The 45,163-nt window shown below is 62.8% G+C and carries 35 protein-coding genes, 1 tRNA gene, 1 pseudogene and 1 riboswitch; of the genes and pseudogenes, 26 read left to right on the forward strand and 11 right to left on the reverse strand.

Features of this window, described 5'->3' with window-relative positions:
- Positions 1–493: pseudogene (locus HMPREF1155_RS08500) on the forward strand (sodium-dependent transporter); the annotation flags it as partial.
- Positions 494–760: 267 nt separating this feature from the next.
- Positions 761–1,225, forward strand: a complete 465-nt coding sequence (locus HMPREF1155_RS08505; protein ID WP_009079402.1) for a DUF1648 domain-containing protein — start codon at positions 761–763, stop codon at positions 1,223–1,225.
- 3 nt (positions 1,226–1,228) lie between these two features.
- Here HMPREF1155_RS08505 and HMPREF1155_RS08510 read toward each other — a convergent pair whose 3' ends face one another.
- Complete coding sequence (locus HMPREF1155_RS08510; protein ID WP_009079437.1) at positions 1,229–2,644, reverse strand: sodium:alanine symporter family protein; 1,416 nt, start codon at positions 2,642–2,644, stop codon at positions 1,229–1,231.
- Between the two features lie 90 nt (positions 2,645–2,734).
- Positions 2,735–2,831: riboswitch (glycine riboswitch) on the reverse strand.
- 403 nt (positions 2,832–3,234) lie between these two features.
- On the opposite strand from HMPREF1155_RS08510, the gene HMPREF1155_RS08515 reads away from it, so the two are divergent.
- A complete protein-coding gene (locus HMPREF1155_RS08515; RefSeq protein ID WP_009079416.1) occupies positions 3,235–4,671 on the forward strand; it encodes a polysaccharide deacetylase family protein in 1,437 nt (478 codons plus the stop codon).
- Between the two features lie 22 nt (positions 4,672–4,693).
- Here HMPREF1155_RS08515 and HMPREF1155_RS08520 read toward each other — a convergent pair whose 3' ends face one another.
- From HMPREF1155_RS08520 to HMPREF1155_RS08540, 5 genes are all read right to left on the reverse strand, one after another.
- Positions 4,694–5,932 carry an ABC transporter gene (locus HMPREF1155_RS08520; protein WP_039993695.1) on the reverse strand — a complete coding sequence of 413 codons (1,239 nt, stop codon included), beginning with the start codon at positions 5,930–5,932 and terminating at the stop codon, positions 4,694–4,696.
- A gap of 4 nt (positions 5,933–5,936) precedes the next feature.
- Positions 5,937–6,812 (reverse strand): ABC transporter ATP-binding protein, encoded by an 876-nt coding sequence (locus HMPREF1155_RS08525; RefSeq protein ID WP_009079446.1) that lies wholly within the window; start codon positions 6,810–6,812, stop codon positions 5,937–5,939.
- Positions 6,813–6,827: 15 nt separating this feature from the next.
- Positions 6,828–7,628 (reverse strand): hypothetical protein, encoded by an 801-nt coding sequence (locus tag HMPREF1155_RS08530; protein WP_009079411.1) that lies wholly within the window; start codon positions 7,626–7,628, stop codon positions 6,828–6,830.
- Entirely contained in the window at positions 7,615–8,118 is a 504-nt protein-coding gene (locus HMPREF1155_RS08535) for an RNA polymerase sigma factor (protein ID WP_009079409.1), read from the reverse strand. Before HMPREF1155_RS08535 ends, HMPREF1155_RS08530 begins: the two co-directional genes overlap by 14 nt.
- Positions 8,119–8,292: 174 nt before the next feature.
- Positions 8,293–9,927, reverse strand: a complete 1,635-nt coding sequence (locus tag HMPREF1155_RS08540; protein ID WP_039993696.1) for an FAD-dependent oxidoreductase — start codon at positions 9,925–9,927, stop codon at positions 8,293–8,295.
- A gap of 269 nt (positions 9,928–10,196) precedes the next feature.
- On the opposite strand from HMPREF1155_RS08540, the gene HMPREF1155_RS08545 reads away from it, so the two are divergent.
- Positions 10,197–11,678, forward strand: a complete 1,482-nt coding sequence (locus HMPREF1155_RS08545) for a helix-turn-helix transcriptional regulator (RefSeq protein WP_009079391.1) — start codon at positions 10,197–10,199, stop codon at positions 11,676–11,678.
- Between the two features lie 101 nt (positions 11,679–11,779).
- On the opposite strand, the gene ettA is transcribed toward HMPREF1155_RS08545, so the two are convergent.
- Together ettA and HMPREF1155_RS08555 are read right to left on the reverse strand one after the other, a co-directional pair.
- On the reverse strand, positions 11,780–13,462 hold the full coding sequence (ettA, locus tag HMPREF1155_RS08550; RefSeq protein ID WP_009079389.1) for an energy-dependent translational throttle protein EttA: 1,683 nt from the start codon (positions 13,460–13,462) through the stop codon (positions 11,780–11,782).
- A gap of 46 nt (positions 13,463–13,508) precedes the next feature.
- Positions 13,509–14,666 (reverse strand): DegV family protein, encoded by a 1,158-nt coding sequence (locus HMPREF1155_RS08555; protein ID WP_009079397.1) that lies wholly within the window; start codon positions 14,664–14,666, stop codon positions 13,509–13,511.
- Between the two features lie 203 nt (positions 14,667–14,869).
- Between HMPREF1155_RS08555 and HMPREF1155_RS08560 the strand changes: the two genes are divergently transcribed.
- From HMPREF1155_RS08560 to HMPREF1155_RS08570, 3 genes are read left to right on the forward strand one after another with little or no spacing between them, the layout of a single operon-like run.
- On the forward strand, positions 14,870–15,679 hold the full coding sequence (locus HMPREF1155_RS08560) for an ABC transporter permease (protein ID WP_009079407.1): 810 nt from the start codon (positions 14,870–14,872) through the stop codon (positions 15,677–15,679).
- Positions 15,669–16,469, forward strand: a complete 801-nt coding sequence (locus HMPREF1155_RS08565; protein ID WP_006361917.1) for an ABC transporter ATP-binding protein — start codon at positions 15,669–15,671, stop codon at positions 16,467–16,469. The genes HMPREF1155_RS08560 and HMPREF1155_RS08565 overlap by 11 nt, the downstream gene beginning before the upstream one ends.
- Positions 16,470–17,792: a glycosyltransferase family 4 protein gene (locus HMPREF1155_RS08570; protein ID WP_009079435.1), complete on the forward strand. Its 1,323-nt coding sequence runs from the start codon at positions 16,470–16,472 to the stop codon at positions 17,790–17,792.
- Between the two features lie 87 nt (positions 17,793–17,879).
- On the opposite strand, the gene HMPREF1155_RS08575 is transcribed toward HMPREF1155_RS08570, so the two are convergent.
- Together HMPREF1155_RS08575 and HMPREF1155_RS08580 are read right to left on the reverse strand one after the other, a co-directional pair.
- Entirely contained in the window at positions 17,880–19,121 is a 1,242-nt protein-coding gene (locus tag HMPREF1155_RS08575) for a carboxylate--amine ligase (protein WP_009079444.1), read from the reverse strand.
- Positions 19,122–19,396: 275 nt separating this feature from the next.
- Complete coding sequence (locus HMPREF1155_RS08580; RefSeq protein WP_009079450.1) at positions 19,397–20,326, reverse strand: patatin family protein; 930 nt, start codon at positions 20,324–20,326, stop codon at positions 19,397–19,399.
- Positions 20,327–20,653: 327 nt separating this feature from the next.
- Between HMPREF1155_RS08580 and trxA the strand changes: the two genes are divergently transcribed.
- The 18 genes from trxA to ade all read left to right on the forward strand — a co-directional run bounded on the left by trxA (position 20,654) and on the right by ade (position 43,856).
- Positions 20,654–20,962: a thioredoxin gene (gene trxA / locus HMPREF1155_RS08585; RefSeq protein ID WP_006361912.1), complete on the forward strand. Its 309-nt coding sequence runs from the start codon at positions 20,654–20,656 to the stop codon at positions 20,960–20,962.
- Between the two features lie 99 nt (positions 20,963–21,061).
- Positions 21,062–21,997, forward strand: coding sequence for a thioredoxin-disulfide reductase (gene trxB, locus HMPREF1155_RS08590; RefSeq protein WP_009079453.1), 936 nt, complete (start codon positions 21,062–21,064; stop codon positions 21,995–21,997).
- A gap of 133 nt (positions 21,998–22,130) precedes the next feature.
- Positions 22,131–23,102 (forward strand): ABC transporter substrate-binding protein, encoded by a 972-nt coding sequence (locus HMPREF1155_RS08595; RefSeq protein WP_009079395.1) that lies wholly within the window; start codon positions 22,131–22,133, stop codon positions 23,100–23,102.
- 147 nt (positions 23,103–23,249) lie between these two features.
- Positions 23,250–24,320, forward strand: coding sequence for a peptide chain release factor 1 (gene prfA, locus HMPREF1155_RS08600; RefSeq protein WP_006361909.1), 1,071 nt, complete (start codon positions 23,250–23,252; stop codon positions 24,318–24,320).
- 4 nt (positions 24,321–24,324) lie between these two features.
- A complete protein-coding gene (locus HMPREF1155_RS08605; protein ID WP_009079413.1) occupies positions 24,325–25,314 on the forward strand; it encodes a HemK/PrmC family methyltransferase in 990 nt (329 codons plus the stop codon).
- 197 nt (positions 25,315–25,511) lie between these two features.
- Positions 25,512–26,579: a rod shape-determining protein gene (locus tag HMPREF1155_RS08610; protein WP_009079418.1), complete on the forward strand. Its 1,068-nt coding sequence runs from the start codon at positions 25,512–25,514 to the stop codon at positions 26,577–26,579.
- 9 nt (positions 26,580–26,588) lie between these two features.
- Positions 26,589–27,500, forward strand: a complete 912-nt coding sequence (gene mreC, locus HMPREF1155_RS08615; protein ID WP_009079439.1) for a rod shape-determining protein MreC — start codon at positions 26,589–26,591, stop codon at positions 27,498–27,500.
- A 4-nt stretch (positions 27,501–27,504) separates the two neighbouring features.
- Positions 27,505–28,053, forward strand: a complete 549-nt coding sequence (gene mreD / locus HMPREF1155_RS08620) for a rod shape-determining protein MreD (RefSeq protein ID WP_009079442.1) — start codon at positions 27,505–27,507, stop codon at positions 28,051–28,053.
- An 8-nt stretch (positions 28,054–28,061) separates the two neighbouring features.
- Entirely contained in the window at positions 28,062–30,194 is a 2,133-nt protein-coding gene (mrdA, locus tag HMPREF1155_RS08625; RefSeq protein WP_009079405.1) for a penicillin-binding protein 2, read from the forward strand.
- A 1-nt stretch (position 30,195) separates the two neighbouring features.
- Entirely contained in the window at positions 30,196–31,404 is a 1,209-nt protein-coding gene (gene rodA / locus HMPREF1155_RS08630; protein ID WP_009079387.1) for a rod shape-determining protein RodA, read from the forward strand.
- Between the two features lie 25 nt (positions 31,405–31,429).
- A complete protein-coding gene (locus tag HMPREF1155_RS08635) occupies positions 31,430–32,656 on the forward strand; it encodes a YcjF family protein (RefSeq protein ID WP_009079432.1) in 1,227 nt (408 codons plus the stop codon).
- Between the two features lie 1,083 nt (positions 32,657–33,739).
- On the forward strand, positions 33,740–36,355 hold the full coding sequence (locus HMPREF1155_RS08640) for a molybdopterin-dependent oxidoreductase (protein ID WP_009079448.1): 2,616 nt from the start codon (positions 33,740–33,742) through the stop codon (positions 36,353–36,355).
- Between the two features lie 2 nt (positions 36,356–36,357).
- The gene (locus HMPREF1155_RS08645; protein ID WP_009079420.1) at positions 36,358–37,083 is read left to right on the forward strand and encodes a 4Fe-4S dicluster domain-containing protein; all 726 of its coding nucleotides are present in this window, start codon (positions 36,358–36,360) and stop codon (positions 37,081–37,083) included.
- A 2-nt stretch (positions 37,084–37,085) separates the two neighbouring features.
- Complete coding sequence (gene nrfD / locus HMPREF1155_RS08650; RefSeq protein ID WP_238319176.1) at positions 37,086–38,333, forward strand: NrfD/PsrC family molybdoenzyme membrane anchor subunit; 1,248 nt, start codon at positions 37,086–37,088, stop codon at positions 38,331–38,333.
- Between the two features lie 143 nt (positions 38,334–38,476).
- Positions 38,477–39,205, forward strand: a complete 729-nt coding sequence (locus HMPREF1155_RS08655; RefSeq protein WP_009079427.1) for a Crp/Fnr family transcriptional regulator — start codon at positions 38,477–38,479, stop codon at positions 39,203–39,205.
- A gap of 223 nt (positions 39,206–39,428) precedes the next feature.
- The gene (locus HMPREF1155_RS08660; protein WP_009079429.1) at positions 39,429–41,342 is read left to right on the forward strand and encodes a TIGR03960 family B12-binding radical SAM protein; all 1,914 of its coding nucleotides are present in this window, start codon (positions 39,429–39,431) and stop codon (positions 41,340–41,342) included.
- Positions 41,339–42,022: a TIGR03936 family radical SAM-associated protein gene (locus HMPREF1155_RS08665; RefSeq protein WP_009079422.1), complete on the forward strand. Its 684-nt coding sequence runs from the start codon at positions 41,339–41,341 to the stop codon at positions 42,020–42,022. The genes HMPREF1155_RS08660 and HMPREF1155_RS08665 overlap by 4 nt, the downstream gene beginning before the upstream one ends.
- A gap of 10 nt (positions 42,023–42,032) precedes the next feature.
- Positions 42,033–43,856, forward strand: coding sequence for an adenine deaminase (gene ade, locus HMPREF1155_RS08670; protein WP_009079433.1), 1,824 nt, complete (start codon positions 42,033–42,035; stop codon positions 43,854–43,856).
- A 4-nt stretch (positions 43,857–43,860) separates the two neighbouring features.
- On the opposite strand, the gene HMPREF1155_RS08675 is transcribed toward ade, so the two are convergent.
- The gene (locus HMPREF1155_RS08675) at positions 43,861–44,634 is read right to left on the reverse strand and encodes a DUF364 domain-containing protein (RefSeq protein ID WP_009079430.1); all 774 of its coding nucleotides are present in this window, start codon (positions 44,632–44,634) and stop codon (positions 43,861–43,863) included.
- 283 nt (positions 44,635–44,917) lie between these two features.
- On the opposite strand from HMPREF1155_RS08675, the gene HMPREF1155_RS08680 reads away from it, so the two are divergent.
- Positions 44,918–44,994: transfer RNA gene (locus HMPREF1155_RS08680), tRNA-Asp, on the forward strand.
- The last annotated feature ends 169 nt before the right edge of the window (positions 44,995–45,163 follow it).

Consider the following 45,163-nt stretch of genomic DNA (forward strand, 5'->3'; position numbering starts at 1 on the left):
GGGCGTCTTCAACCAGATGTGGGGCGGTCAGCTCTGGGGAACGCTGTTCTTCCTGTTCATGAGCTTCGCGGCCCTTTCGAGCGTCATCGCCGTGTTCGAGAACATCATGGGGTTCTCCATAGACCAGTGGGGCTTTTCGCGCCGTCGTGCCGTCATCGTCAACGGCATCGCGCTCTTCGTGCTGTCGGTGCCGTGCATCCTCGGATTCAACCTGTGGTCGGGCTTCGAAGTTCCCGGCATCGGCAACGTCCAGTCTCTCGAGGACTTCCTGCTGTCCAACAACATCCTGCTCGTCGGCGCGCTCGTCTTCCTGCTGTTCTGCGTATCGAAGCGCGGCTGGGGCTGGGAGAGTTTCATCGCCGAGGCCGATACGGGCGAAGGCGCGCGGTTCCCGAGGGCTGCGTATGCCTATATGAAGTTCGTGGTGCCTGCCCTGATCGTCGTCGTGTTCGTGGCGGGCTGGATTCCCGTGCTCGCAACCTGGATGGGGTAGGGAAGCGCTATCATGCACGCGTGGGCACCATTCTGGCGCGTGCGCATCTCGTCGGAGACGAGCGAGGGGCGGGCTTCTACTCGAGGCGGCTTATCGTTTCGCGGCATATCGAGTGCGGCAGATGGGCGAGCAGTCATTCTGCGTACACGATGGAATAGCGGAAACGCGATGAAGCCGGCCATCTAGCTGCCGCGCCGATGCGCCGTTGCTGCATCCGCGTATCGCAGGCTCCGCTTTCGGGGGATCTCATTATATGAAGGTGAACGCATGAAGGCGCAGAAAGATTCGTTCGCATGCATCGGGCATGCCGTTTCGGCCGTGCTGGTCGTGGCGACCTTCGTTCATGTGGCCGTGTCGTGGAGCACCATGCCCGATTCCATTCCCGCTCACTACGGCTTGGACGGAATGCCCGACGCATGGGGCGGAAAAGGTTCCGCCCTCGTCGCCCCGTGCGCGATGCTTCTGATATTCGGGATCTTCTTCATCGCCAGTCGCCATCCCGGCTCGTGGAACACGGGCGTGACCGTGACCGAAGAGAATCGCGACGCCGTCTACCGCGTGCTTGGCAGGCTGGTCGCGTCCATCGAGGCCGTTGCCGCGTTGTGGCTTGCCGCCGTTTCGTTCATCCAGGTGGAAGAGGTTCGGCAGCCGTGGTTCCTGCTGCCTGCGATGCTTATCCTGCTGATCGGCGCGCTGGCGTTCTGGATTCGAAGGCTCTATCGCTTGAAGTAGGCGCTATTCCTCGTCTTCCGCATGGATCTCCGCAAGGCTCTTCGACTTCCGGCCGTTGACGCATGCGGCTACGGTGCCGGACAGCGCGATGAGCGCGATGGCGTTCGGCAGCACCATGAGCTGGTTGAACATATCGGCAAGCTCCCAGACCAGATCGTTCGAGAGCAGCGATCCCAGGAAGATGAAGGCGAGCGCGATGACGAAGAACGGCATGACGCCCTTCTTGCCGAACAGGTATTCGACGTTCAGGCGGGCGAACAGGTTCCAGCTCAGGATCGTCGAGAACGCGAAGAACAGCAGGCAGATGGCGACGAACGCGTTTCCGAAGCCGGTGCCGAAGAATTCGCTGAATGCGTACTGGGCCATATTGGTCTTATTGATGCCGGCGGCAAGGCCCGTGGCATCCACGGTCAGGGCGCCGTCGCCCACGTAGAGCGCGGAGATGACGACGAGCGCGGTCATCGTGACGACGACGAAGGTGTCGACGAAGACGCCGACCATGGCCGTGACGCCTTGATCGTGGGGATCTTTGACGTTCGCCATGGCGTGCGCGTGCGGGGTGGAGCCCATGCCGGCCTCGTTCGAGAACAGGCCGCGCTTGGCGCCCTGCGAAAGGGCCGCGATGATTCCGAAGGTGACACCGCCGATGGAGGCGTCGGGATTGAAGGCGCATTCGAAGATGAGGCCGATGGCGGGAAGGATCTCGTGCGCGTTCATGATGAGCGCGACCAGGCCGCCGACCAGGTAGATGACCGCCATGACGGGCACGAGCTTTTCCGTGACCGACGCGATGCGCTGGATGCCGCCGATAAGGATGAACCCGGCGACCAGCACGATAAGCGCACCGATAGCCCAGGTGGGAATGCCGAAGGCGGTGTTGACCGTCGATGCGATCGAATTGGACTGGACCATGCTGCCCATGAACCCGAGCGCGAGGATGATGGCCACGGAGAAGAATCCGGCCAGGAATTTTCCGCCTGCGCCCTTGAAGGCCGAGCGGATGTAGTAGACCGGGCCGCCGTGCACGGATCCGTCTGCGTCCACGGTGCGGGTCTTCTGCGCGAGCACGGCCTCGGCGTAGTTCGTCGACATGCCGAGGAAGGCGATGAGCCACATCCAGAAGATGGCGCCCGGGCCGCCGACGAGGATGGCCCCGCAGGCGCCGACGATGTTGCCGGTGCCGACCTGGGCGGCGATGGCGGTGGCGAGCGCCTGGAACGAGCTCATGCCGCTTGCGTGCCTTCCTCCGTTCAAAGAGAATCCGCCGAACACGCGGCGCATGCCCTCGCCGAAGAAGCGCACCTGCACGAACCGGGTGCGGATGGTGAACACCAGCCCCGTTCCGATGAGCAGGAAGATGAGCACGTAATTCGAAAGGTATTCGTTGATGGTTTGAACGACATGAAGCAATGCGTCCATAGGGGAGCGGCCTCCTTCTGCTCGTGAACTGACGATCTAGAGAAGGCCGTACTGAAAAGCTTGACCGAAGCCGCGGCAGATGAGCTCCTTCGCGGCGTCTCTGTCCGTTTGCCTGAGAGATTCGGCCGGTCGAAAACCTGCCTTGCACCTTCGGCACCCATTTAAGAGATTCTCCAGAGTTTTCTCCACCTTCGGTTTCCCCCTGCAGGGATCCTCAAGGCTTCAACGAAAAATGCCTGGGGCGCATTATGCGCGAGCATCTTCGGTTGCGCAATGGAAAACTTCGACGGTTTCGTGGAACGGGGGTCGGCGGCAGAGCCGTTCGTCGTTCCAGAGCGCTGGACGGCTCTGCCGCAGAGCATGAAGGGTTGCTGCAGCGATATGCCGGCATCCCAGCGTGCTGGACGGCTTGGGTCGAGGTCTGCGCCCCATGAGGAAGCGCGTCGGAGCCGCATCGGACGATGCGCTATTCGATAACGGTTCGGTAACGAATCGCCGATCACGGTCAACGGGAGATATTGGCAGGGTCGAAAGCCGCGGTTCGCGCCTATACTCATAAGGATTAAGCGTGTTTGAGGAGAGAGAAGACCATGTCGCAGAGAGATTTCGATCGCCCGTCGCATGAGCGTCCGCATGCTCGCGCAGCAGCAGGAAGAAGCGCCTCCACGTATCGGCGTCCGTCAGCCGACCGTCGGACGTCGCGCAATTCGGCTCCGACGCGACCGGCGTCTTCCCGTGCGGTCGGCGCGCATGGGGTCCAGAGGACCTCTAGATCCTCGGGAACCTATGGGACGTACGGGGCGTCCGGTTCGCGGATCTATTCGCGCCGCGGCTTCCTTGCGGCGGCAGGCGTCGTCGCCGTCGGAACCATAGGCGTGGGAAGCGCGTATGCCTACGCGCATCGGGATATCGCCGTGATGCTGAACGGCCAGGAGCTTACATTCCCCGTCGGCACGACGCTGCGCGCGGCGATGGAATCCGCAGGCATCGCGCCCAAGCCGGGCAACCTGCTTTCCCTAGGCGGCGCCATCGCCGCCGAAGGCGGCGGGACGACCATGACGGTCTCTCTGAACGGGGACGAAGCCGATCCCAACGACGTGCTCGACCGCGAGCTCAAGCGCGGCGATGCGGCGACCGTTTCCGACGGCGCCGACGTGACCGAGGACTTCACGACCGATAAAAAGCAGATCGACCCCAAGCTCGTCTTCAAAGACGACGGATCGGGGCAGTCGGTGCAGTACGTATCGCAGTGGGGCGTGGCGGGAACGCAGGAGATCCGCACCGGCAAGGTGTCGGGCGAGGTCGTCGAAGGCGACATGCTGTCCGAAGCCCAGGACTGCATCGTGACCTCCATCAACGTGAAACCCGGCGGCGACGCGAAGATCGTCGGCCTTTCCTTCGACGACGGCCCCAGCGAATACACGCAGCGCTACCTGGATATCCTCAAGGAATTCGGCGCCACGGCGACGTTTTTCAATATCGGGCGCAACATCGATTCCCTCGGCGGCGATCTGCCGGCGAAGGTCATCGCCGCCGGCTGCTCGATCGGAAGCCATACCTATTCGCATCCGCCGCTGACCACGCAATCGTCCGACCAGGTTAAAGATGAGCTTTCGCACACGCGCGACCTGATCGAAGGCGCCACGAACGTGCGCACATCCATGCTTCGGCCGCCTTATGGCGATTTCAGCAAGCAGGTCTGGCTGGAATCGGCAGGATTGCTGACCTCGAGCATCCTTTGGACGCAGGACACGCTCGACTGGAAGCAGCCGGGAGCCGACACGATCGCGCATAACGCCCTGTCCGGCATCAGGCCGGGCTCCATCATCCTGATGCATGACGGCGGCGGCAAACGCGACCAGGACCTCGATGCCCTGCCGAAGATCCTGAAGAGCCTGACCGACGACGGGTACAAGGTCGTGAGCATCCAGGAACTGCTCGCCTCCGACACCTCCATACCGCACGCGGTGGCGGAAGGCACGGCCACTTTGCCCGACGGAGCCGTCTGGCCAACCGAAATCGCGTAAAGATCCGCACGGCGGCGGTTGTCTACATCACCTGATGTCGCCTGAACGTGCGTATGGATAGCGGCATGCAGGCCGCGAGCAGCGCGCCGTAGAGCAGCGCCAGCATGGAAGGCAGATCGAATACGATCGGGCCTACGGCATAGCTCACCATGGCGGAGAACATGTCGTTGAAGCCGGTCATAGGCGTAAGGTCTGCGATCTTGGCCAAGGGGGTGATGAGCTTGCCTAGGACACCGAGGAGGGTGACGGCAAGAGGAACTACGGCCACGGGCATGACGGAGCGCAGCTTCGAGGAAAGCAACAGCGTGAACGCGGTCGCGCCTAGGCAGACGACGTATCCGACCAGCAGGCAGAGACCGCAGACCGCTCCGACGGAATACGGGTAGGGACTCGCGAAGTCGAATATCTGGCAGGGCAGCCCTGCGCCGTCCGGACCGAGCATCGCGAGATAGATGCCGCATATGCTGCCGACGCACAGCAGATAGTACGTCGATACGAACACCAGAGCCGCAGTCGTCTTCGCTAGCGGCAGCATGCATGTTCCGTTTCTCGTCGGCAAGACGACGGCCGCTGTGCGGTTCTGATACTCTCCCGCATACACGCCCGATACCGCGATGGCGGCAGCGAGGATGACGAGCGCATAGAAGCTCATCCAGTTGAAAATGCCGTCCCATGCGCCGGCATAGCCGTATTCAATGGGCCAGGAGACTTTTTCGGCCTTTTCCGTCCAGTAGTCGTGTTCGGCCTGGGTATAGGGGAAGAACCCGAGGTAGCTGCCCGAAAGCTCGTGCTCGATCGCGGTTTTCGACCCTTCTTCGAGGCTGCGTGCCCGCGTGCCTTGGGCATCGAGGGCGAGAACGGTGTCGAGCCGCTGGTAATAGGAGCTTACAACCACTTTATGCACGTCGTGCCAGAATTCGATGCCGTATCGCTCGATGATCTCTTCGCTGCTCATGCTGTTCAGTTCCGAGGCCATTTCATCCCAGCGGGCGAGCGCCTGGTCGTAGGCGGCGAGGTCGGCGGATACCCGCGCGTCGTCGAGCACTCCGGCCTTCGCCTGCTCGTTCTCGCGAACGGCTTGGTGCGCCGCTATTCCTTCCATCCATGCGCCGGTGTCGCCGTCGCGTGCTCCTGCGGTCATGATATTGGTCACGGCGATCGCGACGAGCAGGATCCACACGATGACGCATGCCGCCATGCCTGCACGATTGTCGAGAATCTTCTTGATCTCGTAGGTGACGAGGGTTCTCATCGCAGTCATCTTCCTATCTCGTCGTTGCGTCGCGGAATACGTCCAAATACAGATCCTCGAGCGTCGGTTCCACGAGCCGGGCGTCCGGTACAGGCGCGGCATCGGCCACCACGCGCACCACGGCATGGCCGTCGGCGGCGTAGCGCACATTGGCGACGGCCATGCGTTCGGTCATGGGTTCGACGCGGCTCGCGCCGATGTGGCATTCCCATACTTTGCCCCGCGCCCGCGCGACGATCTGCTCGGGTGTTCCGTCGAGCACGAAGGCGCCTTTTCGCATCACCAGGATGCGACTGGCGATGAATTCCACATCGCTCACGATATGGGTGGAGAGGATCACGATCTTGTTCTGCGCAAAGCCGGCGATGAGGTTTCGAAAGCGTACGCGCTCTTTGGGATCGAGGCCCGCCGTCGGTTCATCGAGCACGAGTATCGCAGGGTCGTTTATCATCGCCTGCGCTATTCCCAGGCGCTGCTTCATGCCGCCGGAGAAGGTCTTCACCTTGCGCCGCGCGTCGTCGCCAAGGCCGACCTCTTCCAAAAGGAGCATGCCGCGCTTTCGCCCGTCGCGGCCGTCGAAACCTTTAAGGGCCGCCATGTAGCGCATGAAGTCGAGGGCGGTGAAGTTCGGGTAGTATCCGAAGTCTTGCGGCAGATAGCCGAGAAGGGTCCGGTATCCGTCATCCAGTTCCACGATATCGCGGCCATCGAGTAGGATCTGCCCGCCCGTCGGCCGGAGCACATCGCAGATCATGCGCATGAGCGTCGTCTTGCCCGCGCCGTTGGCTCCGAGCAGTCCGATGACGCCAGGAGAGAGCGTGGCCGACACGCGGTCCACGGCGATGCGCGCCCCGAACTGCTTGGTCAGCCTGTCCAACGTGAGCTCCATGAGGATGCTCCTTCCCTAATTGCAGGTCGATGCGATATGCGGCGCGAAGGAGTCGAGCCCGCCCGCCGCCGATCGCAGGGCAAGAAGTGCCTCGCGCACGAGCCACGCGAGCGCGGCGGCAGCAGCAAGTCCCCAGATGGCGAGCGCAGCCGGGCCGTATATGCCGGGGAATGCGATCGATATCGCGAGCAATGCCGAACAGATAACGGCGATCCAGGCGATCGAAGACACGACCGCATGCGGCGTCCTCGCACGACGGAGGATGGCAAGGGTTCCCGCGCACGAGCAGAAGTAGGGCGGACAGGCCCAGAGGGTGACGGAAAGCGCTCCGATTCCCGTCGCGACGGATGTGCCGGCCACCATGAGCGCGACGGCGAGCGCGCATGAGCATCCGAGAACGATAAGCCGCGCGGCCAGTACGCGGGCGGCGTTGTAACGGCATGCGCATTCGAGTTCGATCACGCCATGCTGGCTGCTTGAAAAGAGCGGCGGTACGCACACGAGCACCGAGGCGGCCGACATCAGCCCTACCGCCCAGCGCACAGGCGTCGCGTTTCCGCAGGAAAGCGCCGACCAGACCATGAGCGTGACGATGACGAGCTGCGCGCCCCATGACCACGGAGGCACGAAGCGAACCTGGGCGGCGACGAAGCCCGCATCGCCCAGGCGGCGCGCAGGGGCTTCGGAAACGCGAGCGCCTTCCTTCGCCATCAGGCATGCGAGCTCATAGAGCCTCTCGGCCGCAGGAGTCTCTCGTTGCGCGGCGTAATGGCGCATGAGCTCGGCTTCGAGCCCGTTTTCGTCAATTCCGACCATGCGCGTCACCTTCTTCCAATTCTTTTCTCAGCGCCTTCAGCGCGGCGTTGATGCGCCGCCTGGCTGAAAAGCGGCTGATTCCAAGCCCGCGTGCCACGTCGTTCACGCCGAGGCCCGCTCCGAATCGCAGCTCCACCGCTTCACGCAAGCCATCGGGCAGCTTCGCAAGCGCCTCGTCGAGCGCCGCTTCCCGTTCGTCGCTTTCGCGCGCTGCCACGTCGAAGTCGAGGCGTACGGTTTCGAGCCTCTTGCGTCGGCTTGCGTCCACGCATGTGCTTCTTGCGATGCGCATGAGGTATGCGATGGGCTTGCCGCGTTCGCGATAGCCATGCGAGCGCGCGAATCGAAGGAACGTCTCCTGCGCGAGATCGGCCGCCTCGCATCCCGCCGGCGCGTGGCGCCTGCAGTATGCCAGCACCTCGCCGTAGCATTCCTCCACGATCGTGCGCGCCTGTTCCGGATCCAGACATCCGGGATCGCTTCTCGGCATCCCATCACCTCCTCTACCTACTACAACGCAAGGACCGCTCGAAATGTGCGGCCCTTGCGCGAAAAAGTCTTTATCGATTCTCTCATGCTCGGCATGGGCGCGCCCCCGCGGTTCGGATGAGCCGGCGGGGGCGCGCATGGAAGAAGGAGGGGAGGGAAGGCTTTCGAGGCGTACCTACTTCGCGGCCAGGGCCTTTCCGACCACGTAACCCTGGGTGTAGTTGTGGCCCAGGTTGAGTCCGAAGACCGTGAGCGGATAGTCGACGCCGCCGTAGAAGCCGCCCGCCACGTTGCCGATGGCATAGAGGCCTTCGATCGGGGCGCCTTCGGGCGTGAGGCACTGCAGGTTCTCGTCGACGACGACGCCGCCGGAGGCGATGGCGCTCATGCGCACGTGACGGTGGATGCCGTAGTAGGGCGGGGTGTCGATCTTCTGCAGGTATTCCTTGGGCAGGCCGAAGTCCTCGTCGGCGCCTGCGTCGCAGAGCTCGTTGAAGCGCTTGACGGTCGCCACGAACGCGTCGGCATCGGTGACTTCGAGCTTCTTCGCCAGCTCTTCGAGCGTGTCGGCCTTGTAAGTGTTGAGGTAGCCTTCGATGACGCCTGTGCGCTCGACGTTTTCCTCGGGCATCCAGGTCCGGATGGCCTCGGGATCGATGAGCTTGCCGGGGAACGACGCGGCCTTGTCCATATAGGCGCTGTCGAACACCTGGGTGTAGCTGCCCTGGTCTTTCTCGCCGAGCAGGTAGCAGTTCATGAGCGACATCTCGACGGTTTCGTTGCAGAAGCGCGTGCCGTCGAGCTTGGTGCGCAGGAAGGGCATGTCGCACATCGAAGCGGGGCCGGCGTCGAAGTCGTGGAGCATCTTGGTGTGGTTGAGGTTTTCCATGCAGCCGCCTGCCCAGACGACCATCTTCTGGCCGTCGCCGGTGCGTCCTGACTGCTTGGGAGCCATGTACCGCATGTCGGGCAGGTAGTAGTAGAGCATCTCGGTGTCGTTCTGGTAGTCGCCGGTCGCCATGACGACGCCCTTGGACGCATTGAACTGGATATGGGAATCCCCGCTCTTGGCGATGACGCCCGTCACCTTGCCGGCGTCGTCTTGGACGAGCTGCTCGGCGGGTGTGCTGTAGAAGATCTCGACGCCGGCCTTCTCGGCCACCGTGCAGAGCGCTGCCATGCCTTCGGCCGTCGTGTAGGGCTTGGGACCGAAGTACGAAGTCACGAAGCTCAGGTTGTAGCCGGTTTTGGCGAGCAGCGGCTTATGCTGCTCGTTGCCCTGGTCGATGACCTGCGCGCCGCCTTCCGCCGCACGATCGACGACCCATTTGACCGCTTCGCCCGACATGCGGGCCCACATCTCGAGAAGCTTGCGGTTGGGGCGATGCTGCGAGTCCTTCATGAGGACGTTCACGAGCGCGGCCACGTCGGCCGGATCGCTGTTCTCGTAATCGATGCCCGATCCTGAATTGCCGTAGGCCGATGCCGTCGCTTCTTTCTGGATGAGCGCGACTTTGGCGCCTGCTTCGGCCGCGGCGAGCGCGCAGGGGACGCCCGGGGCGCCGGCGCCGATGACGACGATGTCGTAATCCTTGGTCTCGGCGACATCCTTGATGGGCGCCGGCTTATCGAAGAACGAAGGCAGCCCCGACCGATTGTGCCCGGCGGCGGTCGTGGCATCCGCCGTCGCCTGCCCGGCAGGCACCGACTCCGTCGTGCCGCATCCTGCCAGCGCGCCTGCTCCCGCCGCTCCGATGGCCGCGATGCCGCCGAGCTTGAAGAGGCTGCGTCTGCTGATTCCCTGTTCCATGACCCATTCCCTTTCTCGTATCCGCGATCGGCGCGGAATCCGGAAGCATCGTGCGCCGCCGCCGTCCCTCCAGACGGCTTCATGCCATGTGCGACGCCGCGCTTCGATGCCTGCCATGCTACGCCGCGGGGGATGCGCGGTCTTTCCCCCTGTGGGGTCCGTCCAGGGGGTATTTGCATCACCCGTTCCCTATCACCCTCGCTTGACATGGGACGACGATGGGGTTTCAATGGATGCTTCGAACCTTGGCCACGAGAGGGTGATGCGGGATGGGAAGGGATGCGACCGAAATCGCCGATCCCGATCTGCTCGAATCGTATGCGATCGCGTCGGGAACGAGGCTTCCCGGCGCGTGGATCGTCGACAAGCTGCCCTATGTCCCGCTCGCATTCATCGGACTCGGCATGTATCGGGCATGGATCGAGCTCGTGTTCGTGGGCTCGTTCGTGGATTTTCCCTTCTATGCCTTCGCAGGGCATAACGTCTACGATGCGGCCATGATCGCCGTGCTGTTCCTCGGCGCCGCCTTCCATAGGCGCCTCGAGCCCCTGTCCGAACGAGGCTGGGCGTACGGGGCCGCGGCAGGGCTGATGCTTGCGGGCACGGCGCTCGGATGGACGACTGTCTTCAATCCCTCCCTCGCATCGGCCCTGGCCCTTCCGGCGACGATCGTCGGCGGCATGGGCACGGCGGTCATCATCCTGCTTTGGTCGGAGCTCTATGCGTGCCTGAGCCCGTTTCGCGTCGGTTTGTATTACTGCGCCTCCATCGTCGCGGCGGCGCTCGTGATCTACTTCTGCCGAGGGCTGCAGGCGCCGTGGCTGTTCGGAACCTGCATGCTGCTTCCGCTCGCGTCGCTGTTCATGTTTTCCATCGCGAACATGTCGCTTGCGCCCGAGGAGCGCAGCCATGCCTCCGACAGACGCTTCTCGTTTCCGTGGAAGCCGACGCTGCTCATGGCCGTCTATGCATTCGCGTTCGGGCTGCGCGAATCGAGCCAGTATTCGAGCGGATTCGGCCCTCATTCCGCGTTCGGGACGTTGGCCATGGGGGTCCTGCTGTTCCTGCTCATCTATCGCCAGGGGCGCAGCTTCCAGTTCGCCACGCTCTATCGCGTGGCATTGCCGCTGATGGCATGCGCGTTTCTCGTGCTTCCGGCCTTCGGCTGGTTCAACGCGCAGGTCTCCAACTTCTGTGCCATGGCAAGCTATGCGGCGTTCTCGGTGCTCATCATGCTGCTGATGGCTTCGATGTCGTATCGCTACGGCATGTCGGCGCTCTGGCTGTTCGGGATAGAGCGCGGCGTGCGTGCCTTGGCTACGATCATAGGGCGCAAGGCTTCCGTCGGCATCGAGGCCCTGATCGCCAGTCCTGAGACGGCGAGCCTGATCATAGGCTCCATCACCGTCGCCATGGTTATCGTTGCGACCATCCTGTTCGCAAGCGAGAAGGACCTTTTCACGCGCTGGGGAGTCTCGCTGCGCGACGACGGCGACATCGAGGAGGTCGGTGCCCAGGAAGACCTCATGCGCCGATGCGCCACGACGGCGGCCGATCATGCGCTCTCTCCGCGGGAAGCCGAGATCCTTGCGATGCTCGCTTCGGGAAAGACGGGCCCGCAGATCCAAGACGAGCTCTTCATCTCGAAGGATACGGTGAAGACCCATATCAAGCATATCTATCGCAAGCTCGACGTCCATGCGCGCGACGAGCTCGTCGCCCTCGTCGAGGCGACCGAGCCCAAGGCGTAGGCAATGCGGTCGTAACGTCGAAGGGCCGGCCCGTACGATCGGCCCTGGCCCTATCCTGCTTCTTGCGGCATGCCGCCTGACGAACGGATTCCCCTGCAGCCTCAGTCGCGCGTGAGCTTGCGGTGCAAACGGTGGGGCTTGGCGGCCTCGACGCCCAGGCGTTCCGTGCGGTTTGCCTGATAGTCGGCGAAATTGCCTTCGAACCAATACCAGGCTCCAGGGTTCTCGTCGGTTCCTTCCCAGGCCAGGATATGCGTGGCGATGCGATCGAGGAACCAGCGGTCGTGCGAGGTGATGACCGCGCAGCCGGGGAACGCGAGCAGCGCTTCCTCGAGGCCTTCGAGCGTTTCGGTATCCAGGTCGTTGGTGGGTTCGTCGAGCAGCAGCAGATTGCCGCCCTCTTTGAGCGTGAGCGCGAGGTTCAGGCGGTTCCTCTCGCCGCCGGACAGGACGTCCGAAGGCTTCTGCTGGTCGGATCCCTTGAAGCCGAACGCGCTCACGTAGGCACGGCTCGGTATCTCGGACTCGCCGACGATCATGTAGTCGTTGCCGTCCGAAACCACTTCCCAGACGTTCTTGCTCGCATCGAGCCCGGAGCGCATCTGGTCGACGTACGAGATTTTGACGGTCTCGCCGACCTCGAGCGATCCGCCCGTGACGCCTTCCTTGCCGACGATCATCTTGAACAAGGTCGACTTGCCGACGCCGTTCGGGCCGATCACGCCGACGATGCCGTTGCGCGGCAGATTGAAGGACAGATCGTCGATGAGCACGCGGTCGCCGAACGCCTTATGCAGGTGCTCCGCGACGATGACCTTGTTGCCGAGGCGCGGGCCTGCGGGGATATGGATGTCGGTGTAGTCGACGTTGCGCTGCGCCGCCGCGGCTTCGCGTGCCATCTGCTCGTAGCGTTCGAGGCGGGCCTTGTTCTTCGCCTGGCGGGCCTTCGGCGAGCTGCGCACCCATTCGAGCTCGGAGCGCATCTTCTTCGCGCGCTTCTCGGCCTGCTGGCCCTGCGCGGCGAGGCGCGCGGCCTTCGTCTCGAGGTAGGTCGAATAGTTGCCCTTGTAGGGGTAGAGCGTCCCACGGTCGACTTCGCAGATCCATTCCGCGACGTTGTCCAGGAAGTAGCGGTCGTGCGTGACGGCGAGGACGGCGCCCTGATAGTTCTTCAGGAACTGCTCGAGCCACAGCACCGATTCGGCGTCCAGATGGTTGGTGGGTTCGTCGAGCAGCAGCAGGTCGGGCGCTTCGAGCAGCAGCTTGCAGAGCGCGACGCGGCGGCGTTCCCCGCCCGAAAGGATGTCGATGGGCGCTTCGGGGTCGGGGCACTGAAGCGCATCCATGGCCTGCGTGATCTGGCTGTCCAGATCCCAGCCGTTCACCGCGTCGATTTCATCCTGGAGCCGGCCCATCTCGGCCATGAGCGCGTCGAAGTCGGCATCGGGCTCGCCCATGAGCATGCCGATCTCATTGAAGCGCGAGACCTTGGCGAGCGTCTCGCCGAAGGCGGCCTCGACGTTCTCGTAGACGTTCTTCGTCTCGTCGAGAGGCGGTTCCTGCTCGAGGATGCCCACGCTGTAGCCCGGGGTGAGGCGCGCGTCTCCGTTGGAGACCTCTTCCATGCCCGCCATGATCTTGAGCAGCGTGGACTTGCCCATGCCGTTCGGACCTACGACGCCGATCTTGGCGCCGGGGTAGAACGCCATCGTGACGTCGTCCAGGATGACCTTGTCGCCGTGCGCCTTGCGCGCCTGGTACATCTGGTAGATGAATTCCGCCATGAGGTGTTCGCCTTTCTATCAGGTGTGCGTTGCGGGATGGATGGTTCTATAGGCCGGGCTGCTCGTCGAGGTTCTGTACGACGATGCCGAGCAGGCCCGGGCCGGTATGCACGACGAGCGCGGGAGAGAGGCTTCCGGCATCGATGACCTCGGTCGCATCGGGGAAGTACTCCTGGGCGCGTGCGAGCAGGGCGTCGAGTTCCTCGCGCGCGATGCCTTCGGCCATGGCCACGCGATAGCGCCGCGGCGCATCGACGCCTTTCTGCGCAAGCTCGACGAGCTTCGCGATGGATTTCTTGCGTCCGCGCGCCTTCCCGATGACCGCATACGTGCCGTCGTTCGGGGTGCAGGTGATAAGCGGACGCAGGTTGAGCGCGCTTCCGAGCGAATAGACGGCTTTCCCGATACGTCCTCCTTTGTACAGGTATTCGAGGGTGTCGGGCAGGATGAATATGCGCGTCTGGGAGGCGACGCGGCGCGCCTGTCGCGCGATATCGGCGAACGCGACGTCCTGCTCGAAGAGCTCCATCGCGCGCATCGCCGTCATGCCCGAACCGACGCCTATGTTGAGCGTATCGATGATTTCGCACGTCAGATGAGGAAAGTTGAGCGAAACCGTTTCGAAGATCGCATGCGTGGACGAAAGGCCCGACGAAATGGTCACACAGATCACGTGCGTGAAGCCGGCGGCTTCGACCTGCTCGAAAGCCCGATGCACGTAGGCGGGCGTCGGCGTGGACGTCTTGGGGATCTCCTCGTCGAAGCGCGCGAAGACCTCGGCGGGTGAGATGGTCTCGCGGTCGAGGAACGATTCCTCGCGGTAGTTGATGAGCATCGGGACGACGAAGACCGGGTACTTCTCTCTATAGGCCGGCACCACGTCGCAGCACGAATCGACGATGAAGGCGATGTTCTCCCCGTGGGAATTCGTGCGGGCGCGCGTGTCGGGGGCGGCATCGGTTGCGGTGCCGCCGGTCGGCTGGGGGATGGTCGATGCCGTCGACGCTTCGACGGGGATGTCGGGCAGAGGGGTCTCGTAGGCGTAGCGCGCGTCCGTGCCGGGTCCGCCCTCGCGTTCGGATTCGGTGCGCGATGCGGCTTCGAATGCGGCTTCGGCGAGGTCTCCGGCCTGGGTTTTGAGGGCCGCGGCCTGCCGCGCGAGCTGCGATGCGCTTTGATTGAGTTTAGAGATGAAATCTGGCATGACGCTCCGTTCCGGCGGCGTTCGAAGGAATCGCCCGCGCACGAGGCGCCAGGCGCACGGTTCATTCTAATATACGTTCCGCATGCACGGCAGAATTGCAGATGCATTGCAAATGCTCACGCTCCGCGTCGGTAATGCTATCATTCATAAGCTATGAAATGACGGGGGCGCCTTGCGCCTTGGGCACGTTTGAACGGCGGCATATGCTCAATACATTGCGTGAGATACTGCAGGAGAACTGGCAGTGGCGCAACCAAATCATGAACCTCGCGGTGATCGACCTGCACAAGACCGTGCGCGGCGCCGTTCTGGGCTGGATTTGGCTGCTCGTGAAGCCCGTAACGTATATCGCGGTCTTCTGGTTCGCCCTTGAGCTGGGTCTGCGCGCCTCGAGCGGCGTTACGGAATACCCTTACATCCTCTGGCTGTCCTGCGGCCTCATTCCCTGGTTCTTCATGAGCGACCTGCTCAACACCGGCGCCAACATATACCGGCGCTATCCGTTCCTCGTGAACCGCATCCATTTCCCACTCTCGTCCATATCGCTGTTCTATGCGCTTTCGCAGTTCATCATCTTCCTGATGCTCATGGCTCTGCTGCTGATCGCGTGCGTCGTGAAGGGGTATGCGCTGTCCGTCTACGCGTTGCAGCTCGTGCCCGTGTCGCTGCTCATGCTCGTGTTCTGGACGATGTTCTCGGTCATGGTCTCGGGGTTGTCGGCCTTGAGCAAGGACTTCCTCAATCTTCTGAAGGCCGCGACCCAACCGCTCTTCTGGATCTCGGGCGTCATCTACAATCTGAGCAACCTTCCGTATCACACGGTCACCAAGATCCTCGCATTCAACCCCGTCACGTTCTTCTGCGAGGCGTTTCGCGCCTGCCTGTGCGATAAGTACTGGTTGTGGGACAAGCCGTCGCTGCTCGTGCCCTTCCTCATCGCATTCGCTCTGACGCTCGTCGTCATGCTGTGGAACTACAAGAAGCTCAGGAAGGACGTGGCCGATGTCCTCTAACGAAGCAGCCATCGCCGTGCCCGAGGAATTCGTCGTCCCCTCTGCGGTGCGCGACGAGGATTCCGCAGCCGATGTGGCCATTCGGTTCGAGCACGTCACCAAGATGTACAAGCTGTTCTCGAGCGACAAGGCGCGCTTCGCGGCCACGTTCTCTAAGAGGATTCCCTACAAGGAGATCCTCGCCAACAAAGACCTTTCGTTCACGATTCATCGCGGCGAGGCCGTCGCGTTTCTGGGCAGCAACGGCGCCGGCAAGTCGACGGCGCTCAAGATCATCACCGGCGTCGCGTATCCGACGCACGGCCGCGTCACCGTGCATGGCCGCGTAAGCGCCCTGCTCGAGCTTTCCGCCGGCTTCGACTACCAGCTTAGCGGCCGCGAGAACATCGCGCTGCGCGGGCAGCTCTGGGGGCTTTCCAACCAGGATCTGCGCGACCTCGAACCTAAGATCATCGAGTTCGCCGAGCTGGGCGACTATATCGACCAGCCTATGCGCACGTATTCGAGCGGCATGAAGGCGCGTCTCGGCTTCGCGTTCGCGAGCTCCATCGCGCCGGACATCCTCGTCGTCGACGAGGCGCTGTCCGTCGGCGACCGCCGATTCCAGCGCAAGTGCCTCGCGCGCGTGCGCGAAATCATCTCGGATTCGCGCGTCACGGTCCTGTTCGTCACGCATTCATCCAGCTCAGCAAAGGAATTCTGCAAGCGCGGCATCGTGCTTGAGCAGGGCGGCAACATCTTCGAGGGCGACATCAAGGCCGCCGTTGAATTCTACGAGAAACGCAACTAGGTGATTATCAGCGCAAATATCGGGCACCTTCTGGTGTTGGGCGTCATCTCCCTCGCGGTGACGCTGCTGATGGTCCCCGTCGTCAAGCGGCTCGCGTTCCGCCTGAACGCGATCGACTATCCAGGCGCGCGCCGCGTCAACACGATTCCCGTCGCGCGCATGGGCGGCGTCGCCATGTTCGTCGGCGTGATCGGGGCGCTCGTATTCGAAGTCTTTGCCGAGCATCTGCTGAACTGGCATGGTTTCGAGCGCTCGTCCTGGGTGCTTGCGGTCAATTACAAGGGCGTGCTCGTCGGTCTCGCGGTCACGATGCTCGTCGGCGCCGTCGATGACGTGAAGTCCCTCAAACCCTCGACGAAGCTGCTCGGCCAGATCGTCGGCGCTTCCATCATCGCCGCGTCCGGGGTCCTGCTTTCGTCGATCAACAACCCTCTCGGGGCGGGCTATATCGAATTCGGTTGGCTTTCGTATCCGCTGACGGTGTTCTACCTGGTGGCGTTCATGAACGTCATCAATCTCGTGGACGGCCTCGACGGCCTGGCCGCAGGCATCGTCGGCATCGCTGCGCTCACGCTCTTCTTCATCGGCATGGGCAAGCTCCGCCTCGAAGTCGCCATGTTCGCCGTCGTGCTCTTGGGCGCCTGCCTCGGGTTCTTGCGTTACAACTTCAATCCCGCGAGCATCTTCATGGGGGATTCGGGATCGCTGTTCCTCGGCGCCATGCTCGGCGTCATCTCGCTTCTGGGCGTCATCCGCTCGTCCACGCTCGTGGTCATGGTCGCGACCATCGTCATCGCGGCCATTCCCATCGCGGATACGCTCGTCGCCATCATCAGGCGCGTGCATAACCATCAGCCTATCCAGCAGGCCGATGCGAAGCACCTGCACCACAAGCTCCTGCGCGAAGGGTACTCGGTGCGCAAGTCGGTGCTGATCGTCTACGGCTGGACGGCGATGCTCGCGTTCGGCGCGTTCGTCATCTCCAACCTCTCGGGCATCAAGGCGCTGATCGTCTTCGTCGTGCTTGCGGCGGCGTCGTTCGCCATCCTGCTGCGTCTCGGCATCTTCGAACCGGTGCTGCGCCATCACTACAACCGGCGCCGCGGTCCTATAGCCCATCATCATGACGACGAAGAGGCCGGGGCGGATGCGTCCGGCGAATCCGATGCGTCCGGTGGAGCGGGAGAATTCGATGCATCCGACGGGGCAGACGAATCCGGCGCGGTCTATACGGTCGATGGGGCAGGCGGATCCGACGCGCCCGACGGGACCGGCGCAGCCGATGCGGCCGATCGATCGGGGAAAGCCGGCGAGCTCGCCTAGATTCCGGCGGGATCCACGGGCCCGGCGAGGCTTCCGATCACCTTTCGAGGGCTACGAAGTGCGGATTCTTCCAAACCGCACCCTCCGCTACTTGAGGTAGTGCTTCGGGAACTTCGTCAGGTAATGGAAATACGTGATATGGCTCCAGAGCCAGTGCGCGAAGGTGTCGCGCGCGCCGAAGGTAGGGCAGCCGTGCGCCTTGCGCGCGACGAGCGCGAGCGCCTTCGATTTGAGCGGTTCGTCCACGTAGTCGCGCACGAGCTTGGTCGGCACGACCTTGAACAGGAACGGGCGGTCGAGGTCGCGCTTGGCGACGGTCTTTCCCTCCACGAACTGCTCGACGATCGGCTTGACGAAGTTCTCCCCCGCTAGCGTGAGGTAGTAGGAGTTGCGTCCGGGGCGGGCGTTCATCTCAAGGAACCGGTACGTGTTGCTGCGCGCATCGTACATGACGTCGAAATTGCCGTAGCCGTGATAATCGAATTCCTTGACCAGGCGTGTCGCCGCATCGATCAGATGCTGGTGGCACGGCTCGTCCACGGTGCTCATGATGCAGACGGGATTGCCGAGCGCCGAGGGGTCGTGATCCTGAAGCAGCACATGGCCGACGCAGATGATGCGCACGTCGCCGCGGTCGCAGAAGACCGTGATGCTGTAGATGACGGTGTCGTCGCCGGGGATGCGGTCCTGCAGGAGCAGCCCGCCTTTGTAGGACGAGCCTTTGATGGCCTCGAACATCTTCTCGAGACCGGCGCGATCGGCAATCTCGGCAACCTTCTCTTTGCCGGGGAATTCCGCATAATGCCAGGCTGCAGAGTCGGAAGGCTTGCAGATGACGGGATAGCCGCCGAGTCCGAGCTCCTCGTCGGACGGCAGCTCGGTCGCCGTGGACATGTCCAGCTCGAAGGTCAGCGGACGATCGACGCCGGCGCGATCGCAGGCGGCGTAGAACTCGTCTTTATGCATGATGCTTTCGAACTTCTCCAGGGGCAGGTACGGCACGACGCATCGCGCGTCTTCGTCGCATGCCGCGATGAGCTCGTCTTGGTATTCGCAGAGAAAGCGCGCGTACCAGTCGCCCGATCCGAGCAGCACGGGAACATCGCCTGCGGCCGCCACCTGCGCGACGGTCTTCTTCGCCAGGCCGAGCAGATAGGCGGTGTCTTCGATCCCGTGGTCGACGATCGCATCGAGGAACTTCGACGAGGTGACCATCTTGACATCGTTCGAGCAGATCACAAGGCTGCGCACGCCGTAGGCCTCGTGCATGCAGCGCGCGTAGGAGTAGGCGAGGATGTCTCCACCGAAGATGACGGGCTTGATGTTCATGGCGATCTCGATCCTTTTTCGTTCGTATGCGCGGAGCCGCACGGATTTCCAGACTCCGGGATTGGATTCTCGGATTCCGGGATTATACGCGGGAAGCATGCGCGCGGGTGCGCCGCGCGCGGAGCCGCACGGAATAAAGGGAAAGCCGTCGTTACAGGGAAAAGCCCTCGCGAAAGGGGAGGGCTGTCGCTGAAGAGGGGCTTCCCGAAGGAAGGGCGTGCGGCCCCATCGCGGTTCAGCACCTGGGGAGGAAGGGCGTGCGGCCCCATCGCGGCTTAATCGACGCGTTTTCCGAGGTCGTCTCCAAGGTAGGATTTCAAATCCTCCCACTGCAGCGCGGCCTGGCGGTATCCCTGTTCCCACAGGTCGAAGAGCTTCTGCCGGTCATGCTCGATATTGCCGATGGTCACGGGCTCGGGCGGCTGGATCACGAATGCATGCCCCGCCTTGTGCAGCTCGCGCGCCCAGCGATACGTGCAGTTGTAGTCCACATGGCGATGGCGCACGCGCTCGAGGAACTTCGGGTAATCGCGATACACGCGTTCCATCAGGCGCAGAAGCTTTTCTTCCTTGCGCACGAACGACGCGTCGCGCGTCAGGACCACGATATGCTTGCCCGATCCGCCGAGCGTCATGGAAAAGCCCAGGGGCACGCTGTCGCAGGTGCCGCCGTCGAGCAGCTTCTTGCCGTCCACCTCCACGATCTTGGTCATGAGAGGCATGCTGCAGGACGCCTTCAGGTAATCGATGTCGGCCATGGATTCGATGCGGTGGTAGTCGGCCTGCCCGGTCTCGATGTTGCTCGACACGGCATAGAGGTTCATGGGCGACGATTCGAATGCGGCCACGTCGAAAGGATCGGTCTCGAGGATGCCTTCGAAGACGAAGCCGTCGCCGAACACCGTGCCGTAACGCGCGAAGTTGTTGAAAGACAGGTAGCGCGGATCGGGGCCGTATTTGACGTTGACGAAGCAGGTGCGCCCGACTTCGCCGGCCAGATAGTCGTAGCCGTTGAGCGATCCGGCGCTCGTGCCGACGACGTTTTCGCACCAGACGTCGTGATCCATGAGGAAATCGAGCACGCCCGCCGTGAACTGGCCGCGCATCGCGCCGCCTTCAAGGACGAGGTTCGCGCGCGTGAGCTCCTTGCCGGCGTATGCAGGCGCGGCGTCGCCGACGGTTTCAGGTGAATATGCCTCGTGCATGGGAAAGCCCTTTCGTTCGTCAGAGAAGCCTCATCGTCGGGCAATTCTGCCGTCGCGTCAAGGAGCCGCGCACGGCGGCGTCGCGAACCTGCGGTCGCAGGTTGCGCGGGCGGCCGTCAGCGCCGCATCGCATGCGATTCGCCGCCCCATGCGTCGTCGCGGGCCGTGCCGGTCAAGCACGCACCGGCTCTCCGCATCTTCTTCAAGAATCGTGATAAAAGGTTGCGCACAATGTAATTGCATGATAGTATTCACGCCGTAAGAGAGAGCCGGCACGAAGCCCGGCGCCGCGAGCCCGCATGCGGGCGCACACGAAAGGGGTCAGACATGGCCGAGATCATCAACGCAGCGAATTTCGAGGAAAAGGTCCTCAAGAACAGCAAGCCCGTCCTCGTGGACTTCTTCGCCACCTGGTGCGGTCCGTGCAAGATGATGTCTCCCGTCATCGACGAGATCGCCGCTGAGAAGGCCGGCGTCGTCGACGTTTTCAAGATCGACGTCGACGAAAACCAGTCCATTGCCCAGAAGTACCAGGTCATGAGCATTCCGACTCTCATTGTTTTCGAGCATGGCCAGGTCAAGAAGCAAACGCTGGGCGCTCAGCCCAAGGCTGCGGTGCTCGACCTGCTCGCGTAAGGCAGCGCGGCATCCCATGAAAGGCGCGTCTCCGGACGTGCGTCCAACGTATCGGGGGTTCGGTTGTCGCCGGCCCCCTTTTTCTAGAGAGGAACGAACATGAGCGAAGCGAACCGCTTCAACGTCGCCATCATCGGCCAGGGTCCGGCAGGCATGACCGCCGCGCTGTACGCGGGTCGGGCCGGCCTTTCGACCGTATCGTTCGAACGTATGGGGCCGGGCGGCCAGATGACCACCACCGACGCCCTCGACAACTATCCTGGATTCGCCGAAGGCGCGGAACCCTTCGCGCTCTCGTTCGCGATGAGCGCGCAGGCCGCCCGCTTCGGCGCGCAGGCCAAAACCGACGAGGTGGTCGGGCTTGATCTCGCGTCGACGCCGAAGCGCATCGTGACGGCTTCGGGCGAGGAATACGCTGCCGACGCCGTCATCCTCGCGATGGGCGCCGCCCCGCGCCCGCTCGGCATCCCGCATGAGGACGAGCTGCGCGGCAAGGGCATCTCCTATTGCGCGACCTGCGATGGCGGGTTCTTCAAAGACAAGGTCGCCGTGGTCGTGGGCGGGGGGAACACCGCCGTGGAAGACGCCATGTACCTGGCGAATATCTGCACCGAGGTGCATCTGGTCCATCGCCGCGACACGCTGCGCGCCGATGCGATCTACGCCAAGCCGCTCGGCGAGCTCAAGAACGTCACCAAGCACATGAGCGCCGCCGTGGACGGCGTGCGCGAGGAAGACGGACGGGTCGCGGGCGTGCTCATTCGCGACCTTGCGACCGGCAAGGTCACGGACTTGGATGCAAGCGCGCTCTTCGTCGCCGTGGGGTCTCTGCCCAAAAGCGACATTCTGCGCGACACGGGCATCGAGCTGGACGAGCGCGGCTACGTCGTTGCGGGCGAAGACGGCAAGACCTCCATTCCGGGCGTGTTCGCGGCCGGCGACGTGCGCACCAAGCAGCTGCGCCAGGTGGCCACCGCCGTGGGCGACGGGGCGAATGCGGCGGCATCCGCCTTCGAGTTCCTGTCGTTCGAATAAAAGCCGTATAATGTACCCTCCCGCAGCGGACCGGCTGCGGGAGAGGGAATCTTCGGGCGTCGCGGTGCGGCGCCCTCTTTTAACGTCAACGCCTCGCTTCGACGGGGATCCTTGCGATGAATCGGAGGCAGCCATGGGAAAGAAACTCGTATCGATATTCGTCGCCGTATGCGCGTTCGCGCTCGTCGGCGCGTTGGCCGGATGCTCGTCGAACGCATCGTCCGCCGAGGACGGATCTGCGCCTGCGATGCGCATCGGCACGATGCAGACCGAAGACGCGCTTCCGTTCTGGATCGCGCAGCAGGAAGGTCTCTATGATGCCGAGGGCGTTTCGGTCGACATCGTCACGTTCCAGAGCGCCCAGGAGCTTTCGGCCGCCTTCGCCTCGGGCGATATCGATGCCGCCATGACCGATGTCCAGACCGCGGCCACGCTCAAGGCGTCGGGAACCGACGTGAGCCTTGCGTGGGTCACGCTCGGTGCCGATGCGAGTCAGGGCCGCTTCGGCATCATGACCTCGCCCGAAAGCGGCATCACCTCGCTGGCGGACCTTGCAGGCACGCCTATCGGCGTCGGGTCGAACACGGTCCCCGAATACGTCATGGACCGTCTCATGGAGAAGGCCGGCGTGCCGGACGACCAGATCGTCAAGGAAGAGATCAAGAAGCTTCCGGTCCGCTTCGAATCCATGACGAACAACCAAGTCGCCGCTGCGGCCCTTCCCGGCAGCCTGCTCGCCCTCGGCGAGTCGTCGGGGATGGTCCTTCTCGCGGACGATTCCCAGGGCGACAACATCAGCCAGTCGGTCCTTGCCGTGCGCGCGGACTGGGCGTCGAGCGAGGGGGCCGATGCGCTTTCCAAGGCATCGGCGGCGTGGGATGCCGCCGTCGATCGCGTGAACGCCGACCCCGAGTCCTATCGCAGCCTGCTCGTTGAAAGCGCGAACCTGCCTGCGCCTGTCGCCGAGACGTATCGCATCTCGACGTATCCGAAGGCGAGCACGCCTGCGGCCGCCATGGTCCAGCCCGTGCTCGACTGGATGCTCGAAAAGGGATACCTGTCGTCGGCCATGGCCTATGACGAATCGACCGGCGCCTTCTCCTAGCCCTCGGATAGAGTTTTGACGTACCGCGCCGCGCAGGCGCGTCGTGCGTTCGCGCGGCGTGGTACCATCATCGGCCGACCGACGACATCCGAAGCTACGGGCCCCGTCATGCGACGCGGCCTTTCGCCTTTCAAGAGGGAACGAACCATGGACGAAGATTTGAGAGAGAAGCTCACGAAGATCATCGAGGGCTATGCGGAGATCGAGGAGAAGCTCGGCGATCCGGCCGTGCTTGCCGACCAGCGGGAATACACGCGTCTCTCGAAGGAATTCGCGAATCAGGCGGCGCTTGTGGGCAAGGCGAACGACTATCTGCAGGCATGCCGGGACATCGACGACGCGAAGGAGATGCTCGGCGACCCCGATATGCGCGAATTCGCCCAGGAAACCATCGCGGAGTCGGAAGCCAAGCTGCCCGCGCTCGCGGAGACCATCAAGGTCATGCTCATTCCTGACGATCCGGCCGACGAGAAGGACATCATCGTCGAGATCCGCGGAGCGGCGGGCGGCGACGAGGCGGCCATCTTCGCGGGCGACCTGTACAAGATGTACGTGCGCTTCTGCGAGTCGCGCGGGTGGAAGGTCGAGAATCTCGACGCGTCCGCATCCGAGGCCGGCGGCTTCAAGAAGATCGAGTTCAAGGTCAAGGGCGACCACGTCTATTCGCTCATGAAGTTCGAGTCGGGCGTCCATCGCGTCCAGCGCGTTCCCAAGACCGAAAGCCAGGGGCGCATCCAGACCTCGACGGCCACCGTCGCGGTCCTGCCCGAAGCTGACGAGATCGACGTGGAGATCAACGAAGGCGACCTGCGCATCGATGTGTATCGCGCAGGCGGCCCGGGCGGCCAGTGCGTCAACACGACCGACTCCGCCGTGCGCATCACGCATCTTCCGTCCGGCCTGGTCGTGCAGTCTCAGGATCAGAAATCGCAGCTCCAGAACAAGATCGCGGCCATGGCCGTCCTGCGCGCCCGCCTGTACGAGAAGATGCTCGCCGAGCAGCAGGCCGCCGAAGGCGCCGAACGCCTCGCGCAGATCGGCTCGGGCGATCGCGCCGAGAAGATCAGGACCTACAACGCCCCTCAAGACCGCGTGACCGATCATCGCATCGGCTACAACGGCACATACAACGGCGTGCTGCTCGCCGACGGCCTGGCCGACCTCATCGTCGCGCTTCAGGCCGCCGATCGCGCCCGCAAGCTGGAACAGGCCGTCTAACCTCGTGAACGACGTTTGGACGATACGTGCGACCCTCGATTGGTGCGAGGGCTATCTTGCGCGCGCGCAGGACGTCAATCCGCGCGTGTCTGCGCAGCATCTGCTGTCGTTTGCCACGGGGCTTTCCCGCATCGAGCTCTACGCGCATCACGACCGCCCGCTTTCTCCCGACGAGCGCGACACCTTGCGCGACGCCGTGCGCAGGCGCGCTGCGGGAGAGCCGCTCCAATACATCCAGGGCACGGCCCCGTTCCGTTTCATCGAGCTCGAAGTGGCGCCCGGCGTGCTCATTCCGCGACCCGAGACGGAAGTGCTCGTCGACGAGGCGTTTCGCGAGCTCAAGGACTTAGGCGCGTATACGGTGCGGCGTCCGGGCCCTCATGCGGGAGAACCGTCGCTTCCGCCTTCGGAAGGCGCCGTGTCGTCCGGGCCGGCACGCCCAGGCGTCGCCGTAGAGGCGAACGGCACGCACGCGGACGGCCTTGCCGTCGCCGATGTCTGCACCGGTTCGGGCTGCATCGCCTGCGCCATCGCTTCGGAACATCCCGACGCGCGCGTCGTCGCGACCGACATCTCGCCCGATGCCGTCGCGCTCGCGCGGCGCAACGTCGCGCGGCTCGGCCTCGGCGATTGCGTGGACGTGCGCGAAGGCGACCTCTGCGCGCCGCTTGCCGCCGATGCGCCGTTCGATCTCGTCATCTCGAATCCGCCGTACGTTCCGACCGCCGTTCTGAACGATATGCCCCGCGAAGTGTCCGTCTTCGAGCCGGCGCTCGCGCTTGACGGAGGATGCGACGGGCTCGATGCGTTCCGGCGTCTGATCGATGAAGCCGTGCCCCTGCTGTCCTTCTCGGGGGTGCTTGCCTGCGAGCTGCACGAGGACTGCCTGGACAAGGCGGCCGATCTTGCGCGAAGCGCGGGTCTTGCACGCGTACGCATAGCATCTGACCTGGCAGGAAGGCCGCGCGTCCTCATTGCGGCGAAGGCTTCCTGATCCGCGTCGGCGCCATCGTTTTCGGGAGGCGCGCGTGGTTTTCGCGCGTGCCGCCCGACCGTATCGGTGGATTCCCGCGCATGCCGTTCGACCGCATCGGAGTTGTGTGTGCATACGCGCAAGGTATCGGGCGCTTCAACCGCCGTATGCTAGAATGACTGCCCGTATATATCAGATATTACAAAAGGAAAGCCCACATGCCGCTGTCCGATATCTTCAGCAACCTCGGGGGCAGTTTCGGGGGAGCAACGTCGTGCGATCTCGCCATCGACCTCGGCACCGCCAATACGCTCGTGGCCGTGACCGGGGAAGGCGTCGTCCTGAACGAGCCGTCGGTCGTCGCCATCGAACGCAGCACCCATCGCGTGCTCGCGGTCGGCCATGAAGCGAAGCAGATGATCAACCATACGCCCGATGCGTTCTCTGCCGAACACCCGCTGCGCGACGGCGTCATAGCCGACTACGACGTGACCGAGGCCATGCTCTCCGCCTTCATCAACAAGGCCATCGACCGTCGGTATCCGTGGCAGGTCAAGCCCCGCATCGTCATCTGCATCCCCTGCGGCGCCACCTCGGTCGAGAAGCGCGCAGTCTTCGAAGCGGCCATCCAGGCCGGTGCGCGCCAGGCCTACCTGATCGAAGAGCCTATGGCGGCCGCCATGGGAGCCGAGCTGCCCGTTACCGAGCCGACCGGCTCGATGGTGGTGGACATCGGTGGCGGCACCACCGAAGTCGCCGTCATCTCGCTCGGCGGCATCGTGACCTCGTCTTCCCTGCGTCTTGCCGGCAATAAGATGGACGAGGCCATCGCCATGCACCTGCGCGACCTGCTCGGCATCAAGGTGGGCGAGCGCACGGCGGAAATCATCAAGATCAAGATCGGTTCGATCCTCCCGTTCGAGGACGGCCGTGAGAAGGACATGATCATCTCCGGCCAGGACGTCGTTACCGAGCAGCCGCGCGAGGTCACCATCCAGTCCGAAGACGTGCGCACGGCCCTTCAGCCTCCCATCGAGGAGATGGTCGTCCATATCAAGGAAACCTTCAAGAAGACCAACCCGGACTTGGCCAGCGACATCATCTCCAACGGCATCCTGCTGACGGGTGGCGGCGGCCTGCTTTCGGGCCTCGACCGCTTCCTCACGCAGCGCCTCGAGATTCCCGTCTGGACGAGCGACACCGCCCTGACCAACGTGGCCATGGGCTGCCTGAAGGTCCTCGAGACGCCGTCCGCCCTCAAACAGACGCTCATGCGTTCCAAGTAATCGCGCGCCATGGCTTCGCCTGAAGATCCCAAGCGTTCGAAGCTGCCGCGCGGGAACGCTCTGCTCGGCGTGCTTCTTATTGCATCGGCCCTGATCGCCGGCTTCTACGTGCATGAAGGATCGGCGGGACCGGTGCATGCCGTGCGCGGCGGCATCGCGGCCGTCCTCTCTCCGGCGACGCTGCTCGGCGGCGCCGTCTCGGGCGGGGAGTCCGCCGCGTCCGACGCGCTCGAGAACGCCGCGGCCGACGACGCGAGCTATTCCGAACTCAAAGACGAGAACGCCCGCCTGCGGGCGGCCGTGATCGAGATGGAGGAGTACCGCCAGGAGGCCGATCGCCTTCAGGGGCTGCTCGATCTGCAGGACCAGTACGAACTCACGATGGTGACGGGGCGTGTCATCGGCACGCAGCCGAGCGCGTGGAACCAGGTCATCACCCTGAACGTCGGCACGGACAACGGCGTCGAGGCGGGGCTTCCCGTCATCGGGCCGTCGGGGCTGCTCGGCCAGGTCGTTTCGGCCACGACATCCACGTGCGACGTGCGCTTGATCACCGATCCCCAGAGCGGCGTGTCGGTCTATATCCAGGGTTCGCGCGTGACGGGCGTCGTGCGCGGATCGCTCGACGGGCTGATCTATCTCGAAGATGTCGATCCCTCCGTCGCGGTCAAGGCGGGCGACGTGCTCGTCACCTCGGGCCTCGGCGGCGCCTACTTCGGAGGCCTTCCCGTCGGAACCGTCTCGAACGTCGAGACGCGGGCGGGCACGACCGACCGCACGATCGTCGTCACGCCGCTTTCCGATGTCACCGCCTTGCAAGAGGCGAGCGTCATCGTGCAGACCACGTCCGAGAGCCAGGCGACCGAGCCGTCCTCTTCGAACAACGGCCAGGCGAATGCGACCAAGAAGGGAGGCAGGTAGGAATATGCGCGAGAATCTCGGGCTCATCATCGGCGGCATCGTCGCCCTGATCCTGCAGGTCGCCCTGGCGCCGAACGTCGCCATCCTCGGCGCGCAGCCGAACTTCATCCTCGTCTTCATCGTCGCGGCATCTCTTTTCAACCGCGGCGACGCGGTCACGGTGCTCGCCTTCGTGCTCGGGCTCGCGTCCGATGCGTTGAGCACGCATCCGTTCGGCTTGATGGCCGGGATTCTGCTCCTTGCCACATTCGTTTCGTCCCGCGCCTTCGCCTTGCTCGACAACGATTCGCCCATCGTCCCCGTGGTCGTGTCCATGGCCTGCGCGGCGCTGGTCGAATGCGCGTACGCGGTCGCCTACGTCCTGTTGGGCGCCGATCTGGGATTCGGCGAAGCCATCGTCTCGCGCGCGCTTCCCTGCGCCCTGTACGATTGCGCGATGACGCTCATCCTCATCCCCTTGCTCTACCGCGGCGTTTCCGGCCGCAAAGGCGGTGGGTCGGGAACGGCGCTGCATGTCTCGAGCAGCTCGACGACCATCAGCAACGTCAGGTAGGGATCGTTGTGGCAGCAGCGGTTATCTCGTTCGTTCTCGTGCTGGTCGCGGCAGCCGCGGCCTTCGTCATCGTATCCATGCGCCGTTCCGGCAAAGATCGCGTCGCCGTCTCGCGCGATGTCGCCTCGATCGGCACGTCTGCGCCGCTGCGCGGTGCGGAAACCGGCAAGGACGCCCAAACCGCCACGGCGTCGGGAACGGCGAGCGGCCGGTCGCCCTACGACCGCATCAAGAACCGCTTCGCCGCGCTCGGCGTGCTCATCGCGGCCGTCTTCGGGTCGCTTGCGGTCAAGCTCTGGATCATGCAGGTCTTAAGCGCCGACCGCTATCGCACGCAATCCGAGGACAATCAGCTCACCACGATCAAGACGCCGGCATCCCGCGGCCGTATCTTCGACGCCGACGGCATCGAGCTCGTCGGCAACGAAACGGTGCCGACGGTCCTGGCCGATGCCTCGGTCGCGAACGACCACAACGTGCTCGTGCGCCTTTCGGCCCTGCTCGGCATTCCTTACAGCATCGTGCGCCAGCGCATCCAAGACGCCTCCGGGGGTGCGCAAGCCCAGCGCGAAGTCGCCACGCACCCGCGCGAGCGCGACGTCGCGTTCATCTCGGAGCATCCGGACGCATTTCCCGGCATCACGATCGAGAACCGCTCGCATCGCACCTATCCGTACGGCGCTCTGGCCTGCCAGCTGCTCGGATACTCGGGAACCATCGCGGCCGAAGAGCTCGAACGCATGCCCGTGGGAACCGACTACCAGAGCGGCGACGAGGTGGGGAAGTCCGGCGTCGAAGCGGCCTTCGAGAACGTCCTGTCCGGCGAGCATGGCGAGCGCGTCGTCGTCGCCGACGTGGACGGCACGGTGCATTCCGTCGAACGCGAGACGCGTCCGACCCAGGGCAACGACGTGCATCTGACCATCGCCGCCCGTGTCCAGCAGGCCGCGGAAAACGCGCTCATCGGCATGATCGCGCCGGAAGGCGTCATCGGCGGGGGCACGGGCACGGCGGGCGCCATCGTCGCGATGGATGTGACGAACGGCGACGTGCTCGCCATGGCGAGCTTCCCCAATTACGATCCTGCCAACTTCATCGGCGGCATCTCCCAGGATGACTGGGATCGCTACAACGCGGACTTGGCGCGCAAACCCCTCATCAACCGCTGCATCGCCGGAACCTATCCGGCCGCCTCCACGTTCAAGGCCTTCGTGGGCATGGCCGCGCTCCATTACGGCATCGCGTCTTCAGACAGCGGCTGGAACTGCACGGGCACCTGGACCGGATTCGGCGACAAGTACGCGCAGAAATGCTGGAAGGAAGGCGGCCACGGGTACCTCGATCTCAGGGGAGGCGTCGTGAACTCGTGCGACGTCGTCTTCTACGATATCGCGGCCCAGTTCTACTATCGCTCCGACGATCTGGGCGAAACGCCCATGCAGGATTTCGCGATGAAGTTCGGCATGGGGTCGAAGACGGGCATCATCCTCTCGGGCGAAGAGGCCGGCAACGTGCCTACGCCCGAATGGAAAAAGAAGCACTACGCCAACCAGCCCGAAGAGGGGCAGTGGGTTCCGGGCGACATGACGAACACCGCCATCGGCCAGGGCAACGTGCTCGTCACGCCGTTGCAGCTCGCCGTCGGGTACGCGGGCGTGGCCACGGGCAAGCTCCCGACGCCGAACCTGCTCAAGGAGGTCCGCAATTCCGCAGGCGAGACCGTCGTCATCGGCACGTCCAAGCTTTCCGATATCGAAGGCGTCAACGACGCCGAATACTCGTTCATGCGCGACGCCCTGCGCGGCGTGGCTCTGGAGGACGGCGATGTGCCCGAGACGCTTGCGAAGGCGGGCGGCTTCCAATGCGCCTGCAAGACGGGCACCGGCGAAGCCACCGGCGATCGCGACGCCTATTCCTGGTTCGTCATGTACGCGCCCTATGATGATCCGAAGTACGTCGTGTCCTGCGTCATCGAAGACGGCGGCTACGGCGCCGACACCGCCTGTCCCGTCGCGGCCGACGTCATGGAGGCCTGCGTGGAATACGGCGCCGGCACGCTCGATGCCGAACTGACCTACGTCTCCGAAATCACGCGCTCCATCGAATACGTCGCCAAGGGCATGGCGAAAGGCGGCGAGTAGTATGGCGTCTTCGGGATACAACCAGGTCGAGCATTTGCGGCTGCCGCACGATCCCGACAGCCGCCGGTCCCGCTCCTCGCGCCCGTTCATGCAGCAGGATTCCGCAGGCACGACGCCCTTGCAGCTTCTCGGCGTGCTCGCGTGCCTCGTGGCCTACGGACTCGTCGTCGTGTATTCCGCCGTGCAGGGCAACGAAACCTATTCGTTCACCCGCCAGCTGACGGGCATCGGCATCGGCGCCATCCTGATGCTCATCATCAGCCGTATGGACTATCGCCAGCTCGCCGGTTATACGACGCTGCTGCTCATCGTGAACGTCGTGCTCATCCTCTCCCCGCATCTGCCTGTGATCGGCGTCGAAAGCCACGGCGCGCGCAGCTGGATCAATCTCGGCATGCGCCTGCAGCCGGGCGAGTTCGCCAAGATCACGGTCATCCTGCTCGATGCCGGGCTGATCGCGCGCTACGGCGCGCAGCTCGACGATTTCCGGGAATACCTCAAGGTGCTCGGCATCATGGCCGTGCCGTTCCTCTGCATCATGACGCAACCCGACTTGGGCACCGGTCTCGTGTATCTGTTCATCGATGCCGTCGCGCTCGTCATGGGCGGCGCGCGCCTGCGCCATCTGCTCATCACGCTCGCGGCCTTCATCGCGCTCATCGCCGCGGTCTTCGCTTTGGACGAGGTTCTCAAGGGCGCGACCGGCCAGTACCATCTGCTCAAGGATTACCAGCGCAGCCGTCTGTTCGTGTTCATGAACCAGGGCGAGGATTCCTCCGATAGCGGCTACAACCTCAAGCAGGCCATGATCGCCGTCGGATCGGGCGGCTTTCTGGGGAAGGGGTTCGGCAACGCGACCCAGTCGAGCCTCGGTTTCGTGCCTGAAGCTCCGACCGATTTCATCTTCTGCGTGCTCGCCGAGCAATTCGGCTTCGTGGGAGCCGTTGCGCTTCTCGGTCTGTATCTGGTGCTCGTCATCCTCAGCATCCGCATCGCGCGCAACGCCGCCGATCTGCATGGAACGCTCATCGTCGCATGCATCGTCGGGATGTGGCTCTTCCAGATCCTCGAGAACGTCGGCATGAACATCGGGCTCATGCCCATCACGGGCATCCCGTTGCCGTTCATGAGCTATGGAACGTCGTTCATGCTTGTGAATTTCATGCTCGTCGGCCTCATCTGGTCGGTGTATGCTCGCAGGGGAGCATGACGTTCGACAATCATCGGAGGATCTCATGAATATCCCTATCGACATCAAGACGCTGCTCGCCGGGGTGACCGACGTCGAGGCCGCCCGCACCGTGCCTCTGTCCGTATCGATTCTGATCGACGACTCCGCTCCCGCCGATCTTGCCGCATTCGTGCGTTCGAGCTTCGCCTCGGCGTCTCCTCAGGCGCGCGTCTCGCTCAATTACTTCCATGACGGTCGCGCGCTGTTCGATCCCGAAAGCGACATGGTCGTCATAGCCGCAGGCACGACGCCTGAAGTGGGCCAGGTGGCGGAAGACATCCGCCGTGCGCGCATTCCCGTCATGGTGGTCACCGCGAGTCCCGCGGCGGTTCGGTCGGCGGCCGAGGCCGCAGGCGTTCCGATTGCGCCTGCCGATCTCATCGCTCCTGATCAAGCTGCCGGGTCTGACGTGATTCCGCTGTCTCGGCCCGTGGTCATGCACTCCGGAGCCGCTGCGGTTGCCGCTCCCGATGCGGCCGGCGGCATCGTGCAGGATGCCGCGCAAGACGGCATTTCCCTTGAACCCATCCCGCTCTCGGTCGACATGATGGAGCGCCTCGCGCTGCGCATGGGCGAATGGGTCGTCGCGACGTTCAAGGAGACGCGGCTGTCGTATGCCCAGGCATTCGATTTCGTCCGTCGTCCGCTTGCGCTCGAATCGGTGCGGTCCACGGCCGCGCAGAACGCGGGGGTCGGCCTCGTGGTCGTCATCCCCGGTGCCGACATGCCGGTCATGACCGCGAATCAGGCGAAGATGGTGCTCGAGATCGCCGCCGCCTACGGGCAGCCGCTCACGGCCGAACGAATCAAGGAGCTTGCGGCCATCGTCGGCGGAGGCTTCGCCTGGCGCGCCGTCGCCCGTCAGATCATCGGCGTGGTCCCGGCGCTCGGATGGGCTGTGAAGGCCGGTATCGGCTACGGCGGCACGGTGGCCATGGGCACGGCCGCCATCGAGTATTTCGAACACGGCGGCACCGTGGGCGGGCTCATCGGCGCGTTGAACGAGGCGCGCGGAAAGGCCGTTCGTGCCTTCGCCTCGACGTCGGCCGGCCGCGGCATGAAGGATCGCGTGCGTACCGCCGGCCGAAACGCGGCACGCAATGCCGCGTCGAGCGCAGGGCAGGCCGCCAAGGATGCGCCCGTCAAGCTCGCGCGCGCGGCGAAATCGGTCGCTTCGGCGGCAGCGACGGCGGCGATCGGCTCGCTTCCTGGTGCCGGCGCGCGTCGCTAGCTGCTCCTGCGGCGTGTGCGTAGTCCTACGGGGGCTCCATGGACGTCGATGCGCCGAGCGCAGCAGCATAGTTACTCCTGTGATGTGCGCGTACTCCTACGGCGTACGCGTCGGCGCGGATTCCCGCGGCCGTTCCGGCGCACGCCCCTAGTCGATATCCGCCTGCGCAATATCGCCGTCAAACGCGTTTCTTTCTCGGTGTGCGTCGCTGGTTGATACCTGCTTGCGAAACGCCGTCGAGATGCGCTCCCTTTCCGATGCACGCCGCTAGTTGCGTTCGGCCTTTGCGAAAAGAGGGTCGGCGCAGCGTGTGCGGCTTGCATGCAGCGTCTCAGATGCAGCAGGTTCAGCAGCAGGTCCGCACCTCAGGCGCAGCAGGTCCTTATAGAAATGGGTCGATGGTGGATTGGAAGGCGGTTCGGGGTCGAGAGTCTGCAGGGTTGCAGTTCGAAGACAGGGGGGGTATAGCCCCTTTTTCGGCGAGAAATCTGACGCTGATGTCAAAATACGGCTGTTTAGAGAATTCCGAACCTATTTCTTGTTGGCAGTACAACGAAACTACCTTATAAGAGGCGTATTATTCGTTGTAATACCAACATTTTAGCCTTGAAAATACCCCTATAGGGTATACTAAGCTCTGATTTTTTGGCATCGAGGACGGGTTTGACTTACAGCCTTCGATGCACGACCCCACACGACCCGCACGACCCGCACGATCCGTTGCGGACGGATTCGGTGTCAGAAACGAAGGCACCATCGAGGGAATGGTTCGGTATTGGAGGCGGTCTATTCAAAATACAGCTCAATTGCAATACATCGACGACGGTACTGATCGTGATGCTCGGTTCGATTACGATTGCAAATTGCAATGGGGATCGAAGGAAGCTCTGTGCGCTGCCTGGTTTTCTGCCCTTTGGAATATTTTTCTTTGAAAATCGCTGCTTTTGTAGCGGTTTTTTATCCTTTATTTTCCCATAATCTCTCCTCAAGGAGGTCTCCTATAACGCCGACGGGCGTTGATCATCTACCGTGCTGCATGCCGTGAGACCCGCGGCATCAGGGGGAATTTCATAGGGGGTTCGTATGGGAAGGCATAAAGCCACCCAGGCTGGTCAGACGCGACGCACGTTTGTAAAATCCGCCGTTGCGCTCGGGTCTGCCGCCGCTCTTGGAGGGCTGTCCTCATCGGAGATCGCCGTACCGCATGCGATTGCGGACGACAAACAGGCGATGATGGACGATAACGAAGAGAGAATGACGTATACGCGTTCGACATGCTCGCCGAACTGCACGGGAGCATGCGGCATGATCGCCGCCGTGAAAGACGGCAAAATCTGCACGATCAAGCAAGCGGCTGACTATTCGCATACCGAATACAATCCGCGCGGCTGCTTGAAGGGCACCACGCGCAACACCGAGCTCTATGGAGACGATCGCGTCCTCTATCCCATGGTAAGGGATGGGAAGATAACCGAAGGCGGCAAGCTTCGCCGCGCTACTTGGGATGAAGCACTCGATCGCTGTGTCGAGATGATCGAAGAGATCACCAAGAAATACGGAGCCGATTCCATCGGTATGGATTATCAGGTTCCGCCGCTCAACTACATCAACAAAGGGACGCTCATCCGTCTGACCAATCGTATGGGCTGGTCTAATTTCCCAGGATACGAGATGAACGGCGATCTGCCGATCTTCTTCCCGGAAACCTTCGGATGCCAGACCGAGGAGCAGGAAAGCTACCAGTGGCCGGATGCGAAGCTGACGATCATATACGGGTCGAATATCTGCACGACCCGTATGCCTGACTCCCATATGCTCATGCGCAATCAGGAAAACGGCGGCACGATCATCTATATGGATCATAACTTCACCGTCACGGCCTCGAAGGCAGATGAATGGATTCGCAACGCGCCGGGTACGGATGTCGTGTTCGCATTGGCTATGGCTAAGATCATCATCGACGACGACGCGTTCGACCGTCATTTCATGACTACCTACACCGATGCGCCGATCCTCATCAATCCTCAAACCATGATGAGGATTCGCGCCGATGAGGTCGTCGGACTCGAAAAGCCCGAGGAAACGCCGGAAAAGAGGGAAGCGTTCGCTATTTGGCGCAACGGCGCGCCTGCCGTTCTGCCGACGACGAAGCTAGAAGATATCGACGGCACGGAGATAGAAGGGGAGTTCGCCGTTCCTCTCAAGGATGGGACGACCGTCATGGCCAAGCCCGTCTTCCAGATGACCAAGGAACTGCTTGAAGATTACGACTCGAAGACCGCGGCGAAACTGTGCCAGATTCCCGAGGAGACCATCATTCGCGTGGCGCGCATGGCCGAAACCATCAAGCCCATGCATATCGTTCAGGGAGGCTCTGCCCAGCAATGGCATCACGGCGACCTCAAGGGGCGTGCGTTCTCCCTCGTGGCCGCCCTTACGGGCAATCTTGGTCAGCTCGGCGGCGGCATATCCGTCTACATCGGCCAGTACAAGGTTCGGTTCAAGGCTAAATCATGGTGGGCGCCCAAGACCAACAAGGCCACATCCACCGCGTTCCATTACTTCTGCGAAGGGCCGACTGAGACTATGAGCGGCCATTATCCGGAAAACGGATTCCATATGCTGATCTCGGGCTGGGTGAATCCCTTCGACCAGCATGATTTCGACGACCGGTTGAAGCAGATGCGGCTCGATGGCACCATTGAATACCAGATCGCATGCGATTTCATGCGTACGACGACCGTTGAGTATGCCGATGTCGTGCTTCCTGGCTGCGCATGGTACGAAAAGACCGACGTATGCACGACTCCCCTCCATCCCTACATCCAGCTTCAGCAGAAGGCATGCGAGCCGGCAGGCGAAGCCCGTGCTGAAATCTGGACGTTCACGGAGCTCGCACACCGACTGGGCGTCGGCGACGATTTCCCCGAGCGCTTCGATCCCGAAGATTCCGAACGCGTGACGGAAGAAGTTCTCCGTACCTTGCTGGAAACCGGCGGCGATCACGTCGAGGGAATCACCGTCGAGCAGCTGCGCGAAGGGCCCGTTAAGATGAACCATACCAATCCCGGCGAGAAGCACATACCCTTCTGGGAGCAGATTCATGAGCGCGTGCTGTTCCCCTCCGAATCGCTTCCCCAGGCGCCGGGCGCTCTCGATCATCTTGTCAAATCGGGTCGCATGGAGCTTTTCAAGGAAGATTCCATGTTCCAGAAGGCGGGGGAGCAGCTTCCGCTGTACAAGCCCCTGTTCGAGGACACGGAATACGCGATGAACCCGGAGGCGCGCACGAAATACCCCTTCATGTATCTGACGAGGAACTCCATCTATCGCATCCACTCGAATTATTCTAGCAATCCCGTGCTGCTCGAGCTTCAGGACAATCTGCCTCACGTGTGGATGAACCCCGATGACGCCGAAGAGAAAGGATTCAAGGAAGGAGACCACATCACCGTCTTCAACGACCATGGCGAGGTGGATGGCAAGCTCGTCTTCGAGCCCGGCCTTTGGCCGAAGCAGGTTGTCTTCGAAATGGGCTGGTGGGCACGCTATACGCATTGGAATTCGTACAACTCGCTCATCTACCCGTTCATAAATCCCGTGCATGAGCAGTATTCCATTCCGGCCGTCTGGAATCCTGTGCTCGCGTTCAACGAATGCGTCTGCGACGTGAAGCCGTTCGGCGAAGGAGATGAGTAGCGATGAAACTCGGAATGGCTATCGACCTCGATCGCTGCATCGGCTGCAGGACGTGCGCCGCCATTTGCAAGAACCACAACTCGGAACCCGAGGGTATCTGGTGGAACCGGGTATTCACCATCGGATCGATCGAGCATCAGGTCGCGTACGAGACGGCGAGCGACGGCTTCCAGATGGATTTCATGCCCCTTTCATGTCAGCAGTGCGAAAACCCCTCGTGCGTGAAGGTGTGCCCGACGGGCGCATCGTACGTGAACGACGACGGCGTGATCCTGATCGACTACGAGCGCTGCATCGGATGCCGCTACTGCATATCGGCATGCCCCTATCAGGTGCGTCAGTTCAATTGGCAGGATCCCAAACCTCTAAAGGAAATGGGAGAGGACGGCTACGTATATGGATGGCCGCTCGATTACCGAGATTCGGGCAGGCTCGTATATACCCAGAACAGACCTAAGGGCGTCGTTGAGAAATGCACGTTCTGCGCACAGTACGTCGCAAAAGGGGAAAATCCGGTATGCGTGCACGGCTGTCCCATGAACGCCCGCATCTTCGGCGATATGGAAGATCCTGATTCGGATATCAATCAGTATCTGGAAGGGCGCAGCTTCACGCGGCTGAAGGAAGAGAACGGAACGAGCCCCAAGGTGTTCTATATCAAGTCGGGCGCCAAGGAGAAGCCTGCTCTCTACGATCGGTTCCATGTTGACCAGAAGGGAGCTGAGTGACCATGGCTCGTTCGAAAAGGACCTTTCTCATCGTTGCTCTGGCAATGACGTGTGCCGGCTTCGCCGGCTGGATCTACCAACTCATGCGCGGTCTCGTCATCACCGACATGTCTAATATGTTCAACTGGGGTTTCTATATCGCGGCGTTTGCCTTTCTGGTCGGTGTGGCAGCGGGCGGTATGATCATATCCTCGTGCATCTACCTGTTCGACGTCGAAAAGCTCAAGCCGTTCGGAAAGATCGCGTCCCTTTCTGCGTTCGCATGCGCATGCGGCGCAGGAGCGATGGTCCTCGTCGACCTCGGTTCCATTCAGAACATTCTGAACATCTTCATTCATCCCAACTTCTCTTCCCCGCTGGTATGGGACGTTATCGTGATCTCTTGCTATATCGTTCTCACGTTTCTGAGCGTGTACTTCCAGCTGCTTCCAGACTGCAAGAAGGACGGGTTGTGGTTCTTCAATGGCGGCATACGAAACCAGTCGCTCGAAGAGGTCGAAAAGAAGTCGCACACGTGGTCGAAGCGTATCGGACTCGTCGCTCTTCCGTTTGCGATCGGTATCCATACGGTCACTGCGCTCATCTTTGCCACGCAGAACTCTCATGAGTGGTGGCATACCGCGATCCTTCCACCTGATTTCATAGCCATGGCGGTTGCATCCGGCGGTTCTCTCGTTCTGATCCTGGCTATCGTTCTTTCGGGACGTGAGCTCTTCAACGAACGTCTTGGCGGCTACCGCATCATATGCCGGATCATCGCCGTCGCCATAGCCGTGCATCTGTTCTTCACCGCCATGGAGCTCATCCTTGCCGCGTGGGCGGGCAGTGTGGAGACGCAGTCTCTTCTCGGAGTGCTGTTCGGCGACTACGGGGTTCTCTATGCCATCGAGCTCATCCTGCCGACGGTCGCCATGGTGACGTTCTTCTCGAAGAAGTGGACCGCCAGCAAGGGTCAGATGGTCTTCGGATCGATCATCGTGCTCATGGCAACTCTGGTGCATCGGCTCATGCTGCTCTATCCCGCGTTCAAGAACGCGACCGTGAGCTTCGACGTGCTGGGTGCGAACGGCATGGCCGATTGGCTGTATCCGGTTTCGACGGGCAGAGTCATTGAAATGGGATTCCCATTCGCGTCGACGTACGCGTACATGCCCGCAGTGGCCGAGTACCTGGTTTCCCTTTTGCCGTTCGGTCTCGTGCTGCTCATCCTGGCGTTCATGAATCTCAAGTATCCTCTCGTGCGTAGATAGCATCGAGGCGCCGATGTTTCGCGACCTGCGGATGTCGGCGCCTTCGGTCTTGTGCCTGCGATAATGCGTCCCAAAGGAGCGGGATATGGCTGTCTTCTCCAATCAGGATCGAGGATTTCGCGCAGACCCCGTTGTTCTGGGGGATGTCCGATGCCGATGTTCTCAAGGCGCTCGAGAGCGTCAAGTGTTCCGTTGCCGCGTATCGGCGAGGTAGCATACTTATGGTGTCCGGCGACAATACGAACCGATCCGGCCTGGTCATGAAAGGGCAGGTCGATATATTCACGGCTCCGAACCTCGACGGATCGCAGAAGGTCATCGCGCGTATAGGTCCTGGCGAGATGTATGGAGAGCCGTTCAACTGCCTTTCATACAACATGGTCCCCATCACCGTCGTTGCCGTGCAGGACCTTCGCGTCCTCGAACTGGATATTCGCACGGTCTTCAGTGCGGATTGCGACAGCCGTGTGAAGACGCAGCTGCTGGCGAATCTCGCCGTTCAATTCGCGGAGAAGATCGTCGTGTTCCGCAATAAGGTCGAGGTGCTGTCCCAGGCGACCCTGAAGATGAAGGTCCTCACCACCATCAAGCAGTATGCAGAATACCAGAACACGTTTGCGCCCACTATCGACTTCACGAAGACCGGCTGGGCCGAGTACCTATCCTCGAATCGCAATTCCATCGCACGCGTGATGAAAGAGCTTCAAGACGAAGGCAGCATCAAAATTTCAGGCAAGCGATACGAGCTTCTGTGTCACGACAACGTGATGTTCGTGCAGCGGAGCCGGCATTCGCCGCAGAACATCGTTCATGCTCCCGTCGATGCCGGCAGCTTGTCGGAAAACTCGGTTGCGTGGAAGTTCGATGCCTAAAAGAAGGCTCGCTCTCGAACGTTGGGCGCCGATGCGCCCTCGGCATCCCCGGAGCACTATAATCTAGAGGCAGGTCGCCGCATGCAATGCGGATGCTCGGCATCCGCATTGCATGCGGCCGCCGCGACGGCGGCGATCGGCTCGCTTCCTGGTGCCGGCGCGCGTTGCTCGCCACAACCGCCTTCCCAGGGCTTCAAGACCACGATTCGAAAGAGCAGAGCGCATGACAGACCTTTGGCCTCGCGTCGAGAGGCTGCTTCGCGAAAGCGGGCGTGCCATCGAGCGTCCCGCACGCTATCTGAACCATGAATGGGGATGCACCTACAAGCCTGAAGCATCCTACCGCTTCGTGATGACGTACCCCGACACCTACGAGCTCGGGCAGGCGAACCAGGCCATCCGCATCCTGTGCAACTGCGTGAACGCCGTGGAGGGCATGGCGGCCGAACGCGCGTATCTGCCGGCAGACGACATGTGCCGCGCGATGCGCGATGCGGACCTGCCTGCGTTCTCCCTCGAAAGCTGCGCGCCCATCGGCGAGTTCCAGGCGGTCGGCATCACGCTCCCGCATGAGCTGGCGGCCACGAACGTGCTCGAATTCCTCGATCTTGCGGGCATCCCCCTGCGCGCCGATGCGCGGGCGGCCGCCGAAGCTGCCTCTGCTGCCGCAGGACATCCGTACCGTTTCCCGCTCATCGTTGCGGGCGGCCCCTGCACGTTCAACGCCGAGCCCTACGCTCCTTTCTTCGATGCCATGCTCATCGGCGAAGGCGAGGAATCCCTTCCCGAGCTGCTCTGCCTCGATCGCGGCATGCGTGCCTCTGGGGCATCGCGCGAAGACATCCTGCGCGCGATGTCGCACGTGCGCGGGGTCTATGTGCCTTCGCTCTACGACATCGTAGACGAAGAGAAAGCGCAGGCCACGGGTTCATGGGCGCATCCGCGATTCGCGGACGTGCCCGCCGTCGTCGAGAAACGCGTATGGGAGGCCTTCGCGCAATCCGATGCGTACGAGCCGGTCATCGTACCGTATGCCGAGCTCATCCACGACCGTCTGAACGTCGAGGTCCTGCGCGGATGCGCGCGCGGCTGCCGGTTCTGCCAAGCGGGTATGATGTATCGCCCGGTGCGCGAGCGCTCTGCCGACAACATCGTCGCCGCCGCGATCCGCGGTCTGGCTGAAACGGGGTACGACGAGGTCAGCCTCACGTCGCTTTCCACGACCGACCACAGCCGGATCGAAGAGATCCTGCGGCGCCTGAACCGCGCGTTCGAAGGCAAGGGCATCTCGGTCTCGGTGCCGAGCCAACGTCTCGATTCGTTCGGCGTGGAGATGGCCGAACTCGTCGCCGGCGGCAAGCGCGGCGGCCTGACGTTCGCCCCCGAGGCGGGCACGCAGCGCCTGCGCGACGTCATCAACAAGAACGTCACCGAGGAAGACCTGTTCGGGGCCATCTCCGCCGCGTTTTCCGCCGGCTGGCGCCGCTGCAAGCTCTATTTCATGATCGGCCTTCCCACCGAAACCGACGACGACATCAAGGGCATCGCGAGCCTCGTGCAGCGCGCTTACGACGTGGCGAAGAAATCGGTGCCCGAAGACCAGCGCGGCAGCGTGCGCATGAGCGCCTCCTGCGCGCTGTTCGTTCCGAAGGCCCAGACCCCGTTCCAGTGGGACGGGCAGATTCCGCCCGAGGAAGCCTATCGCCGCATCGGGCTGCTGCGTCGCTCGGTGAAGTATCGGGCGGTGGATATCCACTGGCACGAGCCCGACGGGTCGATCGTCGAGGCCATGATGAGTCGCGGCGGACGGGAGGTCGCCGACGTCGTGGAGACCGCCTGGCGCATGGGTGCCAGGTTCGATGCCTGGACCGAGTTCTTCTCGCTGGAAACCTGGCGCGCGGCCTGCGAAGCCTGCGGCGTCGACATGGATGCCGTCGCCCAGACCGATTTCGATACCGACCGCGTCCTTCCCTGGGCGCATCTGTCGGCCGGCATCCGCACGCGTTTCTTCCAGCGCGAGCGCAGGCTGGCGGCGCAGGAGCGCACGACGCCCGACTGCACGTTCGATACCTGCTCGGCCTGCGGCATCTGCATGGATTACGGCGTCGGCAACGAGATCTGCGAGGTGCGCTCATGATGGAAGGCGAATTCCGTATCCGCGTGACCTATGCGATGACGGGGCGGCTCGTCATGCTTTCCCATCTTGAGACGGCGCGTGCCATCGAGCGCACCGTGCGTCGCTCCGACCTGCCCTTCGCGGTCACACAAGGGTTCTCTCCCCATATGAAGCTCGCATTCGGCTCGGCGCTGCCGGTCGGCGTCGGCGGGCTTGCCGAGATCTTCGATGTCACGATGACCGCATTCGTCCCGCCTGCCGAAGCGCTTGCGCGCCTGCGGGCCGCGAGCGCGCCCGACCTCATGCCGTGCGATGTGCGGTATATAGATAAGACGGTGAAGGCGGCGAGCGTTGCGTATCCGTTTTCCACGTATCGCGTCGAGCTCGCTGACGGTGTGGACGCATCCGTGCTCAAGGTGCCGGAAGAGATCGTCGTCGTGCGCAAGAAGAAGGAAAGGCACCTGATCCCGACCGATTTCCTGGTCGGCGGCATGCATGCGGACGACAGCACGCTCACGTTCACGCTCGAGTCGAAGCCGAGCGGAAGCCTACGTCCCGACGTGCTCGTGCAGACGATGCTCGATGCGGCCGGCCATGCGGCGGGCGAGCCGGCCGGCGCATCGGCCTCCGAGCCTTTGCACGTGGCGTCCCTCATGCGCGTCGCCCAGTCCGAGAATGCGCCTGCCGACGGCAGGCCGTGAGGAGGAACCGATGATCAAGCGATTCTGCACGCATCCTCTGTGGGAGGTCACGCGCACGCTCGTCGACGTGGCCCAAGGCAGGCGCGCGGCCGACGTCGTGGTGCGCGGGGCGACGCTCGTCAACGTGTGCACGGCCGAGCTTCAGGAAGGCATCGACATCGCGATCGCCGAGGGCCGCTTCGCGTATATCGGCGCAGATGCCGCCCATTGCATCGGCAAGGGCACGAAGGTCATCGATGCGCATGGGCTCTTCGCCGCGCCGGGGTTCCTCGACGGGCATATCCATGTCGAGTCGTCCATGATGGGCGTGACCGATTACGCGCGCGCCGTCGTGCCGCACGGCACCGTCGGCATCTACATGGATCCGCACGAGATCTGCAACGTTCTCGGCCTCGACGGCGTGAAGCTCATGGACGAAGACGCCCGTCGCGTGCCGCTCAAGACCATGATCACGACGCCTTCGTGCGTGCCGGCGGTTCCCGGATTCGAAGACACCGGCGCCGAGCACATGACCGCGGCGATGATGGCCGAGACGATGGACTGGGATTCCGTCGTGGGCATGGGCGAGATGATGAACTTCGTCGGCATCCTCGCGGGCGACGAGAACGCGCATGGGGAAGTCGCCGCCACGCTCAAGGCCGGGCTTACGCCCACGGGCCACTACGCGGTGCCCGAAACGGATCGCGGGCTTAACGCCTACATCGCTTCCGGCATCACGAACTGCCATGAATCGACGCGCGCCGAAGATGCCATAGCGAAGATGCGTCTCGGCATGTGGACGTTCTTCCGCGAGGGGAGCGCGTGGCGCGATCTGCACCAGCTGGCGCCCGCCATCACCGAGCGCTCCGTGGACACGCGCTTCGCCTGCCTGGTATCCGACGACAACCATCCCTACACGCTGCTTTCCCAAGGCCATGTGGACCACCTGATCAGGCGTGCCATCGAAGAAGGAATCGACGCTGTGACGGCCATCCAGATGGCGACTATCAACACGGCGACGTGCTTCCGCATGGACAACGATCTCGGATCTATCACGCCGGGCAAATGCGCCGACCTGGTGCTTTTGGGAAGCCTCGAAGACATCGACGTGCAACGCGTCCTGATCGACGGCGATGTGGTCGCCGAGGAAGGGCGCGCGCTCTTCGATCCCGAGCCGTTCGTCTATCCCGACTGGGCCACGCATTCGGTGCATGTGGGGCGCACGATCGACGAGGATTCGTTCATCGTTTCGCCCGACGGGCTCGCTGCGAATGCGACTGAGGCGACGATCCGCGTCATCGAGGTGGCATCGGGCACGGTTCCCGACTTCGAGCGGCGCGCGACCATCCCTGTGCGCGAGGGAAGGCTTGAATCCGATGTCTCCCAGGACGTGCTCAAGACCTTCGTGTTCGAGCGCCATCACGAGACGGGCAAGTTCGGCGTCGGTTTCGTGAAGGGCTTCGGCATCAAGGGCGGGGCCATGGCGTCCACGGTCGCCCATGATGCGCATAACCTGCTGGTCGTCGGAACGAACGATGCCGACATGGCGCTTGCGGCCAATACGCTGATCGCATCCCAAGGAGGCATGGCGGTCGTGCGCGACGGGAAGGTGCTCGGGCACGTGCCGCTGCCGGTGGCGGGACTCATGAACGCACGTCCGGTCGAAGAGATGGGCGAGCTCGTCCATGCGCTCGAAGATGCGTGGGAGGCGATCGGGTGCACGATGACGAGCCCGTTCATGACCATGGGGCTCATTCCACTTGCCTGCATTCCCGATCTGCGCCTGACCGATCGCGGGCTTGTGGACTGCACCACGTTCGAATTCGTCGACCTATTGGCGGAAGACGAGGCTTAGGCCGTCATTCGCGGCAGAGCCGCGTCATGAGAAGCGCGCTTCCGAAGCGCATCGTGCCGCCCGACTTCACGGCGCGACGCACCCGCTCCACGTCTCCGACGACGCTGCCGGCCAGCATGTTCACGCCGTGCTCGAAGAGCATCGGCGACATGACGACCGACGGGCCGACCAGGGTCACGTAGGCGTTGCGCGCCAGTTCAAGCAGACGGGGCGCGGTCTTGTTCTCGAAGGTCACCCCGGTCATGAAGGCGAAGTCCGCCTCGGGCAGCACGTATTCGCAGGCCGGATCGGGCGTATCAAGCTCGCTTCGGCAGTTGCGCTCCAGCACGGTCAGCCTCGCGTATTCGGCGATGCGATCGACGTGGGGGAAGTGTCCGATGACGACGACGTGCGCATCGCCTTTCGCCTCTATGCGCGGGCGCACGAGTTCGAAGGCGTCCATCTTGCGGATGCTTCCGTCGGGAAGCTCCTCGCGCTCCTCGTATTCCGCGCCCAGAGGATCCAGCAGCTTGCGCTGCCCGTACCAGGCGTTCAGGGCGGCTGTGCCGAGCGTGGCCTCTTCGAAGCTCCATGACTTCGCAAGCTCGGCCATCTCGCGCAGCGGCAACCCCCGGAAGTCGCGTTCCTCGCTGTTGCGCGCGCCGCCTCGGCATGTGTAGGACACCCCGCAGCCGCTTTCCGCCTCCACGTAGGACCAGCCGATGCCGAGGCAGTAATCCTTCACGAGCACGTCGCCGGGAATCCCTTCGATCAACGCGTCATACAGCCTCCAGGTCATAGCGCCTTCCTTTCATGTGGACGGACGATTCTTCTCGCATTATAGAGGACAGCCTGATGGATGCCTTCGTTTACGTATCTTTCAGGACGTGCGATCGAGTTCGTGCGATGCGGGTTCGCGATGACGGCAGGCGTGCGATGGGAACATGCGGTTCGTTGCGGAAGCGGCTTCGAAGAGGTTGTGTCGCGAATCCGTGCCCCGGCATCTTTTTTCGAAAAAATCCTTGTGCGTCCGAATGATTCAAGATACTATATCCAAGCTGCTTTGAGAGAAGCACGCAGATGGGGTGTTAGCTCAGTTGGTTAGAGCGCCGGCCTGTCACGTCGGAGGTCGCGAGTTCAAGTCTCGTACATCCCGCCATCGAACGCAAAAGCCGCTCTTCGGAGCGGCTTTTTTTGATGCAAGGATTCCTCGGTTTCGAGCTTTTGGAAAAAGAGCGTTCTCCGATTAAGAGATGGAAAGACTCACGCTTATCCCGTTTTTCGACCCAAACGAGCATGCATTTCATCAGAAGGGTTGCGGGGGGGGG

Origin of the sequence: Slackia sp. CM382, assembly GCF_000293015.1 — a bacterium.
GTDB classification, from domain to species: Bacteria; Actinomycetota; Coriobacteriia; order Coriobacteriales; family Eggerthellaceae; genus Slackia; species Slackia exigua.

Bases quoted from the DNA above. Each gene is read 5' to 3' on its own strand.
- trxA (WP_006361912.1), top strand. From the start codon at position 20,654: ATGGCCGAGATCATCAACGCAGCGAATTTCGAGGAAAAGGTCCTCAAG.
- ade (WP_009079433.1), top strand. From the start codon at position 42,033: ATGATCAAGCGATTCTGCACGCATCCTCTGTGGGAGGTCACGCGCACG.
- HMPREF1155_RS08535 (WP_009079409.1), bottom strand. From the start codon at position 8,118: ATGCCGAGAAGCGATCCCGGATGTCTGGATCCGGAACAGGCGCGCACG.
- HMPREF1155_RS08645 (WP_009079420.1), top strand. From the start codon at position 36,358: ATGAAACTCGGAATGGCTATCGACCTCGATCGCTGCATCGGCTGCAGG.
- HMPREF1155_RS08655 (WP_009079427.1), top strand. From the start codon at position 38,477: ATGTCCGATGCCGATGTTCTCAAGGCGCTCGAGAGCGTCAAGTGTTCC.
- trxB (WP_009079453.1), top strand. From the start codon at position 21,062: ATGAGCGAAGCGAACCGCTTCAACGTCGCCATCATCGGCCAGGGTCCG.
- HMPREF1155_RS08635 (WP_009079432.1), top strand. From the start codon at position 31,430: ATGAATATCCCTATCGACATCAAGACGCTGCTCGCCGGGGTGACCGAC.
- HMPREF1155_RS08640 (WP_009079448.1), top strand. From the start codon at position 33,740: ATGGGAAGGCATAAAGCCACCCAGGCTGGTCAGACGCGACGCACGTTT.
- HMPREF1155_RS08515 (WP_009079416.1), top strand. From the start codon at position 3,235: ATGTCGCAGAGAGATTTCGATCGCCCGTCGCATGAGCGTCCGCATGCT.
- HMPREF1155_RS08595 (WP_009079395.1), top strand. From the start codon at position 22,131: ATGGGAAAGAAACTCGTATCGATATTCGTCGCCGTATGCGCGTTCGCG.
- HMPREF1155_RS08580 (WP_009079450.1), bottom strand. From the start codon at position 20,326: ATGCACGAGGCATATTCACCTGAAACCGTCGGCGACGCCGCGCCTGCA.
- HMPREF1155_RS08665 (WP_009079422.1), top strand. From the start codon at position 41,339: ATGATGGAAGGCGAATTCCGTATCCGCGTGACCTATGCGATGACGGGG.
- prfA (WP_006361909.1), top strand. From the start codon at position 23,250: ATGGACGAAGATTTGAGAGAGAAGCTCACGAAGATCATCGAGGGCTAT.
- HMPREF1155_RS08525 (WP_009079446.1), bottom strand. From the start codon at position 6,812: ATGGAGCTCACGTTGGACAGGCTGACCAAGCAGTTCGGGGCGCGCATC.
- HMPREF1155_RS08575 (WP_009079444.1), bottom strand. From the start codon at position 19,121: ATGAACATCAAGCCCGTCATCTTCGGTGGAGACATCCTCGCCTACTCC.
- HMPREF1155_RS08505 (WP_009079402.1), top strand. From the start codon at position 761: ATGAAGGCGCAGAAAGATTCGTTCGCATGCATCGGGCATGCCGTTTCG.
- rodA (WP_009079387.1), top strand. From the start codon at position 30,196: ATGGCGTCTTCGGGATACAACCAGGTCGAGCATTTGCGGCTGCCGCAC.
- mreC (WP_009079439.1), top strand. From the start codon at position 26,589: ATGGCTTCGCCTGAAGATCCCAAGCGTTCGAAGCTGCCGCGCGGGAAC.
- HMPREF1155_RS08675 (WP_009079430.1), bottom strand. From the start codon at position 44,634: ATGACCTGGAGGCTGTATGACGCGTTGATCGAAGGGATTCCCGGCGAC.
- HMPREF1155_RS08520 (WP_039993695.1), bottom strand. From the start codon at position 5,932: ATGACTGCGATGAGAACCCTCGTCACCTACGAGATCAAGAAGATTCTC.
- HMPREF1155_RS08565 (WP_006361917.1), top strand. From the start codon at position 15,669: ATGTCCTCTAACGAAGCAGCCATCGCCGTGCCCGAGGAATTCGTCGTC.
- HMPREF1155_RS08510 (WP_009079437.1), bottom strand. From the start codon at position 2,644: ATGGACGCATTGCTTCATGTCGTTCAAACCATCAACGAATACCTTTCG.
- HMPREF1155_RS08660 (WP_009079429.1), top strand. From the start codon at position 39,429: ATGACAGACCTTTGGCCTCGCGTCGAGAGGCTGCTTCGCGAAAGCGGG.
- nrfD (WP_238319176.1), top strand. From the start codon at position 37,086: ATGGCTCGTTCGAAAAGGACCTTTCTCATCGTTGCTCTGGCAATGACG.
- HMPREF1155_RS08560 (WP_009079407.1), top strand. From the start codon at position 14,870: ATGCTCAATACATTGCGTGAGATACTGCAGGAGAACTGGCAGTGGCGC.
- ettA (WP_009079389.1), bottom strand. From the start codon at position 13,462: ATGGCGGAATTCATCTACCAGATGTACCAGGCGCGCAAGGCGCACGGC.
- mreD (WP_009079442.1), top strand. From the start codon at position 27,505: ATGCGCGAGAATCTCGGGCTCATCATCGGCGGCATCGTCGCCCTGATC.
- HMPREF1155_RS08610 (WP_009079418.1), top strand. From the start codon at position 25,512: ATGCCGCTGTCCGATATCTTCAGCAACCTCGGGGGCAGTTTCGGGGGA.
- HMPREF1155_RS08530 (WP_009079411.1), bottom strand. From the start codon at position 7,628: ATGGTCGGAATTGACGAAAACGGGCTCGAAGCCGAGCTCATGCGCCAT.
- HMPREF1155_RS08555 (WP_009079397.1), bottom strand. From the start codon at position 14,666: ATGCCAGATTTCATCTCTAAACTCAATCAAAGCGCATCGCAGCTCGCG.
- HMPREF1155_RS08545 (WP_009079391.1), top strand. From the start codon at position 10,197: ATGGGAAGGGATGCGACCGAAATCGCCGATCCCGATCTGCTCGAATCG.
- HMPREF1155_RS08540 (WP_039993696.1), bottom strand. From the start codon at position 9,927: ATGGAACAGGGAATCAGCAGACGCAGCCTCTTCAAGCTCGGCGGCATC.